Source organism: Lunatimonas lonarensis, assembly GCF_000390185.1.
Lineage (GTDB): Bacteria > Bacteroidota > Bacteroidia > Cytophagales > Cyclobacteriaceae > Lunatimonas > Lunatimonas lonarensis.
Genome location: NZ_AQHR01000126.1, coordinates 1 through 57,671 on the forward strand (window position 1 = coordinate 1; position 57,671 = coordinate 57,671).

The following is a 57,671-nucleotide window of genomic DNA, read 5'->3' on the forward strand; positions in this document are numbered from 1 at the left end:
CGGAAAAACCGGAATCGGTGGCACAAAACGATCCATTATATCCAAAGTCTAACCAAACAGCCGTCAACTTATTACTGCCTTTTATTCAAGCGCAAGAAATTATGCGGGATTAGATGGTTTGAGAGCCAGGGATTATTGGTAATTCCTTCCCTTTCCAATTGCAAATTGGAAAGGATAGGAGGATGTAGTCGCAAACTACACCCAGTTAGAGTAAGTTGGGAAACTGATGTAGAATAACGAAAGCGTCAGAAGACCGGGCCTTTTTTAGTGAATGAGCTGCAAGAGTGCTTTGATCTGATTGTCAGAAATAGTATCCTGGTCAGACTTGTCGTAGATAGAAAGCAGAAAGACGGTATTATCAGCTACGTAGAAATGGGTAATCACTCTTGCCCCACCCGACTTGCCTTTACCTTTGGAAGTAATGGCTAGGCGGATTTTGTAGCAGCTGTTGCCGAGTGGCATGCCGATGGTCAAGATCAGTGGAAAGCTGGCTGCCTAATTGAGCCAATTCGTTTTTAAGGGAAGGGTATTTTTTGATGAGCTTTTTGGCCTCCTTGCGGAAGGGAGCAATGGTATCTACCTTATAGCTCGTTAAGAAACTCGGTTAAAGGTTGTGCCTTTTTCTTACCTGCCTTAATCTGATTTACCTCCTCTACGGCCTCTTGTAGTCCTTTCAATATCTCTTCCTTTGAAGAAACTTCTTCAGTATCCACCCTTTTTATGAACTTCAGGCTTTTGATGAGTTCCATAAAGAAGGGGAATTTATTATCGGGAATATATATGGTTATCTGTTTCATATTATAATTGATTTTTCAAAGGCTACTGATAAGGTGTTTAGGTTGACGGTAACAAGCCAGCTAAGTAGCGAAACTAAAGGAATAAATGTTCAGAAGCAATCTGGATCCTTCTCCCTTTTCGGATCGACTGATTGCATCGTCTTCACCATCCTAGTTTGACGTCAAAATCTGGTAGAGATCATCAAAAAAAGCTTACTAAAGATTGATTTATTTAGTTAACAGATACGCCCTAACGTTCCAGAAACTGAGCAATCTGCCGTCCTACAAACGCATTTTCGTGCGGCAACAAGCCCTTCAGTGCCTCATAGAGTCTAGGGTTCCGAACGTCATGCCGATCATATAGTTTTAACAACCGGATTACCTGCTGCCCACCCAGCCCGCCGATCATGCCAAAGGAGTGATCCAGCACGGCGGGATTAAGGTGACTCACCTCCGACAACCGGTCGATTACCGCCGTCTCCAAATTGGAACCAACCGCTCCGATCAGGTTGAAAAGCTCCAGCTGCAGGCTATCCGATGCCAGCTGATCCCGGGAAAGTGACCGAAGCAACAGGTATCCCTGAAAGTAGTCGCCCTCGCGAAGCAGGCGGACGACAGCGGCCAACGCTTCCCCGTCCATCTTTTGGAGCTGTGCCACCCGCTCGGCCGCCCAGGTTTGGTCGCTTGGGTCGGGGCTTTCCAGGATCTTTGCAAACAGATGGGAATCCATGACTGCTTCGGTCAGCGCACTGATCTGCTCCCGGGTTTCGCCATGCACAATGTTCCAAAGCTTGTGGGTGGTATAGGCGGCCCCCTCCACCACGTATTGCAGCACCTCCTTGGAAGTAGCACCGGAAACCCCGTCCACCTCATCCGATCCGGTGTCGGGTACCTTTACCAGTTCTTCAAAGGAATAGTTTCCCAAAGGCAGGAACGGATCTGCCAGGAAGGCATGGAGCTGCTCGTACTCCGCTTCGGTGAAGGGCTCGTGGTCGTATTTGCTGAGGTACTCCCCATCCAGCAGCTCGAAGCCAAGATACCTCCCGGTAATGTTCCAGTAGACCACTATTTTCAGGGGCCTGCACTTGTTGTCGAAGCAGATGCCCGTATGGAGGTCCATGGAGTAGTTTAAGGGGGTAATTTGGGATAGGCCATCCCGACGGAATTCCTGTCTGCTCAACGAATCGTTGATGGCTACCGATACGGCCACCGTGCCCTCCTCCTGGGTAAGGGTGGCGGACCGAAAATAGCGGATATCCTCCCCGCTTACCGTTGCCAGGAGGATAACTGCCAGTAGGGCAAACAGACCGTTGATCCAGCTGATCATGTGCTATACATTAGGCCCGGGCTTGGGGAACAATCCCACCATGCTCTTTTATCATCGCTTTCAGCTCCGCCAGCGGCACGTTGGCCGGTGTGACCCGGTGCCTGATGGCCAGTACGGCCGCCGCTGCGGCAGCCTGCCCCATGCCCATGCAGGAGGCCTGAACCCGCAAGGCCGAATTGGAAAGCCTGTCGCTGCTAAGGCAACGTCCGGCCACCAGAAAATTCTGGCTGCCCTTTGGTATCAGCGCCCGCAACGGGATGGTCGCCACCACGTCCTCTTTAAGGAATTCCTGGTAGATGGACTGCCCGTCGCGGTGCAAATCGATGGGGTAAAAGGAATAGGAAACCGAATCGTCAAACACCCTACCGGTCACGTAATCCTCGTGGGTGACCTGGTACAGGCCGTCTATACGATAGGTCTCCCGGATGGCGGTTTCGGGTTGGGCAGTAATCAGCTTCAGCTTCTCGCAGCCAGGAAAGGTCCGAAGCTTGCGTATCAACTTGAGCAGCTCGGCGCGCCCCTCCAAATTTGCCTTGGTATGGAGTTCCGCAGAGGAGGAATCCGCCCCGTGCACATAGACGTAGTTATAGGGCACGGTAGGCGGAAAGTTGTTGACCGAAGACTCTACCTTCACATCGTCATTGATCAGCATGTTTTGGCGAAGCCTGCTGTGATACTCTTGGGGTATCTTGGAGAGGTCCAGGGAATCGAAATCGTAGCCCCCCAACCGGAAGATAAAAGATCCGGGCTGCACGTCCTCCTCTCTCAGAAGTTTGAATCCCGCGATGGAGGCTGCGGCCGCATTGCCCGAGCAATCGATGATCTGATCGCAGGTGATCTCATTCACCACCCCTTTGCCCATGGTGGTTACGGTCCATCGCCCGTTTTGAAACCTGACCTCCGTCGGACTTTCGTAGTAGTGGATGGACACACCCGCTTCCACACATTTTTCCTCGGCCAGCATGGCGTAGAGGGCGCCGTTTACCGACACCTGATGCCTCCAGTGGCGGATGCTGGTGTTGTTGGGAACGATGGAGAAATTGGGCAGGATATCGTCGTTCAGCCGTACGGCTTCCAGGACGAGTTCCCAGCCAATGCCCCCGATCACCTGTTTGCCCCAGGCGTGAAAAATACCGGGAAAACAGACCCCTCCGGTGGTCGTGGTACCACCCAGTTGGCTGCCGCTCTCGATCAGGGTGGTGCTCATCCCTTCCCTGCCTGCCTGAATGGCCGCAACGACCCCGGCAGTGCCCCCGCCTATCACCAGTACCTGGGTATCGATTTTCCGGCGTTGGACCTGGTAGGGTTTGTGGTATGCCTCTCCTTTTGCCAGGCCTGGAGCGGCCATTCCCACGGAAAGCGCCCCCATTCTGGCCAATACGTCTCTTCTTTTCATATTTTCTTAAATGTATTTTAATGATCAGAATAAGTTCTTTACCAAAGATACATGCAGCATGTCTCTACCCCTTTAACGATTGTTAATTAATTGATTATCATATGATTTTGCAAGGATTTTGATGTGTAATGATTACACTCAGGCTCGATTCAACAAAGATAAATTATCGACCAAAATACTTCCATAATTCGGCGATAATTTAAAGAGTATGAAAGCGACCTGGAAGGTATCTATTCGGTTTTAAACTTTCTGATTCGTTAAGAAGATAAAGGCTTGTCGGGTTTTTTTACTCAGACGGCTATGGTACATCAATGGTATGTAAACCAGGCGGTAGCTTTACCATCGCGATTAGACACTATCCTAACCCATCTAGCTTGAAATCCCTTTTCAAATTCATAATTAAATGTTTCCCCCGGAGCGACTTCTATTTCCTTCCATTTCATCCAAGGTCCATGACCAATCGGTTCAATCTCGATAGTAAATTGAACACTTTGATCAGACTGGTGCGATAAGCTTAGAGAACGATTATCATAAAACCCAATGAGATAGGGATCGGAGGGTACTCCAGCTCTAATCTCACTGTTTTTCCATGGACCACCCCGGCCTGTTGGCTTGCCAAGCTTCCATAAATCATCGATGACACCAGCCCAAACGCTTGCTTTTCCATCTTCCGATTTGAAAATGTGCGGATTGTTTGTCGCATCGGGGCTGATCCCGGTCATCACTAGCAAACCTCGATAAGAGGCATAGTCGAAAATATGAAAATTGTGACTGGCAACAGGTCTTATTTTAGCATAACCATCGGCATTTTCTGCAGGTAATTCATAAAACGTCCCGTGAGCACTGAAAAGGTCACGCTCAGTAGCCACTTCACGGCAAATTCGCGTCAACGCCTTCTGAGTTGCGCCAGTGTAACCTTCATTGCCCAAAGGCAAACGCCACCTACGTCCCCTATCATCAATCACCAAAACCGAGGCCTCATCTATTTCGATCACCTGATCCGGAATGGCATATTGGTCGCGTATATAAGAGGAGATCACATCGTCGTCCTTTTTCACAATGTTCATTGCGGCATCAACTTCATAATACCCAGCCTCCTCAAATTTCCCATTTACAACTGTCCCCGCTAGCATACCCAGTGCTCGTCGATTATCTCCCAAACCATACAATAATCCAGCTTTGACTTCCGGAGACTGGATTTGGGCCAATCCGGAAAACATGCTATCGGTTTCCTTTTGGAACCTGCTTAAATCGGTATAAGCAAAATGTACGGTAGCCCGAGTGGCTTTGTCTACAGCTACGCGAATCCATTCACCTAAATCAGATGACTTAAAGGAATGATGTACAGACGCACCAGGCGCTACTTCGAAACGGATGAGCTCCGTCCATTTTCCGTTGCCACTGTTGTCGGTTTCAAAAAGGTAGGTAACCTTTTCACTGCCTTCATTTTTGATCCAAACGCTACGCTGCTCCCATCCCGCAAATAGAAATGGCTCAGATGGATTTTTGGCACTAACGTTTTCTGAAAGCCAAACGGAACCATTAGCAGTGTTTGGCCCCAGTTTCTCCGGTGTATTTAAGTCGGTAAACCAAAGGTTTGAATTTGATTGACCGGGGCCTTCAATCTTGCCTTTCGCCTTGCGTTTATTTAGGAACTCACGGTGAGCGGAGTCATCACCTCCAAACACCAACTGATTATTCCAGCGAGTATAATCACCAATAACTTTGAGATAAGCTGAATGCGGACGAATTCCCGCACTGTTGCTTGCAGTGAAGTTGCCCGGGAATTTCCAGAACATACCGTGCATGGTCATCAGGTAGTCTGGTTTTTGATCCGTACCCACATCGCGGATGCGGGGCCATTCGGTATTCCAACCGTGTGCACCATCGTAGCTGTGGCTGGCCTTGGGAAGCCTAAAAAATTCCCAGCCAGTTTCTGCATCTCGTACGGCAAGCAAAACCGACTTGTGGTCCCATCCAGTCGCCCAAATAGGATCCGTGTCTGGGTTTTCATTCCCGTGGATTCCTCCGGGCCCGGTCACCTCTACAAATTGGCTTCGGCGTACCAAGATCCATTCATTACCGTCCCACTCATATAGCGCCCCAGATTCAACGTCAAATTTTTCGCGGGCTTGTTTACTGTCTTCGCCGTTATTGGAATAAACCAAAACACCCTGCCCGGAATAAAGCCCCTTGCCATGAGCACCAAGCAACAGTTTGCTATCCAACGGTTCTCCCGGCGGCCGCGTCACGTTACCGTCTACGTAAAGTGTATTAACCTCCAGCGTATTTACGTCAACTTCATAAAAGCCTTCTTCCATCGTACCATAATAGATTTTACCACTTGGATCGGTAAGATGACGGGCATTTCCCGTGTGCCTGCCGGGCATTTGCTCCCAGGGGATAACCCTTACATTTCGCTTTGCATCGATGGCATAGGGGCCAATGAAAAGCTGGTTGCTCTCATTATGGATCATCCGGTTTGCAGGGGTTCCCCCAATGCTTTCAGGCCGTACAATCATCTCTAAATCCTCAGTTATCTCATACAATTTATCAGATGAGCCATAAGGGAAGTGTGGGCCATAGGTAATAACCCACAAGCGGTCTGCCCAAGGAACCACCGCACCGGTACCACATTCCCCTTCTTCATTGTAATACGCAAGATGGGGATAGATGCCACTAATGTTAAGTAAAGCATCTTTTGCCTCCGATACAGTTTCTTCATTGGTAGAACAGGCCGAAACGGCAGCCAGAAAAATTAGGGTTAAGCAACTTTGCAGATGAAGCCTCATTGTTTTTTTAAGCATTTGATTTTAAAATTATCCAGATAGAGTTAATTTCCTGATCGGGTTAATAATTTGGGTTTTGTGTTAGCTGATTGTTCAGGAGTCTATCAGTTGCCGGTATAGGCCATAAATACATCCTATCCTCATCAAAATCGTAATCTTGCAGCTGCCTCGCAAAATTGCGGCTAATCAACTCATCTGCCCTCATATCGACCACTCCATCATTATCGATTATTGGCAATATAATATTGTTAAAAGGCCACTGGTTTCTATCCTGATCGATTGGTTGCGGTAACCCCAAAACTATGCGATCCAATGCCTTTTTCGCCACCCGCCATCGTATCACATCCTGATAGCGCAATCCTTCCCTCATTAACTCCACCCGCCGCTCACGACGTAATCGAATCCGTAAACTGTTCTGGTCATTCTCAGTTAAAGCTGGATAAAGGCTGATCTGATCAACAGAAACACCATAGGCACGTGCTCTTACCCGATTAATGGCATTGCGGGCCTCTGTAAGGTTTTCATTTAATTCGATCAGCGATTCGGCATACATCAATAATACATCGGCATAGCGGAGAATAATTAGATTTGGGTCGGCTAATCTTGGGGCATCCGCCCATCGTTGTTCAATTCCCTTTTTCCAAAGCATACCTGTAAATGACGCGAAAATTGCCACACCTCTGGTATCATTATTGGTAATCATTTGTCCAGTAGCAACGCTCATAGTCCTGAGGGAATCGGGGTGAGGCTGAAGAACATATCCCAGCCAAGGAGTACCAAACTCAACAATAGTCTGGGTAAGTCTCGGGTCTCTGTTCTCAAAAGGTCTATGGGGATTATACAACGGAGACTCCGAAACTGTCAATCCATCAGAACATTCGAAAACATGTAATGCCTCGAACGTAGGAAGAGCAGCGCCAAAACCTCCCGCATTTCTAGGTATGTAATCACGCGTAGGCGTATTTCCAAAATTTACACCAAACTCTACGCTCATGGGAACGAAATAAATCAATTCGGGGCTGTTTGAACCACTTCGAAGAAACAAGTTCCTGAAATCCGGATCAAGTGAGTAAATCCCCAAATCAATAACTGCTTTTGCTGCATCCCTTGCGATCGCAAAATCGCCTTCATATAATGCAAATCTCGCCTTAATACCCAATGCAAAGCCTTTACTTACCCTGTTTTCTGTATTTGCCGGTAGTTTTGCAGCGGCAGCATCAAGTTCACTATACACAAATGACTTTACAGTTTGCTTATCTGTACGTATTATGGTAAGTGCTTCATTTAACGGAAGTCTGCTGGTTATCAAAGGAACATCACCAAATTTGGTCATAAGTATTCCGTAGAAGTAAGCACGTATTGCCCGCGCCTCACCTTCAATTCTATCATACACAGCTGGATTTATGGTTGATTTTACTTGCTCCATTTCTTCGAGCAAGGTATTGGCTCGTTTGACGCCATCGTATAAATCACGCCAATACGCACCAGACAAGCCAGATTCAGAATTCAAGTTGGCTGTTGAAATATCGTTTATTGCAGGTCCTGCTCCTCTATGATGTTCATCATCCGTCCAATAATCAAGATCTATTTTCCAAAGATTGATTTGGTATAGTGAATTAAGACCTATCTGAAGTTCTGCTTCGTTTCTGAAAAAATTTTCAGATGAAATGGCCGTTTTGGGTGCAAGGTCTAGTTCCGCGCAAGCGCCAAACAGCAGAGACACCAATCCCAAGACAATATATTTTATTGATTTCATTATCATGTTTTTTTAGGTTTAGAGCTACAGTTGAACTTGTAATCCCAACAAAAATGTCTTCATAATTGGGTAGCTGGTATTTCCTGCTTCTGGATCCCAGCCATTCAGGAAGTTACGTTGTAATGTAAAGAAATCCCTCATGCCCAGATAAACTCTAGCCCGTTGGATCTTGATTCTTTCTACCGTGCTGGTTGGTATAGTGTATCCGAATGTGATATTTTGAACTCTAAGGAATGCACCATTGAATAGCCAATAATCAGACATATCATAGTTTCTGAATGACCGTTGAGAAAGTCTTGGAAACTGTGCATTTGCATTTTGTTCGGGACTATTGTTGGGACTCCAGAATCTGTCTACAAGATTAAGGGGAACATTTCCAAAAGATTGCTGGAAGGGGCGGACCTGCATAGGATCATACCTTCGGTTTTGAAGACCTACCCCATTAAAAACCACGGAAAAGTCAAAACCTTTATAATCCAAGTTTATACTTCCGCCATAGGTTAACCGAGGTAATGATGACCCCAAAGGTATCCTGTCCTGTTCATTGATTATTCGATCACCGCTATCGAGTATTCCATCTCCATTGGTATCGATGGTAAGTTGATCAACGATCCAGATGTCGCCTGCAAAAGCACCTGTTCCATATGCATTGGCTTCTTCCTGTGTTTGAAAAAGACCATTGGTCTGAAAGCCAAACCATTCGTTGTAGGCAAACCCCGGCTTATTGATAAAGGTACCACCCCCACTCAAAAAGAACGCACCACCTAATTGATTAACCTGAGTATTGACAATCGTTGTATTTCCGAAAATGGAGTAGTTAAGATCTCCTATTTTGTTTCTATACCCTAGTTCTATATCAAGTCCTTTAGCTTGTATAGAAGCTACGTTGGTTCTCGTATTGGCAGGGAAACCCATATAGTTAGGGATATCTAACAAATCGATAATATCATCGGTCCTTCTGTCATAATACTCAAATGACATTGTCACCCTATCGTCAAACAAACCAACATCTAGACCAACATCAATGGTGCGCGTTCTCTCCCATCTGATATCTCTATCTGATAGGAAATCCTGCCTAATGCCAAGAGCCGGTCCCACCGTATTATTCTGATAGAATAGAATATTGGTAATAGGCTCAAAGATCCCTTGATAAGGATAGAAATTAAAAAATTCTGATCCACCAGTCCTACCAACCCCTACCCTTTCATTCCCAACTTCTCCATACGATGCTCTAATTTTCAGGAAATTGACAGCAGTGGGCAAACTAAACCTTTCATTGCTTACTACCCAGCCGGCCGATACAGAGGGAAAAAAGCCCCAGCGATTAGCAGGTGCAAATCTTGAGGAGCCATCTACCCTGAAGTTTGATTGCAGTAGATACTTACCTTCATAATCATATGATACTCTGCCAAAAACCGACTGAAGTGCATTCTGAGAAGCAAATTGTGTATTATTAGCCTGAGAGCGATCACCAAAAACAACAGACGGTAAATCTACCGCTAGATTCCGAGCTATGGATCCCACTTGCTCCCAATCCGTCCTCACATCTTCGTAACCTGCAAGCAGGCTCATGCGGTGCTTTGCGATTTTCTTCTCATACGTTACAAATAACTGATTGGTCAATGTGAAAATCCGTCTGTTTTCAATCGTCAGATCTGTTTGGTTACGCGGAAAAAAGCCCCCTCCCAATCGTGGTAATAAAGGTGGAGTCCTGAATGTTTCGAAATTACCGAATTCATATACCGGCGACATATTGCCTCTTAATACCAGGCCTTTTACAGGAGTTAGTGAAAATCCAAGGGTTCCATTAAAGACGCTTTCCTTTCCTATAGTGCTGCCACCTTCAACGGTTTCGGCAAGCGGGTTATCCCCGTCTTTTCCTTCACCCCATTGCCCATCCGTTCGAATCGCTGAAAACCAGCCTGGATACACTCTTGCTTCGGCTATTGCCCCTCCGCCCCTTGTATATGCAGGGTTTTGGGACGTAGAGTTACGGAAGGCTATATCAATATTTACATCGAGATAGTCTGTGATCTTGACGTCGTTGTTAAGTCTGAAAGTGAATCTTTCAAAACCAATATTCGGATGAATGCCATCCTCCTTCATATATCCAAAGGAAGCTCTGGTTCTAACCCTGTCGGTACCCACGGCCATAGAGAGGTCGTGTCTTTGTCTGGTAGACGGCGTGTTGCTAAATAGCTCAGCCTGCCAGTCGGTATCTGGAAATGCATCAGGGTTATCTCTATTTAACTGGACATAATTTGCGTTTTCGGTCGGGTCAAAAATAACACCTCCACCATCATTGCTTGACATTTCATTACTTAAGATTCTAAAGGTTTGTGCATCCACAAATTTTGGTAACATAGTTGGGCTGCTAAAGCCAACATCCATATCATAATTAAGCTGTAGCTTACCAGTTTGGCCTCTCTTGGTGGTTACCACCACCACACCAGCAGCAGCTCTTGCTCCATAAATCGCTTGGGAAGCTGCATCTTTTAATACAGAAATGCTCTCTACATCATTGGGATTTATATCTTCAAGACTCAATCCGGGAACACCATCTATCAAAATTAACGGATCATTTACGTTCAAAGAGGTAACTCCTCGTACTCTTATCTGTGAAGCCTGACCAGGGGCACTGCCAGTTCGGGTTACTGTTACACCTGCCATCCTACCTTGTAGCGCATCAGATAATTGAACAGCCTGACGATTTAGGATGTCAGCAGCTTCTACGGTGGCAACAGACCCTGTTAAATCTTTCTTCTGCTGGACACCATAACCCACAACAACCACCTCATCGAGGGAACTCTCATCCTCTACCAAGCGTATATCAATCGTATCTGAGGCTCCAACGACCCTACGCTGTGTCACAAAGCCGACAAATGAAAAAATCAATGTTGCCCCTTCCGGAGCAGAAATGGAATAACGACCATCTATATCTGTGACGGTACCTGTAGAAGTCCCATCAATCACTATCGTAACTCCCGGTAAAGGCTCCCCATTTTCATCCCTCACGACACCTCTTATGTCCGCCACCTCTGTGGACTCAACGGAGACCGCCTGACTGTCTTTTCGCTTAACCACATCGATCCCGTGGTTTACCTGTCGAAAGGTCAGATCGCTTTGAAGCGCTACGTCGCGCAACAAATCAATGACCAACCCCTGCCTTTTTTCCAAGGTTACAGATAGCTGCCTGTCCACATCCTGATTCTCATACGAAAACTTAAAGGGAGTCTGACGCTGCACCTCACGGAAGAACTGCTGCAAGGTCAATGTTTCATTGGAAAGGGTGACCCTTACTTCCTCGATGGTTTTGTATTGGCCGTTTGCTGCGGTGGCCGATACTAGGTTCAAAAGAAGAGTCTGTATTACCAATCCATACAGAAAGCACTTGGACAACATAATGATTGTCTTTAGTAAGTTATTTTTCATACTTTTACTTTGGTTTATTGAATAAGAAGTTTTGGTAAACCCAACCCTACGTGGTGCCATTCCCCAATGATCCCCATGTTAGGGTTGCGCATCATGCCGGAAAGGAGCTAGCTCCCTTCCGGCTTTTCACTACGAAGTGTCTCGTTTTTCCATAGGTTTAAAATCTCATGGTTACACTTTTATCATTTTTCAGTTCGTATTGAAACCCCTGAATGAAGGAAATGCTCTCAAACACTTCCTTTAACGTCTGCTGCCGGTACTCCCCGGAAAACTGCCAGTTAACACCGCTTCCATTTTCGATAATTATCTGAACACCATACCATTCCTCTAGGGCATTTTTCACCTCCTCCAAGGATGCCCTTTGAAACAGGAGGACGCCGTCCTTCCATGCGAGTACCTCGGAAGGCTTAAAACCCACTACCTGCATAGAGGCCGTTGTGCCTTCAAAATCCAACATCTCACCGGGGCTCATGACCACCTCTTCCCGGGAGGAGGCAACGGACACCTTTCCACTCACAAGAGCAATTTTTGTCTTTCCTGCTTCTTTCGCATTCACATTAAAACTTGTTCCCAACACCGTGGTAACAAGCCCATCGGTGAATACTGAAAATGGACGAAGACTGTCATGCGCCACCTCCAGATAAGCTTCCCCTCTTAAAGAAATGGTCCTTCTATCGGCTTCAAATTTTTCCGGAAATACCACCTCAGAGGATGAGTTTATCCAAATTTTGGTACCGTCGGAGAGCGTCAGCTGCAACTTCTCTCCCGCGGCAGTCATCTTTTTGACGAATACGGCTTCCTCAGCTGTGAATAGAGATGGGGTAACCGGATCGGTGGCAGGCGAGAAGATCAAGGCCAACGTCATACAAACCACCAGGATGGCCGCTACCCGAGTCATCTGACCAAGTTTATTCCAGAAAAATTCACGGGTTCTCTTTGAGGATCGGCTTCCCCCTTCGTGTATTACACCGGAAGATTGTGATTTTAGCCTTAGCACCTCGGCCATTACTTCTTCTTTTAAGCCAACGGGGGGCGTTACCCTATCTACCTTCGCCCGCAGCAACAGCTCCTTTGCCAGCTTCATGGTCTCCAACTGCTCCGGATTGGCCTTCCGCCATTGTTCCCAATAGACCTCTAGTTCCTTATCCGGGTTGTTTACCCAGCGGATAAACTCTGGATCAGTCAAAAAATCTTCAATGTGCTTCATTTCATTCACAGGAATATATAGTATTTGTTAACAATAGATCGGTCTAATTCATCTGCCCGAACAGGATAAGTACCTAGCCTTATAGCAATTTTCTGAGTTCTCTAATGGCTTTATGCATTAAATTCCGAACGCTTTGGGCACTCTCCATTCCCATAATTTCCCTAATCTGTCGATAGGTAAATCCCTCAAAGAAACTATAATAGATAATCTCCCGCTGCCGTTGGCTCAAATGGGATATCGCCCCATTTAATTGGTCTATCTTATCGGCGGATAACTGCCTGTCGATCAACTGGGATTCGTGGGAAAGTGTAAACAGAAAATCGCCGGGCAACGCCTCGATGGACTCTCTATTGCCCTCCCATTTGGTCAAGTCCCTAAACAACCTCCTTTTCAAACATGTAAACAGATAGAATTTGATCGAATCGGTGGCACCAAGATGGGCACGTCTCTCCCTAAGTTCCACAAACAAATCCTGCAAGGCATCCTTGACGACATGGGTATCGGGGATGATACTGTACCCGTAACCAAATAAGATGTCGAAATAAGTTTCGTAGATGAAGATAAAAGCCGATTCGCTACCTTCTCTGAAGGCATTCCATGCTTCTGAATCGGAAGAAAAGGAAGGAGCTGACAAGGGATTGCCGCTCTCGGCTTTTGGGTTACTTGTTAAAATCTTTTTTTCTGGCATTTTGGGTTAGGCAACAAATCCAGTCTTATAAACCCGGTACATTGATTCGTAAAGCCGAAAAACAAGGCAAAACAAAATCCAATTCGGGCTTTGAAAGGTAAAGCAGAATTATCAAAAAACGTAACCTTCCTTTCGGAAAAAAAATCAATTATTGTAATTAACTAACTGAAAATCAGTAATATTAATTCCAAATCACTCTTCAAACCTTAACCGGATGACGTGCTCGGCAGTATTCCTTGCCATAAAAATCCCCAGTCCATTTTCCACGTTGGTATGTACCAACACCGGCTGGGACAGAAAATCTCCCCGGTTGTAAAACTGTAAGTCGGCAGTATCGTAGTACCTGTAATAGGATTCGGATACGTGTGCAAGATGCAGCGTTACCTCCAGCAGTTCGTAATCGGTGGGAACGGTGGTCCGAAAGACCAATTCCGCATCCTGCCCCGGCAACAAGGCATCTCCAAACAGCAGCACACTGCGCATGAGATGGTCCTTTTCAAACGAGGGATTGACCGGTCTGGGATATAAGTCTGAAAAATACATACTCAAAAACGGTTGTCCTTCTACTTCCACCGTGTCGCTGCCAAAAACCCTCCCTGACAGCTCGTAAAAGTTCCGTCCGGGAGGATCTGTAAAACGAACCCGAAATTCCACCAATTCGGAGTTTTGCCAAGATCCATCCGGTCCCAAGCGGGTTATCTCGACCGATTGTATCGGTACTTGGGCAGGCACTACCTGTGAAGTCCGTATGGTTTCATAACCAGGTGCTTCCGCCACGAGGCTATAGGATTGATTAGGGTGAAAGACAAAGTCTGAAAGGCGGTAGAAGGCATTCGGATCGAAAGGCCTACTCCTGTCCACGTATTCCAAGGAATACCTATCTCCCGCCTCCGTCTCCAAATACACATCAGCATTCGAAATCAGGTCAAAAAACTCTTCGTACTCTCGTCCCTCCAGGATTCCACGGGATCGGGTGAGGTACACCTTCAAGGTATCCGAGGGATCCAAAAGGGCATTTAACACGATCCTAGGTTCCTGCCCAGGCAGGTCTACCTCCAAAAACTGCTCGCAAGAGAGCAAGACCAGCAATCCGACGGGTAGGATATATCTTGTTAGGCGACTCATGATTAAAAGGTAAATCGGTAGGAGACGGATGGCACGATGGGAAACAAGCTAAACTGCCGCAACTGGTTTCGCTGCTGGTCATGGTTCCAGCTAATATCCATAAAGAAGGGGTTCAGTCGGCTGTACACATTGTACACCGACACATTCCAAATTCTTCTTCCCCATTTCTTCGTTTTGTGGAAATTGATCCCAGCATCCAAGCGATGGTAGCTACGCATCTGGAAGTTGTTTCGGGACTCAAAATAATCCAGGTAAAGGCCTCCAAAGCGCATAGAGCTATTGTTTACCACGGAGGTGGCGTGCTGATACCGCTGGGTGGGGACGGTGATAAAGTTTCCTGTTCCAAACACCCAGGTGCCGGACAGGTCAATTCGGTCGGTCAACTGATGAACGGCAACCACACTGATATCGTGTCTTCGATCATACCGAAACGGAAACCATGCCCCTTCGTTGAGGTCGTCGAAACGTCTATCGGTTTTGGATAGGGTATACCCAACCCAACCGGTGGTTTTTCCGGTCTTTTTTTGCAGTAGCAATTCCACCCCGGAGCTTCTGCCCTCGCCGGAAGTCACTTTGTTTTGCCAATCTTCGGTGGTGTTCAAAAAGGAGGCCCCATCGTTGTATTCGATCACCCCATCCATCGTCTTGTGATAGGCTTCCACACTCAATTCCAAGCCGTACCCCAGGTTCTTAAAATACCCCACCGACACTTGACGACTTTGCTGAGGGGCAATACGGTCGGTAGAGGGCACCCACAGGTCGGTGGGCAGGCCTAATCCCGCATTGGTGAGCAAATGGATAAACTGAGCCATTTCCACATAGGAAACCTTCAGCGAGGATCCTTGGTCCAACAAATACCTCATGGCAAACCGAGGCTGCAGGGAGGTATAGGTTTTGGTCTCTGCGAGAAAACCGGACGCATGCGCCCCCACGTTGAATTTCAGTCTATCTCCAACCGAAAAGTCATCCTCCAAATAGAGCGAAAATTCCTGGCTATCGGTTGGTGTCCCTCCCTCCCGTATTTCAGGGCGTTGATATTCCTGAGACACGAATACTCCGGGGGTAAATCGGTGGTTGATCCACATGCCTCCCCAGCGTAGGTAGTGCTGCGGATTGGGGATAAATTCAAAGTCAGCCTTCAGCGCATGATCCCGAATACCGGAAAAGTAATCGGCGCTGTAAAAATCCCTGACAGGAGCCTGCCCCTGATTCCCTGTAAAAACATCTTCGTATTCGGAAAAGATCTTAAACCGATACTGGGTAAAGGTTCCGGTAAAATTAGCAAACAAGCGCTGATTGAAGATATGGTTCCAACGGGCAGCCGCTATGTGGTTGCCCCAGCCCAACCCCGCACGCTCCCGACTGGAAAACTCTCCCTGTGAGTTCTCCCTATCGGATTGAAATCTCGAATACCCCCGATCCTCTCCCCCATAATAACTAAGATACAGGCGGTCTTTTTTGTTAAAGATGTGGTTTACCTTGGCGTTCATGTCGTAGAAGTAATACCCTACACTTTCTCGGCCCCCGCTACTCCTACGGATAATCGGACTCGCAATCATATCCAGGTAGGTTCGTCTGCCTGAAAAAAGAAAGGAGGTCTTGTCTTTCGCGATAGGGCCTTCCACGGTTACTTTTGAGGCAATGAGCCCAAGGCTACCTTCCCCCTGAAACTTCTTCATATTCCCCTCCTTCATCGTAATGTCAACAACCGACGAAAGGCGTCCTCCATAGCGGGCAGGAAAGCCCCCCTTTATCATCTCCACGTTGTTGATGGCGCCGTCGTTGAAGATGGAGAAAAACCCAAACAAGTGACTGGCATTGTACACGGGCACCCCATCGAGCAAAATCAGGTTTTGGTCGGGGCTGCCACCTCTGACATACAGACCGGAGGCACCCTCGGCTCCGGATTGCACACCGGGAAGCAATTGGATCACTTTAAAAATATCCACCTCACCCATCAGTGCGGGCAGGTTTTTGATTTCCCTAAGCGGCACATTTACCGTTCCCATCTGCGTGCTTTCTTGGATGGGATCCGCTCGGTTACCTTCTACCACTACTTCCCGCAGCAGTCCCGAGGGAACCATTTCTACCGTCAGCAGCGTGTCCTTCACCAAGGACAGGTTCAGGGAAAGCGGCTCGTAGCCAACATAGCTGAACACCAACGAAAGTTCCCCCTGAACCGAGGTATAACTAAAAAAACCATAGTTATTGGTTACCGTTCCCTTCTGCTGGATCTTGTCGAAGATATGTACACCAATCAACGTTTCTCCGCTTTCAGAATCCTTTACGGTACCGCTCAGGGTGACCCGCTGTCCAAATGACGTCCCAATAACCACAAAAAAAAGGGCAAAGAGACCCAAAAATAAACGCATAAACGACCCCTAGATTTTTAAAATACGTGCAAATCTAGCTACATTTTATCAATATTTAATCGAAATTTAATGTTATTTTTTTGACCGATAAGCACCAAGTTTTGGCCAACCTCGGAGGTATATTGCATCCTGTACCGTAGGAAAAAGGAGACCAGACAAATGTTTGCTTCCCTACCAGAAATCCACCCGGCAGCACAGCCTCCTTTCTCAACTGGATTCTACTTGGTTTACAAGATGTATTGGACAAGAGAATGTATTCGTCACAGCTGGGGCACCAGTTTTGCCTTTTGCTAATTAACGGTTGCATTATCTTCAAACATATAGCTGCGGTCACGTTCCGAATAGACAATTTTTCGCCTAAAGGTGAGTTTTACAGAATCAAGGATATTGTACACGGTCCGTTCGGTCACGCCAAATTTCCGGGCCAAATCCTTGGGTGAGCCGGTTTTGCCTTTCTCGATCAGCTCAATCAGTCGTAGTGTTCGCTCGTAGTATTTTAGTCCTGCCATGGTATTAGTTGATTAAACGGTTTCGTGTAAATGGATTAATTGGCTATATGCCTTTGCATACAAATTATCCCCGGCAACAAGTACCGGATGGGTACCCTGGATAGAAATACATCCTTCTTCCAAAATCGCGATTCGATCCGCCTGCCTTGCAAGCCCTAGCCGATGGGTGACCAATACCATCCCCATCCGGTTTAGCCTGCAGTGGGCCTTAAGCAAGGCCACTATCCTGCCCTCCATGTCAAAATCCATGGCAGAGGTAGATTCATCCAGGAATAAGAATCGGGGCTTTTTATAAAGTGCCCTTGCCAAGCAGAGCAGTTGGCGCTGACCGCCCGATAGACTTCTTCCATCCTCACCGCAAAGTGTCAGTAACCCCTGAGGCAATCCATCAAGCAAGCCCTGAAGTCCGGAATCGGCCAAAAAACGGATCACCTTTTCGACCTCATTCGGATCATTGCTCAGTGCAATATTGTCTATCACCGTGGAATTGAAAACCTTTTCGTGCTGTGCCACCACGGCAATCTGTTCCCTCCAAGCATTCAGTCCTAGTGATTCAATTGACCCATTGCCCAACAGGATCCGCCCCTCCTCCGGAGTATAAAAACCCTGAACAATATCCAACAGGGTACTTTTTCCACTTCCAATTTTGCCGAAAATGGCCACCGACTCCCCTGCTTTCACCTCAAAGGATATGTTCTTCAATAGCCTGACTTTTCCGGGGTATCTGAAAGCTACCTGTTCTATCCGCAAATGGTCGTCTAAGAGGCCCTCGTTAGAAGGGCTGGCTTCACCGGGAACTTCAGCCTCCAACGAACTTACTTCGTAGAGTCTATCAAATGCTACCCTTGCTTCCTGAAGCTGAATGTTGACCATTACTACACCGGCAATAGCAGGAATCAACCCTCCCCCTACGGTCACCAATGCCATCATCTCACCGATCTGCAACTTATCACCCACCACCAACCACACCCCATAGGAAAATATAATCGTGATATACAGCGCAGACACAACCTGGGTCCCAAAACCAAACGAGTTGCCCAACAGTGCAAGTTTAAATCCGCTGTTTTGGAAAAGGCTAAAAATACCGTTGATACGGTCGGAAAACACCCCTTCCTTTCCGTAGGACTTCACCGTAGCGATCCCGGTAAAGGATTCAATGTACTGCGACTCATTTAGAGCATGGGCATCCATCATCTCGCGCTGAGCCAGCAATAGGGGATTATGGTATTTTCTGGCTACCAAAAAATAAACCAAGATCCCGCTTACACCAATTAGGCCGATTTCCCATGCATAGTAAGATAGATACCCCAGGGAAACCAGGATTACGAGAATGTTCACGACCATCCCTCCGGCAATCAATGAAACGGTATTGCGAATCCGTAGGGAGTCATTCATGCGGGCAATTAGGTCTCCTGTGCTTATCCCCCTGAAAAACGAGAGAGGCATACCAATCATTCGCTCTATAAAAGAAGCTACCAAACGAACGTTCAGATCCCTCGCCTGCTTCGCCATAAAAATCCCCTGAAGGTACCCCAAAAATGCCCTAACCATCAGTAGGAGGCCCAGAAGAATCAAGCCGATAAGGATGAACTTGGTGTTTTTCTGGGGTAGAAAGTCGTCGATCAACTTCTGGGAAAAAATCGCCGTGGACAATCCCGTACCCGCTATCAATAGGCCCAACACCGCAGAAACCATCAATATGGGGATATCCTGTCTAATCAACGACTGAAACCAAAGCCACTGGGACTGTGCCCTGGCACGTAACGGCACAAAAGCGTCAGTTGGATGAAGATCCAACAGGCACCTGCTCTTCCACAGACTATCGAGCTCAATCTCGCTAAGGCGCAGGATGCCCCAAGCGGGATCCCCAATGATGAACTTCTCATCCTCATAGCCAAAAAAGACCACATAATGTAGTTGGTTTTCTTTCTGAACATGTAAAATCACCGGAAAACCTCCTGTTTTTAGGCCTTCCACACTTCCTTCATATGCCTTGGCGTCAAATCCAATCTTACGGGCAGCTTGACTCAGGCCCAAGAGGGAAGTACCATTGAGGGTAGTACCGCTGTGGGTTCGGAGTTTCTCTTGGGAAACATCGCCACCATACCACTTGCTTATCATGCTGATACAGGCCAATCCACAGGAATAGGCCCCCAGCTGCTTGACAAACAACCTTTCTAAGTTAGTATTGGATTGCTTCACGGCTTGGCATTTTGGGTTGGATAGATATATTAAAAGAATAGGTTGACAGAAGGTCCAACAAACGTTTCTCCTCCATGCAATTGACGATATCCATCTCAGACTTAATTTCCCGTAGCCGATAGACGTAGTATTCCCTGTCTGTCAATACCTTGGATACTTTTTTAGTAATGCTGCCTACTCCATCGCTTCGGATATTGCCCCTTAAACCTAATTTGTGGTAAGCGACTCTTGCCCCACACCCGGGCTGATCCCATTTTAGGGACAGGGGATACACGAGCATGGGCACCTCTGCTGCGATACATTCTTTGATAGAATTGATGCCCCCATGGTTGATCATCAACTGTACGTGGGTAAGTAGTACTTGCTGGGGTAGGCTATCAAAGACCGCCACATTTGATTGGTTCGCCTTTAGCAGGCTGACATCGACGTTTTTGCCTATGTTTACGATGAAGAAAGCGTGTGGCAACGACGCTGCCACCTGGAAAATCCGGCGGAAAAAACGTACACATACCGGGATTTCATCAAATGTAACCGTGCCAAGCGAACAATACACAATGTCCATTCCCTTCCTTTTTGCCTGTTCCACCACAGCAGCAAGACGGTTGGATAGCGGCTCCACAGATGACCTGCTTTCGGGTAGCTTTCCCAAAAAATAGCAATGGTCGGGCGGCTCAATCTCTCGAAATCCAAAGGTCTTGGGATAAGTCACCAAAATGGGCAGTCCCTTCATTCCCACTCCAAAACACCGGTTCCAGTCAAAAACCTCCTCCGTAGTGCCAAAGGAAGTTGACAACACGCGGAGCTGATCCGCGCCACCACAAACGAGACGGGTGATTGTGCGGCTTTTCCATCGTATTAGACGAACCGAACACCAGGCCAGATAGGCCTTCACCCCATAGAGCACCGAGCTGGAAGGAATGTAGGTAGATTGAAACGGGGGAAGAAATTTCTGGTGTAATGGCAGGGTCATGGTGGACACCAAAATTGTTGGCAAACCCAGATCCTGGTAGAACAGGGCCTTAGCCGAATAGTGGTCGTCCAGTAAAACGAAGCGAGGGGAAATCTCATCCACAATTTTTTTATAGGCTGTTCGCTGTTTCCAAAGTTCCTCCTTCTGTTTTTTCAGTCTATTGCCCGAAATGCTGTCCAGAAATACTTCAATTGCTCCCTTTTCTTTAATCTCTTGGGAATCTGACCGGAAAAGAACTGGTAACACCACATACGCCTCGAAGCCATTTTTCTCGATAAGTCCCGCAAAATCAATGGAAACCAAAAACACCGGGGTAAATCCAATTTCCCTCAGCCACTCGGCCACTACCAAAAACGCCCGGACATGCCCCATGGCTGGAAACGGATCCAAAACCGCAACTCCCGAAATAGGTCTTCTGCTAGCTAACTGGTTCATCGCGCTAGTTGGTTTAAAATGGACTGCACCTTCACCGGCCCTCTAAACCTCCATCTTTGGGCACCGTCTTCTCCGAAAACAAAGGTCTCCGGAACCCCAGTGACAGAAAAAGCCGTTGCAAAAAGCTGCGATTCATCCTGTAGAAAGGTTACGAAACCGCCCTGATCTTCTTCAAATCCTGCTGCAACCTCCTCAATTTCCTCCCTTTCTTCCGAAGAAATAAAAACCAGTGGAACTCCAACGAATTCACCAAGACGCCCCTTAATCTGCGCCAACTCATGGACGCAGAGGTCACAAGTTGAATTGAAGTAGACGACCACCAGCGAGGAATAAGGAGCGGACTCAGTAACCGATACGCCACGTACAAGAATCAACCCTAAATCCTCCCATTGCAACCGTCGACTATCCTTGACAGATAAGTCCAAAAATGCCCTCTGTATCGAAAAAGCCATGCCTACCATAACCAACAGTAGGGTTCCGAGCATACCGTATTTAATCGACCTGTTCATTTACATGAAATTTACTGTTAAAAACATCACCAGAATCACCCAACAGGCCAAGCCTGTACCATAGGAAGCAAACACGATGCGGGAGGTAGCAGTAAATGTCAGTGACACCACCTCTTTAAGGAAATAGATGAGTAGAAAGACATAGAGAAACTCAAAAACATTGACCAGCTGAAGCGGATACACAAAAACCTGATGAACATCGGAACCAACCAAACTCAAAACAGACAGGGGATAATACATAAGGTACTGATCGTAGGAAAACTCACCAGCTGCCACCACGGCCACCTTTAGCAGTATGGCGATGACCAGTACACTTTCGGCATAGACAGCCACGTCAAATAGTTCCTTCAAACTTCGCTCATGATGTAGGTCAAGGAAGAACAGTCCAGCATAAAGAAGCATGGCCACCGTCAATGCTTTTAGGACAAAAAGCAAGATTGAAAAAAGCAAACTAAACTTGCTCCAAAACCGGATTTGCTCCACGCTTTCCAAAAATACATGTTCAGGGATATCAAGGTCACCGCCCCGAAGAACCTGGCTTATAACCATTTCCTCTACATCTACCACGAAAAGATTTACCAGGTAGATTACTATCGCATAAAAACCAATAATTAATAAGCTTCGCATAAAAAAACGCGTTATGGCGATCTAAACCAAGATTAATTAAACCCTCCGGCTATCGACTAGCCGGCCACACTCGTATGAACAAAACTTATAAACGAAAGAACGATACGATGATTTGACAAGAGATTCAGACAAAAGGAACAAAACAATGCAAAAAAACCAACACCTTCGCCTGTTTTTTAACCTTAAAGAATAATCCCGATTAAATTATCACTTTGAAAACACTACCTGTTACCAACAATACTATTTTAAACATTGTTACACAACAGTTTTTCATCAAATCATTACAATGCATAATATTAATGATTGCATCCTAAATTGTCAAGTGCTTTTCAAAAAAACAGGATAAAAAGTTTTAATTCAAAAATCAACGTGTAATAAAAATAAACAAATGTTAGAAAAAACGTAACAAATAACCAAAGAAACACGGCACCACCAAACCTCATTTTCCCCTATTGAAAATAGAAAGCTCTATTTACTGATCAACTCCTCAAAATCATCCCTGACATAAATCACGTTACGGCCGAGCTCGATCCAGCGCTTTTTCTCCAGTTGCTTTAGCAGTCGGGAAATCACCTCCCGGGAGGTGCCCAGTTCATTGGCGATCTCCTGATGGGTGGTGTGCAGTTCGTTGGCGCGAAGCTGCTTCATCTTGGTGACGATGTACCGCATCAGCCGCTCGTCCATACGCTTAAAGGCCACCGCGTCCAAGGCTACCAGCATCTCCTGAAAGCGGTGCTGATAGGTGCTCGACACGTAGTCCTTCCACTGCTTGTAGGTATCCACCCACTGCTCGTGCAGCTGCACGGGAACCGCTAAAATCCGGGTTTTATCCTCGGCTACCGCCCTGATTTCACTGGGTCGGTTGGCACTGCAGCAGGTAAGGGACAGGGCACAGGTTTCGCCGGGTTCCAGATAGTATAAAAAAAGCTCCCTGCCATCCTCGTCCGTGCGCAGCACCTTGATGGCTCCCTCCAGTACAATGGGAACCATGCGCACAAACTGGCCGGGCTCCATAATCGCCTGGTTGGGTTCGAAATCCATCACTTTGCCCTCACGCGCCAACGCTTCCAATAATCGGGTATCTGTAATGGCGGGCAGGCGGTCCCTCAAATCTTCTAACTCAATTGATTTCATAGCTGTCATCGGAAAATTAGTGAGTTGGCTTGTTTGACAAATAGTCGTCCAGCGAAAGCGTATTGGCAGCCATAAACTGGAGCAGAATAACAAAAAAACCCAAGTGGATCATCTGGGAAGGGTAGGCACTCCAATTCTCGATGGCGGCCGTTCCCAGCATCAAACACAACATGAAGGTGGCACCCGCCACGGCGGTCCAGGTGCTTTTATACCCAAGCAGCAAGCAGACCCCCAGCAAAAACTCCACAAAGGGAATGGCCAGGCTAAAAGGTCGCACCAGCAGTTCCGGAAGCATGGAATCCCCAAAATCGGACACCATCTTATCGCTGAAAGCGGTGAGTTTGGGCAGGCGCACCAGCCCATGTCCAAACATACTTACCCCAATGCCCAAGCGAATAAACAGGTAGGAAATCGGATTCATAGGATACGGTTTAGGTCAAACAGGTACAGGCCGTCTCCCCTTTTCTCCCAAACCGAATGGTCTCCGGGGGAAGGCCTGTGCCCAAAGTTGCCATAAATTCTGCAAATGCCCAAAAATGCCGGTGAAAGATTATGCAGGGAAAAATACCTAAACCAGTCTGCGCCAAACAGGAAATCCCTACCAAATCGGCACGCCAAAAAAATGACAGAAAAAAAAATCACTGCGGCAGCTTAGGCAAAAAAAGACCCTTGGCCGATTGCCAAGGGTTCCGTGATTTGGATTGTCTATTCTCTGGTTACCGGTGACCAAACTGGATTAACCCTCAAACCAGCTTCGGGAAAAACAATGGTCTGTGCAGGCCCGTCTATGCGAGTCCGGACCAAGGGGTAGTCAAATCCAATTGCCGTGTAGATAAGGAATTCGGATCTATCCGGAGAAAGTGTGAAGGAGCGAAGGATCATTCCGGGAGTCAATCCCATCCTATCACTAATTTTCACATCGCCCGTTCCGTCCAAGTTTACTTGCCAGATTTCGTCCTGATCGTTTCTACTAGAGAGCCTTTTGAGATAGTAAACCGTATTGTCTTTTCCCAGCCTAGGATTGATAAACAAGGCTCCCTCGTTCACCGTCTGAATATCCGACCCATCGATATTCATCGTTACCAAAGCCTGACTGGCTGTTTCGCCCGGCCGATTAATGGCTCTTATACCCAGAAATCTTTTACCATCATCCGTCACGTCATTAGCAATAAAAATATCCTCATTGGTAAAATCAATTTCCGTCCTCTCCTCCGCTTCCAAGTCGTAGGTCACCAGTTTAACGCCATTTCTAAAGCTTACTTTTTTTCCGTCTGGATGCCAAACAGGTCCAAACTGAGAGGTAAGATTTGGATTATCATTTGGAATAAAGGGAACCGTTTTCAGGTTTTCCCCATCCACGTCCATGACGTAAACCCGCTGAATAAACGTTTCTCCTTCCCGATCACTGAAGGCTAGTTTAGTACCATCCGGTGAAATTCTTGTCGTGCTAGAAACAGAAATAACCTGATCAAATATCACGCGTTCATCTGTTCCATCCAGCTTAGAAGAGTAGATCTTCCAGTCACTGAAATTCTGATCCCTTCCCTTGGCATAGACGATGCGGTCCCGCAGGATAGCCCTGCAGCCAACTTCAAATTCCACCGTGGCTGTCCCATTGGCCGTTACGTTTACTTCGCGCACCATGTTACCGGTTCCCGCACAGTGGGAGGCAATGCCGGAAAGCTCCACCTGATACCTGCCAACGCGCTGACTGCTGAAGGAAGTCTCTCCGTTGGGATCTACCTCCACAGGGGCTATGCCCTGCACGGTTATCGTATAGCCGTCCGGGTCGTCGTCTCCGCCTACCGTCGTTACTTTTACCAGGATATTGCCGGTCGCTTCCGGAGGGTTGGTAACAGGTGGAGCAGGGGAAGCGGTTTCATCCTCGCAGGAAGGCAACGTAAGCAATGCCGCAACTGCCAGTACCAACACCCCCTTTTTTGAGGCTAAATAACCACGCAGGGGCATTTTAGTGGAGTCGCCTTTTTTTGTGGTGGATTTGGAGCTTCCTTCCACCTGTTTTGATCGGATGTTTGTTTGATTTTTCATAAATTATAAAGTAAGTAGTTGTGAATAAACTTGTTGACAAATTCAGTTGCCCGGCCCTATTCGCTCCTTATTCGACAGTACAGGCTGAATGAGATTTTCGGCGCAGGTTGTCTATCTCCTTGCGATCTCCGCAATAAATCCTCGAATACTCGGGATGGTCCTGCCCGGGTGGGGAAACGGCCTCCTTCACATCTCCAAAATGCCCAACAAAATCACGGCTCAGAAGCAATTCAAAATACCCACACCCAATGCGATGAACTAAGCTGCTACCGGAATACGCTCCGGCGTGCAGAATAAAAGCATCTTCGCCTTTGATTTGAAATTTAATTGGTTCTACTTTATTAAAATTGTAAAAAAGCGAAGCACCTAGGCACGCAGTATAAAATTTCTTGAATTCTGTAAACAAATAGTGGGATATTGGCAGCAATTTTAATTCTATCTCGATTGGATAAGCCATATTTAACGGAGAAAGGAGTTAATCTAAATTCAATCCTATATCCGCTGGTAAAAAAGTTTGTTACCCTAAACTACCGCGCTTTTTGAAAAAAATTTACACCGCCAGCAGAACTGATATAGCTAATCACATCGCCAGGCCTAAAAATAAAAAAGCCCGGTAATGAACCGAGCTAGGAAATAGAATGTATGGGAGGGCTAATCAGCGGGATCTCCAAAGATCCTTGAGCGATTTTCCGTTTATCTGCATCACAAATCGGGCAGGATTGGCGACCAGTACGATTCGTACATCCTGACCATCAAACTGTTCCGACTCTATAGGAACGCCTTCCTTGCCTTTCACCTGATATGAAACCTGTCCCTTGGCATCTGCCTGCATGGGCACGTAGCGGTTTGCCAAGTAAGCGGAAGGCAGCAACACATCGTTGTCCGATTGCAGGGTTGCGTAGATCCGCTCCAGTTCGGCCTCCAGTCCATCACCGTAGTTGTCGTTAAAATCATCCTCCAGGTCATGCAGTTCCTCTTCGAGGTCATCGTAATCGGGATCGGCATAGGTTTTTTGACTGAGCTTGATCCGCAGTTCGATGATCGCACTGAGATCCTTGTCCAGTTGATTCAGGTCCATAGTTTGTTCGTGTCTTTAAAATGAAAGAATGAAGGTAGAAATTATTGAAAGAGTTTCCAAGATCAGCCCTCCAATTCCAGTTGTAAAGTACATCATATACCAAGTTTCATACGTTTTAATCCTGGTAATGGGACAGCCTGCTCTCTCGTGTGCAGAATAAATTTAGAAATGCCGTGCGTAAACCCGTATAAATTCCTAATTTCATTCCCACTTAAAAAAAGTAAAACCAAAACAAACTTTTTGTACCATATGACAGACGCTTCAATTCTAAACAAAGCCCAAATCTGGTTGGACAGCAACATCGACGAGGAGTCCAAAAAACAAATCAAAGCCCTGATGGAGGCGTCGGACTCCAGCGAATTGGTGGATTCATTCTATAAAGACCTGGAGTTTGGCACCGGGGGCCTTCGGGGCCTGATGGGCGTAGGCTCCAACCGCATGAATGTCTATACCGTCGGCATGGCCACGCAGGGATTGGCCAACTACCTGTTGGCATCCTTTCCGGGGCAGCAGATCTCCGTGGCCGTCACCCACGATTCGCGGATCAACAATACGCTGTTTGCCGATACCACTGCCAACGTAATGAGCGCCAACGGTATCCATGTCTATTATTTTCGCGAAATGCGGCCTACCCCCATGCTTTCATTTGCCATCAGGCACTATAAGTGCCAAAGCGGCGTGATGGTCACCGCTTCCCACAACCCCAAGGAATATAACGGCTACAAAGTCTACTGGGAAGACGGAGGACAGGTGGTTCCCCCCCACGACAAAAACATCATTCAGGAAGTATTGAAAATCAAGTCGGTCGACGATGTCAAATGGCAACGAAACGAGGCCTTGATCTCCTACATAGAAGAAGATCACGACTTAGTGTACCTGGCAGAGGTCAAGCAACTGTCCATGTCGCCGGAGGCAATACTCGCCCAAAAAGACCTAAGCATCGTGTTCTCACCGATTCACGGAGCTTCCGGAACCATGGTGCCGAAGGCATTGAAGATTTTTGGCTTCGAGAACATCCACATTGTCAAGGAACAGGCAGAACCGGACGGAAGATTTCCAACCGTCATATACCCCAATCCCGAAGAAGCCGAGGCCCTAGCCATGTCGGTGGACCTCGCACAAAAGGTAAAAGCAGACCTGGTCCTGGCCTGTGACCCCGACGGCGACCGGTATGCCGCCGTAGTTCCCAATGAAAAAGGTGCATACGAATTGCTTAACGGAAACCAAACCGGATCCGTCATCGTCTACTATCTACTAAACAAATGGCGGGAACACGGGCGGTTGACTGGCAAGGAATACACAGTGAGCACCATTGTCACGACCGACCTGATAGGTGAAATCAGCAAGGGCTTCGAAACGGAATACTTCTCTACGTTGACTGGCTTCAAGTACATCGCCGAAGTGATCCGGGCAAACGAGGGGAAGAAGACCTTCATAGCCGGGGGAGAAGAAAGCTATGGTTTCTTGGTAGGGGATTTCGTGCGGGACAAGGACGGCGTGTCGGCCTGTGCCATCGTAGCCGAAATCGTAGCCTATTACAAGACGAAGGGGATGAACCTCATCGATGTTTTGGCCGAAATCTACATGCAGTTTGGGTTTTACAAGGAATCCCTCATTTCCATTACCAAAAAAGGAAAAGACGGTGCCGAGCAAATCCAACAACTGATGCAGGGCTTCCGCACCAATCGGCCCACGGCCATCAATGGCGTGAAGGTGACCAAAATCATCGATGTAAAAGAAAGCAAGGTGTACGACATGGTCAGCGGCACCGAAGAACCGCTGCACTTGGACAAATCAAACGTGATTCAGTTCTACCTGGAAGACGGCAGCAAGATCTCCGCCAGACCATCGGGTACTGAACCAAAAATCAAATACTATATTTCGGTAAATGAAAAACTGCCAAGTCGTGAGGCCTATCGTGCCGTGGAAGCAAACTTGGATAAACGGATTGATGAGCTGAAAAAATTCTTCGGGTAATCCCGCAAAGAAAGAATAACATACACCAAACAAAGACAGCGCGTCGCCTTATCGGCAACTGCGCTGTCTTTGTTTATTAGGGCAACCGACGGGTGGAACTATGCACCAAAATAGGATCCCCACCTGCTCCTTCCCCGCTTGCTATCTCCTTCTTCTCCTTTGGTCATGCATCACCTGCCAGACCCAGGTTAATAGACCATACGGGCAAATTGAGGTAGGTGACCAAGTTTTCCGTCACGCTGGGTGCGAATAGCTGCTGCAAATCAGAACGCCCGTGCGTGGCTACGGCAACCATGTCGGCACCCAATTTTTCGGCAAATTGAATAATTCCACGTTCCTCCTTATAGGCACTGTAGTGATGTACCGGATAATCCGAATCCGCATATTTCCCTAGAAACTCCCCAGCAAGCTGCTCAATCTGGGAATCCTCCAGGAAGTTTGCCGGGGTGTTCACATACAGTAGGTGTAGATAGAGTCCCATTTTCGCCGCAAAATCTGTCACTTGTTTCAGCGCCTTGCCTGAACCCTCCTTCAGATCCGTCGCAAAGACGATACGATTCAACGAAACCGGATCTTCGAATTTTTTTACCACCAAAACGGGAACCCGCGCCTTCCGCAACACATGGTAGGTATTCGAGCCCAGCATATGCTCCTTCCATCCGTACTGCCCGTGCGAACCCATCACCACCATGGAAGCATGCTCTCGTTCTACAAAAGAAAGGATCTGATCCTTCCCGTCGCTAAAGCACAACTGCTCTCCCACGGTGACGCCTTTGGTTTTGGCCTTGTCAACCCGCTCCGCCAAGGCCGCTCTCGCCTTGCGAATGGCTTCTTGGGTCTCCGGAAACAACCGCTCTTGGTCTTTCGATAGCTTTGCCCAATTCACCGGCGTATGAAGGACATGGAGCAGCACTACCTCCCCCGGCTGCTTTTGGGCCAAATGGATGGCATAATCGAAGGCAGCATCCGCATGGGGAGAGAAATCGGTGGGAACTAGGATCTTGTTCATCTGAAATGGCTCTTTAGAAGATTAATAATGATAAATATAAAAAAAAATAGTATATTACAAAGCTATTTTGTATCAGTCTGTTACATGACTTTAGTCATGCCCGTCTACTACAGGGAAGATGAAGAAAAGCCAATGATCTATACCACCTATGCAGTACGCTTGACTGCTTTCCGATGGGCGTGCATTTGTTTTGTGTTCAATAAACTTGAAAATGAAATTTAACCTTAGGAATTGCTGGATTTTACCCTTTTTTTCAACCATTTGGTTGGGATGTTCGGAAAAAGACGTATCCATTGGAGGTCTTTTTCCTACCGTTCTGATAGAAGCTTCCCAAATCCTGCCTTTTGATCAAGCCGCCACAGAGGTAAGTTTCATTCCCTTGCGAATTCCGGAAAACCAGGCCATTAACCTTTCCTGTCGATCCTCCGAACTGACCGTATACGGGAACCACCTGTATTTTGCCACTAAGTGCATGAATCAATTCGCCATCCATGTTTTTGATTTGGAGGGGAACTACCGTCGAAGCTACGAGAAGCAGGGAGATGGCCCGGAGGAGTACGCTTGGCTTCAGGGTATGTATATAAAAAACGACACCCTCACCCTAAGTGCTGGCAAGGGCGAGCTGGTGCAATACCGATTACCCGACTTTCGGTTTATAAGGCGGATCGAGGTAGGAAGCTACCTTTTTCTCAACAATTTCAGGGCGCTCGGGCCGGACACGTGGCTGCTTTCCGGTGAATACGACGGAACGCTGGATGCGGATGGAAAATATCCCGTTTTCGTGAAAAAAGACGTTCAATCAGAGAAATCTGAGGGAATAGGATTGCTCGGAACCCCTGTATCAGCCGAAATCAGCGAGGGTGAGATAGCTGACTTTGGCCAAGGATACCTGCTTAACTACGCCTTTTCGGACACTATTTTCCATTTTTTAAATGGAAGGGCAGAACCTATCGTTCGGATGCATTACGGAGACAGGCACCCTCCTAAAACCGCTATCTACCTGGAGGAGGATGCGTTTTTCGAATCCCTCCAAACCCAACGCATGGCATTCAATATGGGAAACATAGGACATACTGATGGCACTTGTCGTGTTCGGGTTTTCGGCCTTGAAAAAAAGGCCTCTTTTGACCTGGATGATGCTGCCTCTTTTCCAATCCACGAGGTCTTCTTTTCGTTACATTCCCCAGCACCGGTAGCGACGCCCATGCTTGGAGGCCTCAATGCGAAGGGAACCTCCTATGCAGGATATTTTTTCGATATCCTACAGCCCGAGGACTGGGCCCGTGCACTGGAAACAGGAAGCCTGGGTTTACATGGCGAATCATTACAGCAGGTAGTAAGCCGGGACAGCGATTTTGAAGAGCCTGTAATAGTCCGGTACCAGGTCAGGACTAACGGTCGCTAACGCAGGCAAGCTATAAAAAAAGGTATTTTTGGGGATTATAATCCCTAAGGATGCATATTAACCGAATTCTGGAAGAAAAACTGGCTGAAAAAGTTGATTGGAAAGTTGAAATCGGAACTCCGAAGAACTCACCGGCCGGAACTTCCCTGCGTGACCAATATCACCTAACCAAACCGTTGACTTTACTACCTTTGGGTAAAAATCAAACGAACCATGGGATACTACATCGCAAGAACATTTGAAAAACAAGACATCCAATCGCTCAGGGAACAGGTGGAAGCGGCACTCAAGCAGGAAGGCTTCGGCATACTGACCGAAATAGACATACAGGCCACCATGAAAAAAAAGCTGGACAAGGACTACAAACCCTACTTGATTTTAGGTGCCTGCAATCCGGTTTTCGCAGATAAAGTGCTGCAGGCGGAACCCAACATAGGAGCCCTGCTACCCTGCAATGTGACCATTCGCGAAACCGACTCCAACGAAATGGAAGTAGCGGTAATGGATCCGGCAGCGGCGATGATGGCGGTACAAAACAACGCCATCGAATCCCTGGCAGATGAGGTTAAGCAAAAATTGGTGCGGGCCCTCGATTCGTTGTAGCCAACAATAGAAATCCACCTCCATCGCTTGCCCCCTATTTCCTGGACTTTTTGGTTCCGGTGGCGTCGGAAGAATAATGGCCGGGATATTTTTTTTCTATTCCAAGCTCACTACCTTTAGCTAGTGTCTTTTCCGCTAGGGCAGAATCCTTCCCTAACGGCGGTAAGGTGGGGGATTCTTCTGGACAAATTTATGGCGAGCCATTCCAATCTTTGGGATTGGAGGCAAAGTGATCGTTTAAAATCAACCCATAGCCCCGTCGAAGATGGTTATTCGGAGCTCCTAATTTCTACCCAAATTCCCCTAAGTTGGTTTACCACATTCTTAATGATTTCATTCTCTTTCTCTAGGACTTCAGATTCAGTATTTGCTTCGGGGTATAAATTGTACAGTTGATTAAATTCCTCATCTGACAAACTATAGAATCTTTTTCCAGAGTTGGCGACAAATTGTCTTTCAATAGTAACCTTACTGCTTAGGTCGGATTTAAATCTGGGATATTCCTCCTCAAGTGAAGACCCGTTTTTTGCCCAGTAATTTGCATCATACGGAACCATGCTCTCCACCCCGATTCTAGACATTCCTCTTCTCAGATTCTCTAAATCTTCCTTATTAACCGGCTCATAGTTTTTAAGATACATCTTTTCGATAATGGAAGACTCATTACCCAATTCAAATGGTCTGGGACGAAACAAATTTCTTTCTCCAAAAAATTTAGCTTCCAAACCTATCTCTCTCGGCAAAATTGTAGCATTTTGTCTATCATAAACCACCGAAAGAACCCCACTGATCTCTCGGTTTCGGCCACCTCTCTTCAGTGGGAAATTCAAATACCTATAACTAGAGAAATTAAATATCAATCTTTCTACCATCTCACCACTACTGGTCAAATAAACTATGCCCTCACCTACCAAAAACAAAGGGACCTTATCATCTGCTTTGAATTGATCTTTGACAGTAAAATAAATCACATCCATTCCGTTATCAATACCATATTTGAAATCATAGTATTTCATGCTTTTTTCATCCAAAGGCCCTGACAGCTCCAAAGCTCTGAAAATCTCCCTTCCATAAAATGGAGAAATCAAATAATCTTGATCCCTACTGACCTGGCTATTGAATCCACTGGCAATAGTGTCTCCTGCCAAATTCCAATGGAAACTTCTCCTGACCTCCATAGGAACCAAATGATTATAAGCATCTCCCGAAGAATTATTACTTGCAAAATCCCATGGCTTCCACTTGCTATTTCCGGAAAGTAGTGAAAGACCATCTGCCTCATAAAAATCTAAAATTTGTCCCTTTTGACTGACGATAAAATACCCAGAAAAAGTCCCTAAATGAGGAGAAGAAATATACTCGGAACTTATCTGCTTTGAAAGCTGCTTTATATGATCCTTTGGATCCTTAAAAAACTTAATTTCAAAAGTCTGCAACGCCACGTCTTCATATTCCAAAATAATTTTTGTCAATCGGTTCTCCACCACTTGGAAAACAGTATCTGAATAGAATAGACTCTTAACCTGAAAATGTCTCCCCACAGGAAGCGTTACTACACCAACACTATCTGCTAAGGCTTCTACTTCACCCAATTGATTGTATAGCGGTAAAAAGGGGGCAGAAATCAAGCTCTTTCCATCTTTGAAAAAAAACTGGACACTTCCTCTACCTTTTTCTCCTTCTTGAGAAAACAGTGGCGTGGTTGCAATAATCGTTAATAAGAATAAGATTTGACTTTTAATTGATTGATTGAGTGCTTTCATTTTGGTGTCAATTATCCGGTAACTCGAACCTTAAAAGTTTTATAGAATCTTCCTCTTTGTCTGGACGGTACTTAAACTCACCGTAATAATACGGTGCTTTATACCCTACAAATAGGAAGTCTTTAGGAACCTCTACATCTCCTATCAGTGTATCATCACGATAAATCTGCATGCCGTCTACTAGTGAATTGGATTTGGTATATCCTCTGAATAAAAGTCCCGTCTCCCTGACAAAATCTACTGAATGATAATAGCCATAACGATCCCTGTCCACTTCCCATACAGCTTCATACTCTTCTACATCCTCAGCTTTGAAATTTTCGTAAGCTATATTCATTTCCTTGCCAGCCACCCCAAAAGCATATTGTACTTCACCAGAACCACTTAACTTATACAAAATACTGTCCGCCTCATATCCTTGGATGTAAGTATCAGCATCTAAATATGAAAATGGAGCCCCAGTCAAGGTGGATAGAAATCTGTACCGATGATATATGGGAGAATACCCCCCATGAATAGATACCTTAGGGTCATCTGGATTGACTTTGCCTAAAACCCTCGCTTCCTGATAAAATTTTTCATGCCAGAGATAATTAAAATCCGGATGAGGAATAGTAATTGAAAATACTAAGTTGCCTCGGTAGTCGTGTCCTAGTTTCAAATGTTCAATAAACACATCATAATGACCTACATAGTGGGCCTTAGGATTGTTTAGTAGTTCCTCATAAGGTGTATTTTCATGATAAAAATCGAATTGTCCTCTCTTCACTATCTCCCAATTTTTACTCATAAAAAAATATTGATAACTACCGCCTAAAATTACCAGATAATCATCCATGATCGTAGTCTCTAAGATAATATTGTTAATTGAATTTGGACCATCACCTCTTCCCAAATTGGTAGATCGATGAATCAGATCATCTGAAAACACATGCGCTGATACCAATTTCCTGTCTAAGAGTATAAGGCTATCATTGAAAATAACCCAGGCTCCAAACCCTGAGAAAAAAATATCATTATTGATCAGTGTATCTATTTTGATGCTATCGATCGAGATTTCCTTTTTTGGAGTGAACTCAACAGATTCCCCTAAATACTTTAATCCGTTATCTTCTTGGCAACTTGTACAAATGACTAGAGTTACTAACAAAAAAAAATAAACACTTTTGCAATTCATAAATGCTTTGAATAAAGTTTCTAAACAGGAAGGATTGGAAAGTTTCAATCCTCTCAAATTTAAAATTAATTACAATTACTACCCCATGAATTAAAGTCTCCTGTACCTCCAGAAAACTCAGCACATTTTCTATTGAAGCTAATGTAATATCTACCATTACATACTGGCCCATGACACCTACATTTTAGTGAACCGGTATCTGGTGGCCAGTGATTTTCAATAGTTTGGGCCAATACCAAATTCCCCAGTTCAATCGGCGTAATAGATGGCGGGACTTTGTCCTATTCGAAATCCAAACCGACCATGATGCTCAATACCTCCCGGTAGCTATTGCTACAATCCAAATGCTCCTACAGCTACCCAGCGTAGCCACTTGCTTATTTTTAGATAGTTTTTAACTACTTTATTGATTTTGTTAAAAATTAATCAAATACCCTAAAATATATTTCTATAAACTATGACTTTTCAAAGAAAATCAATTTTATTTCAAAAACCAATAATTCCTCGAAAAAATCACTTGAAGCAATACGCTACGACGTTAAAATTTTTATGCTCAGATGGTTCATAATTGCAATATTTTTGTACTTAACACGGTTTTTTAAACCATGGCTGATTGAATAAATTTCAGGCTTTCACAATCAGGGAAAAAGTTTTGATTTTTAGACAAAAACCTGTAAATCAACCGACAAATTGCCATTTTTTATCACCACCGGTCAAAACCGTTTTATCGGTCACCTGAACGACCACATCCAAACAGCTTTGGAATATGCCCCGGAGCACTTGACATTGTAAAAAAAACAGGGCAAATTATGGAAGGAATGGAAGAAGTAGTTCTAGCCTTATACAGGAGGCTCCAGTATTTCCTAACAATTTCAGATTGGGGCCCTCAGAAGGGAATAAACCAGCTTCAACTTCTAGCCGCAGACACCCGTGCGTAACAAAAAAGAAAATAAACAGCCCTCTTGAAGTGAATTAAATAAACTGGCCATCCCGACAGTATACCGGGGCAGTTGGCAAGATCGACAACTTTCAGCTGGCCGTGCAATGGGTAGCTATACGCTACAACCTACCGAAATCTAGATCAAAAAAAGGCCCATTTTCATACGACAAGTGCATGAAAATGGGCCCTTTTTGGCTTGCATCCTCCGACTAAACCTGACCTACCGGGCTGCTTAGTAGGGAAACTTCCACTACTTCTCGCTGAAGGTGCCTAAACTCCTCTTTCAACGCCTCCACGCTATCCATCGTGTCGGCTGCCTGTTGCTCGATCAACTGCTGATAGTATTGGATCCCATCCAACAAGTTCTTTTTGAATTTCTCCACGTAGTTCTCAAACTTCTGGCTGTTCTCGGCCAACGGCTTCTCAACCTCCCGTTTGATATACCCTATATAGAGTTGAAGTTCCTTGACAAACACATGGGGCCGCTGGGGATCCAGGGACAAACTTATTTTTCCATAGATATGGTCCACCATTTCCTTGAGGCTGAAAACGCCTTTGAAATAGGCCAGGTTTGGTCCCGGACAAATGGTTACGGCGCTCAGGTTTCTTCGTGGGGTATGCCCTTCGTGCAAAATGGCAGGGGCGCTGAGTCCCTCGCATAGACAATCCTTTTCCATGGCCTTTTCCAGTTCCTCCGAGGTGATGGTACCAGAGGCCTGTTGTTTGGACTTTAAGTGCAGATAGGCACGGGAAGCGGTGCAGATGGGCTTGTCACCAAATTCTGTGCTGAACGACAGAAATTTCTTATAGCAAGGACTTCCTGCCCGGTTTTTTTGGATGCGGGCCATGCGTTGTTCCTCCGCGCTGCTGTTCCGCAAATTGTTAAATGGAACGCCCAAAGGAGAAGCATCGCTCAGGTAATAGTCGGACTTCCGTGAGGCAAGAATACGCTGAAGCGTGTCCTCATCCACGCTCGTAGCTTCCGGCACCAACAGAAAAGGGCTGCCCCAGCCGGTACCATCCAGCTCGTAATGATCCAGCAGGAAGCGGTCTTCCTCCGAATTGCCGATGCCTCCTTGGTAGGTGATTTTGGGTCGGGCATCTTCCGATAGACGAAGGCCTTTGGCTTGTAAACCCGCATTGCACGCCTCCCTTAGCGTTTGGGCCAGCACCTGCCTGTTAGTCTTAAATTCCTCCAGAATGGGCCCAATCAAATACCCATCTGTCGCAAAGGCATGGCCTCCGCAGTTTAACCCGGACTCCACCCGAAATTCCGATACCCACAAACCTTTTTTGGCCAAAAAGCGGCCTTGAATCAGGGCAGATCGGTAATCACTGACCTTAAGGATGATGCGCTTTTTGATGTATCCGTTCTTATCCGGGAAAAAGTCCGAAAAATTCTCCGCATAGCTGTATAGGGCAGGGTTTAGCCCGGCGGAGAAAATAACCGATCCATCCAGTTCGCTGTTCGCAAAGCCTCTGAGAGCGGTAAGTGCATCCGAATATTCTCTTGGAAGGGGATTCCCCTCATTGTCCGTATTTAGCTTATCCACCTTCGTCATGATATTGACGTCGATGGATCCTGGTACGATATGGCTTCTGAGCTCCTCTTGCAGCCTAACACGCTCGGTACCGGTTTCAGACAGCATCTGTACATAAAGCGAGTGGTCGGGATGGTCGGTGGGAAGCAACTCGAAGTAAACATGGATGTCCCGGTCGGTCTCAAAGCTCTGGTTTCTGAGATCCGAGCATTGCCGTTGCACCTCGTGATGGAGCAGGTTTAGGTAAGCAGTCGTGCGGAGTGCCTTGTAATCAGGCACCTGTTCATCTATAGCTACAAAAGGGAGACCCAGCTTGCTGCTGTGAATCCGTCGCATGTCTTCCAACAAAAAATCGTCTACGATGGAAACGGCACTCGAAATGCCAAACTTGGCAACTTTAAGGGGGGTGTCAACGGTAAACCCCAATCCCATTACGGGGATATGAAATGAATGTGGGGAGGTAGTTTGCTTCATGGAAATGTGATCAATTTAGCCCAGTATCAGGCAAGGACAAATGTATAGTGAACCGCAAAAGGCACCTACGATGAAACTCACCCATAAGTATGATTTAAATCATCTATTTCGCTTGATGGGGATCATTTCGATCGCAAAAAGTCCAGCTACCTACCACTCAGTTTAAGGTAAAAAGGGAAGCTAATGAACCATTTTTGCTCCGCTCCCAAGATTGCTGCCTAGCGACTTCCAAAGGCGATTGGCCGTTCCAATGGATCTTTCGAAACAGCGCAAAAATAAATATGGCCGAATCGCTTGTAAATGAAATCTTTTCCGCTACTTTTCAGCAATTATTCTTTTAGTATGAACGCCTTTTTTAAATCGATCTTGGTGCTGTTTTCGATTTTTCGTTTCTGCACCCCCGGGCATGCCTACGAGCAGACTCCCCACTACTCCACCGTTAACAAGGAGCAGCACATTACGTTGCTGGAAAACTACAGCTACCTTATCTCGCTAAAGCAAACCACCACGATTGTTAACAGTGAAGGTTCGGCCCATGGAGGGTACCGGTTTGTCGTCGATGAGTTCACCAAATTGGAGTACTTCGACGTGCGGATCGTAGATCCGATCAGCGGTAAACTGATCAAACGGGTCAGGGAAAAAGACCTGAAGTCACGGGCATTGATCAGCGAAGGAACCTTCTTTCAGAACCTCGTCCTGATGTACTTTGACTTGGATCAGGTAAAATTCCCTGCCCGCGTGGAGATGGAGGTCAAATTACATAAGACCGGCAACTTCAATATGCCCACTTGGTATCCCACCCATTTCTTCAACCAAAAAGTACAGACATCCACACTCGAAATACAGTATCCGGAGGCACTGGGCATGCGGTATAAGGCCGTCCATCTGGACGAGCCAAAGGTCTCATCCGTCGGCACCGGCCACCATACCTTTTTTTGGCAGGTCGAAAACATGGATCCCATGGATTCGGAAATTAAATCAGCGGACGTGCCGAGGATTGAAATCGCCCCAAATCGTTTTGCTATGCAGGGATATCAGGCAACGATGGATTCGTGGAATTCCCTGGGCAAGTGGTTCAATCTATTGAATCAAGGGAAGGACAATATTCCCGAGTCAACGAAATCGCTGGTGGCCGATTTGACAAAGGGGCTGGACAACGACTACGATAAAATCAAGGTTCTGTATCAGTACCTTCAGAAAAACTACCGGTATGTGAGCATTCAGATGGGCTTGGGAGGTTGGATGCCGATCGCCGCCTCTGACGTGGTTTCCACCAAATACGGGGATTGCAAAGCATTGACCATGTTGATGAAAGCCCTGCTAGCCGAGGCGGGAATTGAGGCATACTACACCTTGGTCTATGCTGGAGAGATGGACGAGCCTTTTGACTTGGATTTTCCTTCCAATCAGTTCAACCACGTTATCCTGCAGATTCCGACCCAGGATGAAACGCTCTGGCTGGAGTGCACGTCAAGCACCCTTCCTGCCGGGTATTTGGGATCCTTCACAAAGGACAGACCTGCTTTGGCCATTACACCCGAGGGCGGAAAAATCGTTCATACTCCCTCCTACCACACAGCCGAATACAACACCACCCACCTTACCTTGGAAGTGGGTCTGACCGCGAATGGCGACGCAGAAATAAAAGGACACCTGCTGCATAAAGGGGCACCTGCGGAATCATTGCACAGCCTGGCCTATCAAACCGGAGGAATTGAAAAAAAGGATTACCTAATCCGGAAAATCGGAGGTGCCGGCCTTAGCTTGGAAGACCACACCCTTTCGGTTGGCTCCGAAAAGGAACTTCCTACCGCCGATCTGGCATTTTCCGGTTGGGTGGGTCGTTTTTCCCAAAATACCGCCAAACGGACGATCATACCGGTCACATGGGCAAAGGGACTACAGGTCAACGAAAAAACGGCTTCCGGAACGATATCAGAGGAGACAACGGTGATTATCCCGGGCCCACTGGAATGGGAATCCGGATCGGATGGATGGGAGCTCAAGACTGCCCATACCCACACCCAGATAAAGCCCGAACTTAGCGAACGTACACTGAAAATTGTAAAAAGCATTCATTATTCATTTCCCGAGGATTTTTCAAAGGAGGAAAAGGCCGCCGAATTGAGTCTGATCAAAGTTCTTTTACAGCAGCAATTTATTTTCAAAAAACAACTATGAAATCGATCCATTTTTATCCTCTCCTTCTGGCCGGGATCCTCATCCTGTGCCATAGTGCCCTAGGGCAGCAATCAAAGTATGGAAAATACCAGGCAAGCGAATGGGAACTTACCGAGGTACCCTTTGAGCCCGACGCAGATGCGGTGGTATTGGACGAAGAAAACATCTCCTTTATTTCCAATTATGTGCTTCTAAGTGAAATAAACCGGCGGTTTAAGGTGTTGAAAGAAAGCGGAAAATCCATCGGGGATGTGGTGATCCGTTACTATGCCAAAGACCAAATAGAAACGATCCAAAAGCTTCGGGCCCAGATCGTACAGTTGGAAAACGGACAGGAGAAGGTTACCAAGCTGGGCAAAGACGACTACTTTGAAGTAGATGCCGGAAATGGTTGGCGGGAAATCCGCTTCACCTTTCCCAATGTACAAACCGGTTCCATCCTCGAGTATAGCTATACCAAAAGGGATAAATCGATTGTTTTTATAGACGGATGGGTATTCCAAAACCATATCCCCACCCTTCGGTCGACTTACCATTTCGACATTCCCGCCGAACTCGAATACCGGATGCTGGGCCAGGGTTTTAACGTGATCACCAGTAACTACCGCAAGGACAAAGGCTCCTACCAGTGGAACCTAACAAATCTACCCTCCATAAAGGAAGAACCCTACATGAACAATCCGGGCGATTACCTGGAGAAGGTGCAATTCCAGCTGGCCAAACATGAAACGCAAAGCCAATCCATGGGAATCGTGCAATCCAATTCCACCCGTTATTTCCGCGATTGGCAAGATCTGGGCAACTGGTTTATGAACGAAAAATCATTCACCACGTACCTAAAGCCGGATCGGAACACGCAGCGAAGTTTGGTTCAGGAACCTGCGAGCGATCAATCGCCCCTAGATCTGATCCAAAAAATCTACCAGCACGTCACAGACAACTTTACCTATAACGAAAAGCCAGGCGTATTCCCCAGCCAAACACTTAAGGCAACCTTGGATCTGCGCACTGGAAAGCGGAGTGACATAAACCTGGCATTACTTGCGTATCTTCGGGCAAACGGTATCGAAGCCTTCCCGCTGCTGATCAGCAGTAAGGGAAATGGCCGCTCCCACCTGGTTCACGCCCCCTTCGCCGATCAATTTAATCAATTGATTTTGGCCATCAATACGGGAGAAAAACTGATTTATGCGGATGCAACGCAAAAAAATCACCCACTGGGATACCTTTCACTTCCCTCTTTGGTGCATGAAGCCTTCATTTTGCGTGATCCCGGAAGTGGCCTAATCGAGATACAGGTGCCCCACCTATCCGGATTTAATCAGTTCGTAAACGTCAAATGGGACGAGGCCGGCTATTTCAAGAAAGAATCCAGCTTTCGTTTCTACGACTACGATGCACTCGCCATGGGCGGACTGAAAACCGATGCCGAAAAGGCCGAATTTAGAAAAAAGATTGTCACGGTAGAGGATGATCAGGTTATTTCTATCAAATCCGAACTAACCTCGAGTCTTAATAAACTCACCCACGAGTCTACCCTTACCACCAAAATGGTCGCTCCGGAATCAGCACCCCTCCATGTGCTACCTTTCGCCACTACTCGGTGGAAAGAAAACCCGTTTACCTCGGATACACGTAATTTTCCGGTGGATTTTAACTACACCGTAACGGACCGGTTTTCCTTTAAAATGGATATCCCGGAGGGATATGAGCTGGACGATTTCCCGGAAAACATCAATCTGACCATTCCGGACGGCACCATGTTATTTAGCTACTTGGTGACGGCCGTAGGAGCTATCGTGCAGGTGAACATGGTCCTTCAGATAAAACAGGAGTACGTCGATGCCGAGCAATATCCGCACCTAAAGTACTTTATGGATGTGGTGACAAGCAAATTGAAGGAGCCTGTAATTTTGAGAAAAACGGATCATCAAGCCACTGCCAGCAACCACCCCTAGCGACCGAAGCAAAAATTTGGAACCCAATTCGTCGGATTGGGTTCTTTTTTTTACCTTACACGAAAAAAACATGCACTATATCGTCTGTGAAACCCCTGGCAAATTAGTCCTTACCGAGAAGGAAGTTCCCGTTCCCCAACCCGGAGAGGTGCTGGTAAGAATCAAAAAAGTAGGCATCTGCGGCACAGACATCCACGCCTTTGCAGGAAATCAAGCCTTTTTCACCTATCCCCGAATCTTAGGCCATGAACTGGCAGGGGAAGTTGCAGACCCGAACGGACAGGCCGGCTTTAACCCAGGCGACAAGGTTGCCATCATCCCTTACGTATCCTGTGGATCCTGTATTGCCTGTCGGGCCGGAAAAACCAACTGCTGCAGCACCTTAAAGGTATATGGCGTACATACCGACGGAGGCATGCAGGAATATTTCAGCTTTCCGGCACAATTGCTCCTGCCCGCTCCCGACCTCAGTTTGGAGGAAATCGCCATTATTGAACCGCTCTGCATAGGCTACCACGCCGTGCAGCGGGCACAGTTTACAGCAGGTGAGACCGTTCTAATTATGGGTTGTGGCCCAATTGGATTGGCCATGATCCGTTTCGCCACTTTGGCAGGGGCGCGGGTAATAGCCGTGGATGTCAATGCCCAACGCCTTGAGAAAGCCAGGTCCCGTTTCGGCGCCGATGAGATACTTGTGGCCGGAGAATCGCTGGCAAATCAAGTCTCCGAGCTGACCGGCGGCGAACTGTGTCCGGTTGTAATGGACGCTACAGGAAACAAACAAGCATTGGAATCAGGCCTCAACTACCTAGCCCATGGAGGAAGGTATTTGCTGGTAGGGCTCTATAAAGGCGATTTGGCCATAAACCACCCGACCTTACACGCCAAAGAAGGCGCCGTGATGAGCAGCAGAAACGCCACCAAAAAAGATTTCGCAGCGGTGATGGAATTGCTTCGAACCAAGCAGTTCCCCGTAGAAGCCTATGTGACCCACGAAGCAAGCTACGACGAAATGATCTCGAAATTTGAGCATTGGACACAAGCGGACAGCCAAGTCATCAAGGCCATGGTCAGCTTTTAGGCCAAAAGCATGTAGGTTGGCAATCTAAAAGGGAATGATCATGGCAACGCTTGTTTCACCGGTGCTTGGTGCTTCCTATGTGGCTCAATTCATGTGTTTTCCAATCACTTTTGCCCAAATTTCATACCCCTTTCGGTTCATGTGCAGGTTGTCTTCTATAAAGATATCCGGCATCGGTTGGCCGTTTTTACCCAACATTGGCTTCCATACATCCGCAAAGCCGACTCCTTTGGTAGATCTAGCATACCGCTTCATCGCCGTATTCAGCTCCTTGTATTGATTGGCAAGGTTCCAGCGGGAGATACTCGGTTTTGCGCTGATAAACACTACTTCGGTATTGGGTAGGGCTGCATGAATGGCTCTGACAATTTGATCCATGGTCTGCATGATCTCCCCGGTAGTCTTTTTGCCAGAAATATCATTGTCCCCCTCATAAATAAACACCTTCTTCGGCTGGTAATCCAACACCAACTCATCCAGGTAGTGCAACAGGTCTGTTGCATGGGATCCTCCAAACCCGGTATTCACAACGCTATGATTGGGAAAATCGGTTGCTAGGTCCTTCCACAACCGCACACTGGAACTCCCTGTAAATACCACACTTCCACGGTGCTGATCCGAAGGATATTGGGCCTGGACTCTGCCCACTTCCTCCTCAAAACGGGTGGGATCTTGCGCAAAAGAAACCGAAAAAACCAAAAACGCAAACGACAGGGCAACGATACATTTCTTTCTCATAGGTGGGTTTATTTGACTAGTGTGATGCAAAGATAGCAACATCTGTACAACCAGCCGATTTCTGACTGTCTCAAAATCGAACAGCAGGAAATCAAAGCAATCCCATTACCGGACAGGCAACCTGAGACAACACCTGCTACTTCTACACGTTGAATTCTGCTTTTCAGCTATTTACAAGTAAAAACGATTGATTTAAATCCTTGCTATTTTCTAGCTCGGACTTTGCATTCCAATCGAAAAAAACCAAGCCTAATGAACAAACTTTCCCATTTTTTGTGGTTTTGCGCCGGAACCTACCGCCCACTCCTCAAACGATGCCCCACTGAAGCAAATAAATACGTAGGTATAGGGGGCACCGTTTTATTTACCGCCATCTTTGCAGGTCTGGCTGCGGGCTATGCGCTGCATACCGTTTTTGACGATCTGGTGGTTACCATCCTGCTGGCTTTGGTGTGGGCCACTGCCATTTTTAACCTGGACCGGTACATAGTGGGAACCATGCGCAAAAACGGCAAACCATGGACGGAATTCAAACTGGCTGCACCTAGGCTGGTACTTGCAATCGTTTTAGCGTTGGTTATAGCCAAGCCGCTGGAGCTTCGGATCTTCGAAAAGGAAATCAACCAACAACTAGCCACCCAAAAGCTGGAACTTGTGAAACAAACGAAATCGGCACTGGAGGCAAACTATCCGGAAATTGCCGCCTTGGATCTACAAATAGGGGCACTGCAAGAAGAAATAGCCGCAAGCCGCCAATTCAGAAACGAAAAACAGGGGGAGTATGACGCCGAACGGTTCGGAGTAAAAACGCCCGGAACCTCCGGACGTGCAGGGATAGGTGTGAATGCACGCAAAAAAGAAGAGCAACTGGATCAGGCCCAAAAAGCCTACGAGGAAACCGAACGACTCAATCGTATGAAGATCGATCAATTGGAGGTGGAGAAAACCCGCCTCAATCAGCTCAAAGAAGCGGCCTTGCTGGATCAGGAGTCAACCATCTCCGAAATGGATGGCATTGCCGCGAGGCTTCAGGCACTTGCCGATCTCTCCCAGGCACAGTCTGCCATAAGCCTAGCCAATAGCTTTATCATTCTATTGTTTATTTTATTGGAAACTGCACCTATTCTAGTGAAGTGGATGACTCCCCGTGGACCTTACGATACCTTGTTGGCCTTTCGGGAAAATGCGCTCATGCTGCATACCGAGGAGCAATGGTACCAAACGCAAGCAAAAACCACTGCAAGTAGGGAAATCTGTGACTTCCAGCTGGCCAACAGAACCACCCGCCTAAAAACCCCGGAAACATCGTCTTCAGACCTCATTTGAGCATGACCTAGGGGAATTTAGACAAACTTTTTTACCGGTAGTTTCGATTTACGACCAAATTTTCTCATTTTCAGGCATTGGATACTAACCATTCCTTTGGAACACGTTGTAGCAAGGCGAAATCGTCAATTAAGGAGAGAAATCATGCCCGATCTACCCAGCCTACCGGTGTAGCCAACTCAGAAAAAATTCCACCCCATGTGTAAATACCTCATTGGATGTTGGCTTCTTGCGATAGGCCTTTCCTGCAAGCCAGAAGCAAAGAATATCGAAGAATCGGAGCAACCCACACCACCCAATTTGGTCTTTGTATTCGCCGACCAATGGCGGGCCGATGCCCTTGGCTATGCAGGCAATACAGAAGTGATAACGCCCCATCTTGACAGGTTGGCTACCGAGAGTCTGGTATTTGAAAATGCGGTGGCGGTAACCCCCGTTTGTGCACCCTGGCGGGCTTCTTTTCTTACCGGGCAGTACCCGCTTACCAATGGACTGTTTTACAACGACAAGCCATTGCCTACCCAAGCCGTTACCATAGGAAAGGCCTTTAAAGAAGCTGGATACCAAACCGGCTACATCGGCAAGTGGCACGTCAACGGGCATCAACGTGGAGAAGACCCCTTTAGTGGCAGGAATAAACCAATTCCCAAAGAGCGAAGACAGGGATTTGACTACTGGAAGGTGCGGGAGGTGACCCACGACTATAACAATAGCTACTATTTCGACGAAAACGATGAAAAGCACTTTTGGGAAGGCTATGACGTTTTTCCGCAAACCGACAGTGCCATCAGCTATTTTCACAAAAACAAAGACAATCCGTTTTTCTTGGTGCTCTCCTACGGGCCGCCACATGATCCCTACTTTACCGCACCACAGGAATACAAAGACCTATATCGTGATCGCACACTTTCCCTGCGGCCAAATGTACCGGAAATGTACCAAGATAGCGCCCGACGGGTGCTGGCCGGATATTACGCCCACTGCACTGCCATTGACAAAGCAGTGGGGGATCTTCTAAAAGGACTCGAAGACGCAGGTATTGCCGAAAACACGATCTTTGTCTTCACCTCAGACCATGGCGATATGCTGATGTCCCGGGGCGTACTGAAAAAACAGCGCCCTTGGGATGAATCCATCAAAGTGCCCATGCTCATGCGATGGCCTGCCAAATTGGGGACCGTACGCAGGGATGTATACGACCCCATCAATACGCCAGACCTGGCACCTACCCTTTTGGGGCTATGTGGAATAGATCTGCCCGAAAGTATGGAAGGAGAAGATTTTTCAGCCGCCCTTTTCAGCGGGGAGGACCTGGGCAACGAAGCCGCCCTGATCACCCTTCCGGTACCCTTTCACGAATGGCAGTTTATGAATGGAGGCAGGGAGTACCGGGGGGTTAGAACCCGAAAATACACGTATGTAAAAGATTTGATGGGGCCATGGCTACTGTATGACAACGAACAAGACCCTTTTCAAATGAAAAATCTGGTAGGCGTTCCACAGTATGCACAGGTTCAGGAATACCTTGAGGCAGTTCTTAGCAAAAAACTGGCGGACACGCAGGACGAGTTTTTGCCGGCAGACACGTATATGCGGAGAAGGGCCTATATCTACGACCGAAACGACAGTCTTCGTCCCGCAAACTACTTGGAGCTAAATAGAGATTGATTCATGTAGTAGTTAATGGGCATCTTTTGCGCGTTTTCTTACCCTGTCTTTCACAGTGTTTCATGGGGAGAACTCCATTTCCCCGCTTTCATATTTTTCAAGCCTGCCGTCCAGTTCCCTCTGCTGTTCCGCACCTAATTCAAAAGAACTTTCCTGTCGCTCTTTCAGTCCCTGAAGTTTCTTAAGGATAGACTTGTCCTGAAGCTCAGCAACCCACCGGGTAAGGTCGATTTTAACAGATTGTACGTCCAAACCTATCATTGTTCTCCTCTTCGAAGTCAGCGATTCATTTGTGTATTTGATTCACCCCAGCGGAAGGGGAGCAAATACAGCCCAAAAAAGCGCTGGTTCGAAACTATTCTGAAAAAGAAATCAATATCTCCAAACATAGGGGCGTTAGCCCTTATATCTTAGTAGAACGAAGGTCGAATCATTCCCTGACGAATTGGACAAGGTGATGCGTGGAAGACTTAGTTGTTCTGTTGGAGCCAAATGGCAGGGCGGATAAGATGTCAGGGCTAACGCCCCTCATTTTTGCAATGCATGATTCTTTCTACTAAGATTGCAGGGCGCTGCCCCTTATTGTAGTTTGGCCCCTACTAACAGGACAAAGGAAACCCTCTGCATGTAGTTTGCCCTTCCTTCTTCATGCCCCAAGTTTAATTCAATCCACCGGGCTGATAATTAACGGCTTGTCCTACCCTCCTATCGTTTCCAATTTGCAATTGGAAACGGATGGAATTTCCAATAATCTACGGCGATCAAACCTTCTAATCCAGCATAATTTCTCACGCTCGAACACATGTAGTCTGCCATAGCTAAAAATACGGTATCCGTGTAGCATTCGTAAATTATAAAATAAACGATCGTAAATTGTTAACGGATGTTTGGTTAGCCTGTCTTTTCAAAAATATGCCAGACCGAGTTCGAAATGGCAAACCATTGTTTACTAAGACGTTCTTTACCAATCCATTACAAATGGCATTGAACGGATTAAGACTGCAAAGGAACTTAGGAATAGTAGGGTGTAGCCGATTCTACACCCCCGGGTAGGGATAGTTTCTTGTTCCGCAATATAGTCTACTCTTTTTTAGAAGAACTGTTTCACTATTTTTGCGTAATACAAGCTTAAAAGCTAGGCTCTAGTAAAAGATGCTAAACATTGGTAATAAGATTTCCGGAACTTAGGAGGGAAAGAGGCTGGTCTCAGGAAATGGATGAAACTAAAAAAAGGAAGCTTTTCGATATTATTGATACATACATCAGGGATTCTAAAGCCCGTGCAGCTTATGGCTCTTAAAACTCGAAGATTATGAAGGTACTACTGGACATAAAAGACGACAAAGCCCTACACTTGCTGGAAGTGCTCAAAGGGCTGCCATACGTTAAAACCAAACAGCTCACCGATGCCAAAGCCCAGCTTATGAGCGAGATCAGGGAGGCCGTGGAAGAGATGAAGCAAATCCGGGCGGGTAAAAAGCAAGCCCGTGACGCAGAAGATTTTCTCCGTGAGCTATAGGGTAAAGTCCATTGAGGTTTTCGAGCGCCAGGCCAAGAAGCTCACCAAAAAATACCCGTCCCTAAAATCCGAACTGGTGACCCTTGTACAGGAGCTGAAGGAGAACCCGGACCAAGGCACGGCCATTGGCAAAAGCTGCTACAAAATACGCGTGGCCATCAAGTCTAAAGGCAAGGGTAAGTCTGGCGGGGCCAGGGTGATCACCAACTTTATGGTGGCCAATGATGCCGTTTACCTGCTCTCCATTTACGACAAGTCCGGCCAGGAAAACATCTCCGATAAAGAACTAGACGAACTCCTGCAGTTTGTCCCGGAATGATAAATTCCGGACCTGCCGGGCTTCTATCATATCATTCTAAGGAACAATTGTTTGGCTCGCTTATATCCTACATCTTCAAGTATCTTTTTCGTAGCGGGATAGTTCGATCTACTAAACAGATTACGAATATTATCGAGTTCGCTTTTTAAGAACTTGCATTACCCCTCAGTTGTGGTTGGTTTATCTAAAGCCTGTTCATCATACAACAGAGCTTTTACCAATGCCAAGTCATAGGTATTTTCATCCCCTTTTGAGCGATGGGTTCAATTTCAGATTTGAAATTGCGGATGCGGTCCAATCCCAGGCATAGGCCTCTGTAATGTTTCTGTGAAAATTGCCTCCAAAAGTGGATATCCATGATCCCATCTTGCCTGATATGAAATGATCGACATGCCTCGCCCCATGGCCAGCAATTAGGTAAAAATCATGGGGATTAAAAAATGCTTTACTTGATATTAAAATCCGCACAATTTTTCCAGAAGCATAACCTGTTGTTTCACCATATCTGCCACCGGATAATATGCTCCCTCGGTCAATAGACCAATTATAGCTTCCATATTCCCCAAAAATTTTCAGTAATGAAGCTATTTAAGTTCTCCTGGCTTGCCCATCTGTGTGTAGTTTGCCCTTCCTTCTTCCAAGCCCCAGCCTAAATCAGTCCACCGGACTGATTATTAACGGCTTGTCCTACCCTCCTATCGTTTCCAATTTGCAATTGGAAACGGACGGTGTTACCAATAATCCACGGCTATCAAACCACCTAATCCAGCCTAGTTCCTTGTGCTAGAACGCATGCAATCATCAAGCTTTAAACACTCAGACGATGGGGCGAACAAAACCTGTGGTCAGGATTAATTCAGACTCAGATCAACAACCTATGCGTATCCTAGCTTCTTCCTCACCCTATTCAGAACCGATGAGGCGATCTCTCTTGCCTTCGCCTCTCCCTCCTTTAGAATCTGAGCCAGTTCCTCTGGGTGGTTCATGTAATGGTCGTACCGCTTTCTTTGTTCCGAAAATGTTGTCAGAATTAATTCGGTCAGCTCATTCTTGGCATGTCCGTAGCCAAAATTACCGCCTCGGTATTTTTGCCTCAACGCCTCGGTGGCTTCTGGTGTTGCTATCAGGCTGAACAGCTTGAACACATTACAGGTATCAGGGTCTTTGGGTTCCTCTAGGGGGGTACTATCGGTCACGATTCGGTTGACGTTTTTTTTCAGCGCTTTTTCCGGCAAGAAAACATCGATGTAATTATCGTATGATTTGCTCATTTTTCGCCCGTCAGTACCCGGGATGATCATTACCTCCTCACTAATTCTCGGTTCTGGCAAGAGCAATAGTTCCTCTTCCATCCGGTTGTTAAAGGCAGTAGCAATATCTCGGGTTATTTCCAGGTGTTGCAGCTGGTCCTTCCCCACCGGCACGATGTGGGCATCGTAAAGCAGAATGTCCGAAGCCATCAAGACTGGGTAGGTAAACAGCCCCGCATTCACATCCGAAAGCCTATCGGATTTATCCTTAAAGCTGTGGGCATTGGCCAACATGGGGAACGGAGTGAAGCAACTTAGGTACCAAGTAAGCTCGGTAACTTCCGGGATCCGTGATTGCCGATAAAAAACCGTACGATTCACGTCCAGGCCAAAAGCAAGCCAAGCCGCGGCTACCGCCCTCACATTCTCCTCTCTTGCCACACCGTCTTTCAGGGTGGTCAGGGAATGGAAGTCGGCAATAAATATAAAAGACTCGTTGTCCTCCCGTGAGGCCAAAGCCACCGCCGGAAGAATAGCCCCTAAAATATTACCCAAATGTGGCTTTCCCGAGCTTTGAATTCCTGTAAGTACTCTTGCCATTAATCAATTTTTCGCGCAAATTAAGGAATTATGCACATACTTCGCTCCGAATTTAGCGTTATTTGTACCATGATCAAGACGCTCGTTCTCTCCGCCTCTATCCTTTTGGTTTGCACGCTCAGTGTTCCTGCTTATAGCCAGGATCTTGTACGTCCGCTGTTGGAATGGGAAACCAACGCGATCAACCTAGGTTCCATTCTTGAGGAAAACGGCTCCGCGGAAGCAAACTATTTCTTCACCAACAAGAGCGGTCGAAGTGTACTGATCGAAGAAATCATAACAGACTGTGGTTGTACCACGGCCGATTACACCCGGGATACCCTCAAGCATGAGGAATCCGGCCACATTACGGTAGTTTTCGAACCAGGAAGCAGCAGAGGAGGGCCTTTCTCCAAGTCCATATTAGTAAAGGTAAGCGACAACCCTAACCTGGATACCCTGCTATTGGAGGGCTTCAACGTGCCTTTTCCAATGAATGCGGAAAAACACTATCACCTGCTTCGGGGAGGGCTGGGATTCGCGCTGCCGGTAATCCATATGGGAAACGTATTTACAAATGAGCCCAAAGTCAAGCAAGTGGACTTTTTCAATTTCCACGATTACCCCGTACAATTGAACCCAAACCATGAACTATTGCCTCCACATATACAGCTGAGAATGGTTCCCGCCGTAGTTACCGCCAAGACCAGGGGAATTTTGGAGGTAATCTACAACGGAGAAGGAAAAGGAGATTTGGGATTTTTTGAAGATGAAATACAATTCACGCTGCTTTCCGAAAAAAAGGAAAATGTTCCCTTTAAGGTGATTGCAAACGTATTCGAATATTTTGCTCCAACGCCCGTTGCAGACATGGATTATGTGCCAAGGCTCGAGATACGTGAAACCGAAGTGGACTTGGCCAAAATCGACAGCAAGGTCCCCATTTCCAGAATGATTACCCTCCAAAACAAAGGAAAGCAGGAACTCCAAATCCGAAAAGTGTCTGCAAACTGCGAGTGTATCAGCATATTGTTGCCAAAGAATACGATTTCCCCCGGTGAGCGCACAGATCTAACCATTACCTTCGATCCAAAAGACCGGAAAGGTTTGGACCATAAGGCCATTACGATTTTCAGCAACGACCCCATTCAGCCTGCGCAAACATTCATGGTAAAAAGCCGGATCAATTAACCAAGTTAGCGTTGGCAAAAGAATTTGTACACGGGCAGTCATTTTTCTCCTCCGAACAAATAAACCGATACGTGCATTGCTTTTTTTGAAAACGCCCCGAGATCAACCACCTTTTTAAAGGAAAGAGATTCGCAGGTTATCTGCTGCGAATCTCTCTTCTCATAAACGCATAATAGGCCAACCCAAAACAGACCGCAGTGGCCGCCAGTAAAGCAGTAAGCTGGGCCCAGACCAGCAAAACACTCTGACCAAGAGGTAGCGGACTGGGAAGTGCGCCGACAACCTGTTCAGAACTTAACGGCCCCAAGCTTCTGACCGACGGCATCAACAGCGTAGTAGTGGCATCGCTGTACAGCTGACTGGGTACAACTCGCATCAGATTGGTCATAAACTGCTGGTACTGGATAATCTGCTGTGGATGTGCATAGTCGGAAGGTGCTATGGCGCTTCCAATCAAGTTTACGATGATTCCGTAAAACACCGTGAAAAACAACCATACCGCAATAACCGCCAGCGCAGATGTGGCCGCCTGTCTGAACCGGACGGAGAACAAGATGGAAAGATTAAGCCAAAATCCGACGTAGCAGACACTCACCAGAATAAAAATCAGTATCCGCAGAAACTCCTCCGGCGTAGGCGGTATTCCGATGCGCAATATTCCCAGTCCTACAAAGAGGAAGGTAAGGCTACCGAGCAATACTGCTACGACCAACAATCCCGCGGCAAACTTTGCATTCAGCCACTGATCGCGGAAGATTGGCTGTGACAATACCCTTGCCAGGGTACCTTTGCTGACCTCAGAATTGACGGCGTCAAAGCCCAGGCCTATTCCCAATAATGGCCCCAGAAAACTGATGAACACCACAAAAGAGGGCAGTCCCGACCCCGAAGCTGAAAACAGCTTCAGAAAGAAAAAGGCGTCCTCGGGATCCGTAACCTTTACAAAATCATTGAAATGCAGCAGCCCGGTGATGAGGGATCCCAAACAGGCCAAAACGATCACCCCCATCAGAATGATCAACCGCCAGCTATGGATATGATCGGAAACCTCCTTCCTCACAATCACCCAAAACGGCAACGGGGGGCGATTGTCTATTGCCCGATCTTTAGCGGCCCATCTATTCCAAACTTGCTGGAGAAAGGTTGTTTTCAACGGTAGATTTACTTCATTTAGCCATTTCATAAGCGTCTTTTTCTTCAAAATAGCGTTGATAGATATCGTCAAGTCCGTATGTGGTATGGGTAAGTTGATGTAGCGAGGCTCCGGTGTCCAGAATAACCCGGGCAATCTCGGAAGAAAGCTCCTTTTCCCAACCTATTTCCAGCTCCCCCTCCGTAGACCACGTCACCTTTTTGATTCCATCAACTTTAAGCAGGGCTTGCTCCAACTCTTGGGGATAGACGAAGTCACCAAGCGAGACCTTGGCCTGAATCTGAAACCGGTACTGGGAAAACAGTTGCGCGGACAATTCCTCCACGGTACCTTTGGCTATCAGTTTGCCGGACACAAACAGCCCCACCCAGTCGCATACCTGCTGCACCTGATGCAGGTGATGCGAAGACAACAGTACCGTCAATCCTTTGGTGCGTGCCAGTTCAGTAATCAAGGACAGCAACTCCTTCACCCCCTTGGGATCTATCCCAAGCGTGGGCTCATCCAAAACAATGACCTCTGGATCCTTTATCAGCACGTCTGCCAGGCCCAATCGCTGGCGCATGCCCCGCGAGTAGGTTTTTACACGCTTGTCCGCGGCGGCTTCCAGCCCAACGGTTCTTAGGAGGCCATCTACCCTCCGCCGGGCATCCTGCTCTGATATCCGGTTCAAGCGGGCGGTAAACAGCAGGTTTTCCCGTCCTGTTAGCTCATCGTAAAAACCCACGTCTTCCGGCAGGTAGCCTACCTTGGTTTTTACCGCCACGGGTTCCTTGGTAGCGTCATGGCCGCATACAATCGCCCGGCCTGAACTGGGCTCCGTCAGTCCAATCATCATCAGGATTGTGGTGGACTTTCCGGCACCATTGGGCCCTAACAGGCCGACTATTTCTCCCTTATGGATTTCCAGGTCAAGGCTATCCACCGCCTTGAATGTGCCATAGGATTTGGAGAGCTTGCTAAGCTGAATAACCGGCTCCACCGCCTACCTCCTTCCGTATTTGGTGAACAACTGGAAAACACCGCCAAATACACCCAGGATAAGCATGACTCCCAGCCAACCCCAAACAACGGGTGTCTTCACGGATACCCGAAAAGTCGCCTTTTCCGAAACTTCGGGTGTGGTGGCCTCCAACGTGGCCATGTAGTCGCCAGCTATGGCCTTGTTTGAGGCTTGGAGCGTTGCAAAAACCTGAACCGTTTCTCCGGGCGCCAAGGTCGCAATTTCAGCAGGTTCGTAGGCGACATCCCAATCCACCGGAACCTTTCTGTCCAACTTCAGGCCATTGATAGTCGAAGATCCGTTATTCCGGACTACCAGTTCGATGCGCTTGGACTTACCGGCAGTCACCTGGGTGCTCAACATACCCGAGGGCGTGGTAAATTCCAGCTCATAGGATCCTTTGATAACTGCTTCCAGTTCCAGGTTAGCGGTTGTATTGGCAGTGACCGCACTTACGGGCACTTGGTAGGTGCCAGCCGAAATACGCTTGGGTGGCGTCACCTCAATGGTGACATCCTGGGTTTGGTTCGCTTCAATGCTCACCGAACTAACCTGCTTTCCGTTGGCTCTAAACAGCACATTCCAGCCCCGGGGTGCCTCCGTGTACAACGCATAGGACTGCGGCTCAGAAGTCATGTTCCTTAGCTTGGCGTTGTAGGAAAACACCGCACTGGAATGCCCCTCTATATTGGACTGATTCGACGTAAACTCCGTCTTAAAGGTACCGGTCTCAGAAACATTGATGGTAATTGGCAGGGTGTACAACCCACTTGCGATCACCTGAAACCGGTAGGTTCCTTTTTCGACCCGGTGGGGAATATCCACTTTCAGGGCGACGGTTTTCTTTTCTCCCGGCAGAACAGACACCTTGGAAACAGTCCATCCGCCGGATTTAAGAGAATACTCCCAGCCATCGGGCATACCTGACAACACTATCGAGACATCACGGATAGCGGTTGAGTTGTTGATCACATCGATGGAATAATCGATGGATTCTCCGGGAGGCACCGCAATTTCAGGGTAGGGAGTATACAAGGCCACGGTATTTGCAGACGCAAGGTGACCACCGAGATGCAAAATCCACAGGAAGTGGACCCATTTGATTACTAGAGAACTTTTCGTACAGGTTGACAATAAAAAACGTTTCATGATCTTTTAAAGGCTTTAGTACGGCAACAAATTTAAAAGCCCCAAAAAAATCGCTCAAGACCTGAATTGTTAAAAAATGTTAAAGAACATTATTTGTATTTAAGAAGATATACAGCTACACTTGTACGGATTAATGGTGAAATCGCACTATTGTTTCGCGATATCGAAACCGCCAATAATTCAGGCGAACCCGTCAAACAAGCTGGTTTTCAGATTTTTCGGCAAGTTGGAATAGGGGCTTGGATGCTAGGTATATGAAATGGCATTTCAACGAAGGTCCCGCTAAGGAGCCGATTCTCCTCCTACTGCCCCCTGTCACGGCCCAGGGACACCCGGAAGTTATTGGGATCTCCGGCAATGTTCAGGTTGACAAAGCGGATCCGCCTATTTTGATCACGAAATACGATGGCGTCTTCCTGCTCTGGATCTACGTCCTCCCGTGTCCTACCTCCAAACAACGACCGGAAGCCCACTTGGGTCACTAAACCCAATGGAATACGGATAAAATAGTCCATGTTCAGATCCAAGCTTTGGCGACCGGACATCTCTATAAAGCCCAAGCTTGAGTTGATATTCATCTTGGGGATATGCAGTACGCCATTTTTCAGGTCAAAGGTATTCTGTAGCGTATCAAACCGCACCACGTTAAGGTTTCGATCACGGAAATAGGACGACATGGCACGCAAGGGGGCGAAATTCACCAAGCTGCCATCATACACCACCAAATCCATCCTGGCCTCACTTTTTTCTACGATGGGCGTTAAATCGGGATGAACCAAAAAGCGACTCACAATAGTGCCACTAACCTTCCCGTGTAAATTCTCGTTGATCATAACATCTTGACCAAAATTGTCAAATTTTATCATCATGCGGTCGATATCTAATTTCTCTGCCACCATGGTCGAGTGAAAGTAGATGTTTGAGGAATCAGACCCATTGAAGTACCCATTCATCGCCAAACTGCCATCGGCCAGCCGAACATGTAAGGTGTCTACGTACAGGAAATGGTCGGGTGTAGTTCGAAGCACCGCCCGCAAATCCTCAAACCAATAAGTATGGTAGTTGAGACGCTCTATGTCAGCGGTAAACTTCATGTGGCTGAAAGGCAACTCAAAAATATTGAACGTGTCTGCATGGTTCACGGGCTCCTTCGAATAGGGGTCGTAGTTTAACAGGGCATCCAGATCCAAGGCCTTCGCCCGGATGGCGAGGTGATTGTCCCTTATTTTGTTGACGGTATCCTTACCCGAAAAATAGGCCAAATCCATTTCAAACTCACTTTTCCCCATTCGGCCACCGAGCTTTTCCACCAAGATGTTTCCCTTATCGATCTTTACCCTTCCGGAAAAAGACTCGAGTTTCAGCGGGTGCACGTTAAACTTTCCTTCCAACCGATTGACCATCAAGTCTGCGGATTGAAAGGTGGTATCGTAGTTAAGATCCAAAGCCCCCTGAAGGTTAAACCCACGAAGTACCTCGTCCCTATAGCTCTCCGGGAGGTAATTTTCGCCGTTATAGCTCAACAAATCCCTAACCACCAATGATTTGGATGTCAAATTGAAATCGAAACGGGATTTTCCGGTCTTTACATCACTGAACCACTTATCGTAATTGGTGAGAATTCCGGAAAACTGGAAATCACTGGTATCGATGTAACCGGAAAAATCCTCCACAACCAAACGACTTGGCTCCACCACTATCTTTACATCAAACTGGTGCAACTCATGGGGATACTTCTTCAGCTTGCCACTTAAGTCTTCGATCCTAAAGGTACCCAGGGGAAGGTTCTCAAAATACGCCAGCTGCTTGCCGGTAGAGGCAAATGCCAGCTTCACGTTAAAATCAGTCAACTCCTCGGAGGTGGACGCCACCAATGCCGAATCGAAGGCTAGGAGCTCGGAAAAAGCAACTCTGTTAGATTTCGCCTCCAGCTTGGCCGTCACCGGCACGTCCCTGCGGTGGAAAACCGCCGGGAAGTCGCTAAGCTCTCCCGAAAACTCAAAGTCCGATTCCGCCACTTTAAACCGCAGAAAATCCAACCGAATCCGCCCGTTGTCCATGACCGCGTAGCCGTTGGCATTGGTCACCGCATGGGGGTAGCCAGGCAAGGTAAAACTTAGGTTTTTGAGCTGGAGTTCGCTGTCCAACCCTTCCTTGAGGCGGGCTATCTGGTCGGCAGGCATATCCAGGTCGATCAACTCATCGAAATCCATATCCAACAATACCTGGCCCCTAATCCTTCGCAGACCCTCTATCTCAAAAAACTGACCCAAAAACTCCAAATCCAGGTCTGCATTCAGATTGACCTTAATAAAGGGATCTTCAAAGTTTCGAATTACCAATTGGCCTTGAAATACCCCCTCTTCCGGTTTGGCATAGAAATTCTGCAGGCGTAACTCGGATGTACGCAGCGATTTTTCCTTTCCATTGGTAAAAAAACCCGAAAAGCTCAGTTCATCGATACGCCTCTCGGCCACGGTGTTTACAAAAAAGGCATTTTCACATCCGAATTCCACCGCGATGGAGGGCATTTCACCATTGCCTGCCCTGCCGCGAATGGTACCCAAAAAGTAAATCTGCCCCTCATTCTTATATCTTTTCAATGCATCCGCCACATCGGTGGGAGCAAATGCAGAAAACAAGCTAAAGTCCGGCTTCTCTCCGTAGATCTTCAGGTCCATGTCCAGTTCGCTGGCTACGCCAACGGTACCTTCTACGGTAAACACGCCGTCCTGGACAGCCAGCCTGGAGGGAGAAATGGTAAGCAGCTTCTCCGCTACTTTATAATCTATGTCCCAGTCCAGCTGTATGGCCTTGTTTTGAAAAAATGTCGGCTGACGATCTTTGCTGACGGTTAGCACCATGGAGGTCTTCACATCCAGAAACACATCGGTGTCGTTCATGCCAATGGATGACCTGATCTGGGAAACCTCCGCCAATACCTCCTGACCCATGGTGGTATCGGAAAAAGAGAACACAAAGTCCTCTACACGAATTTCCTTCAATTTAAAGCTGACGGCCTGATTACTCGCTCCAGCTTCCGTTTCCATGGCGATCGCCTGCAAGAGATTGAGTTCTCCCTGGTCATTTTTTACCAGGTCTACAAAACCCGAAGAAACGCGGATTTTCTTTACATTGTAATGGCCGCGGATTACTTCGAGGACATCAAATCCCAAATACAGGTCGGAAGTTTCGAAAATCGGCTCACGGGTAATGTCCTTGGATTCGTAAAAACGAACGCCCTGAAGGTCTATGGAAATATAGGGAAACTGGGCAAAGGGCGCGA

General features: G+C 47.0%; 42 protein-coding genes (1 of these 42 running past the window's edge). 11 read left to right on the top strand and 31 right to left on the bottom strand.

Translation table 11 applies throughout. The features are described 5' to 3' along the window. Window positions 1–264 precede the first annotated feature (264 nt). From ADIS_RS21755 to ADIS_RS21860, 20 genes are all read right to left on the bottom strand, one after another. Window positions 265–474: a type II toxin-antitoxin system RelE/ParE family toxin gene (locus tag ADIS_RS21755; protein WP_010856905.1), complete on the bottom strand. Its 210-nt coding sequence runs from the start codon at window positions 472–474 to the stop codon at window positions 265–267. Between the two features lie 107 nt (window positions 475–581). Then, a complete protein-coding gene (locus ADIS_RS21760) occupies window positions 582–797 on the bottom strand; it encodes a hypothetical protein (protein ID WP_010856906.1) in 216 nt (71 codons plus the stop codon). Window positions 798–1,026: 229 nt separating this feature from the next. Beyond that, window positions 1,027–2,103, bottom strand: coding sequence for a hypothetical protein (locus tag ADIS_RS21765; protein WP_010856907.1), 1,077 nt, complete (start codon window positions 2,101–2,103; stop codon window positions 1,027–1,029). Window positions 2,104–2,113: 10 nt separating this feature from the next. Further along, window positions 2,114–3,499 carry an FAD-dependent oxidoreductase gene (locus tag ADIS_RS21770; RefSeq protein ID WP_010856908.1) on the bottom strand — a complete coding sequence of 462 codons (1,386 nt, stop codon included), beginning with the start codon at window positions 3,497–3,499 and terminating at the stop codon, window positions 2,114–2,116. A gap of 308 nt (window positions 3,500–3,807) precedes the next feature. Further along, entirely contained in the window at window positions 3,808–6,291 is a 2,484-nt protein-coding gene (locus tag ADIS_RS21775) for a hypothetical protein (RefSeq protein WP_010856909.1), read from the bottom strand. 58 nt (window positions 6,292–6,349) lie between these two features. Continuing rightward, the gene (locus ADIS_RS21780; protein ID WP_010856910.1) at window positions 6,350–8,044 is read right to left on the bottom strand and encodes a RagB/SusD family nutrient uptake outer membrane protein; all 1,695 of its coding nucleotides are present in this window, start codon (window positions 8,042–8,044) and stop codon (window positions 6,350–6,352) included. Window positions 8,045–8,068: 24 nt separating this feature from the next. Beyond that, window positions 8,069–11,311 (bottom strand): SusC/RagA family TonB-linked outer membrane protein, encoded by a 3,243-nt coding sequence (locus ADIS_RS21785; RefSeq protein WP_238325483.1) that lies wholly within the window; start codon window positions 11,309–11,311, stop codon window positions 8,069–8,071. 322 nt (window positions 11,312–11,633) lie between these two features. After that, window positions 11,634–12,683, bottom strand: a complete 1,050-nt coding sequence (locus ADIS_RS21790) for a FecR family protein (RefSeq protein ID WP_238325484.1) — start codon at window positions 12,681–12,683, stop codon at window positions 11,634–11,636. A 79-nt stretch (window positions 12,684–12,762) separates the two neighbouring features. Further along, complete coding sequence (locus tag ADIS_RS21795; protein WP_010856913.1) at window positions 12,763–13,371, bottom strand: RNA polymerase sigma factor; 609 nt, start codon at window positions 13,369–13,371, stop codon at window positions 12,763–12,765. A gap of 192 nt (window positions 13,372–13,563) precedes the next feature. Beyond that, a complete protein-coding gene (locus ADIS_RS21800; RefSeq protein WP_035807309.1) occupies window positions 13,564–14,496 on the bottom strand; it encodes a DUF4249 domain-containing protein in 933 nt (310 codons plus the stop codon). Window positions 14,497–14,498: 2 nt separating this feature from the next. Further along, window positions 14,499–16,868, bottom strand: coding sequence for a TonB-dependent receptor (locus ADIS_RS21805; protein WP_010856916.1), 2,370 nt, complete (start codon window positions 16,866–16,868; stop codon window positions 14,499–14,501). A gap of 290 nt (window positions 16,869–17,158) precedes the next feature. After that, window positions 17,159–17,377, bottom strand: coding sequence for an HTH domain-containing protein (locus tag ADIS_RS21810; RefSeq protein ID WP_010856918.1), 219 nt, complete (start codon window positions 17,375–17,377; stop codon window positions 17,159–17,161). A 12-nt stretch (window positions 17,378–17,389) separates the two neighbouring features. Next, entirely contained in the window at window positions 17,390–19,579 is a 2,190-nt protein-coding gene (locus tag ADIS_RS21815; RefSeq protein WP_035807312.1) for a peptidase domain-containing ABC transporter, read from the bottom strand. Continuing rightward, the gene (locus ADIS_RS21820; RefSeq protein WP_010856920.1) at window positions 19,560–20,984 is read right to left on the bottom strand and encodes a glycosyltransferase; all 1,425 of its coding nucleotides are present in this window, start codon (window positions 20,982–20,984) and stop codon (window positions 19,560–19,562) included. The genes ADIS_RS21815 and ADIS_RS21820 overlap by 20 nt, the downstream gene beginning before the upstream one ends. Continuing rightward, window positions 20,981–21,493, bottom strand: a complete 513-nt coding sequence (locus tag ADIS_RS21825) for a TlpA family protein disulfide reductase (protein WP_035807314.1) — start codon at window positions 21,491–21,493, stop codon at window positions 20,981–20,983. The genes ADIS_RS21820 and ADIS_RS21825 overlap by 4 nt, the downstream gene beginning before the upstream one ends. Next, window positions 21,494–22,120, bottom strand: a complete 627-nt coding sequence (locus ADIS_RS21830; RefSeq protein WP_010856922.1) for a hypothetical protein — start codon at window positions 22,118–22,120, stop codon at window positions 21,494–21,496. A gap of 468 nt (window positions 22,121–22,588) precedes the next feature. Beyond that, window positions 22,589–23,245, bottom strand: coding sequence for a Crp/Fnr family transcriptional regulator (locus tag ADIS_RS21835; protein ID WP_035807349.1), 657 nt, complete (start codon window positions 23,243–23,245; stop codon window positions 22,589–22,591). 25 nt (window positions 23,246–23,270) lie between these two features. Next, a complete protein-coding gene (locus tag ADIS_RS21840; protein WP_010856925.1) occupies window positions 23,271–23,675 on the bottom strand; it encodes a DoxX family protein in 405 nt (134 codons plus the stop codon). A gap of 284 nt (window positions 23,676–23,959) precedes the next feature. Next, complete coding sequence (locus tag ADIS_RS21850; RefSeq protein ID WP_010856927.1) at window positions 23,960–25,303, bottom strand: hypothetical protein; 1,344 nt, start codon at window positions 25,301–25,303, stop codon at window positions 23,960–23,962. A 655-nt stretch (window positions 25,304–25,958) separates the two neighbouring features. Continuing rightward, a complete protein-coding gene (locus ADIS_RS21860; RefSeq protein WP_010856929.1) occupies window positions 25,959–26,381 on the bottom strand; it encodes a hypothetical protein in 423 nt (140 codons plus the stop codon). A 249-nt stretch (window positions 26,382–26,630) separates the two neighbouring features. On the opposite strand from ADIS_RS21860, the gene ADIS_RS21865 reads away from it, so the two are divergent. Further along, window positions 26,631–28,358: a phospho-sugar mutase gene (locus ADIS_RS21865; protein ID WP_035807320.1), complete on the top strand. Its 1,728-nt coding sequence runs from the start codon at window positions 26,631–26,633 to the stop codon at window positions 28,356–28,358. Between the two features lie 163 nt (window positions 28,359–28,521). Here the strand turns inward: ADIS_RS21865 and ADIS_RS21870 are convergent, their stop codons facing one another. Next, window positions 28,522–29,367, bottom strand: a complete 846-nt coding sequence (locus ADIS_RS21870; protein ID WP_010856931.1) for a universal stress protein — start codon at window positions 29,365–29,367, stop codon at window positions 28,522–28,524. 211 nt (window positions 29,368–29,578) lie between these two features. On the opposite strand from ADIS_RS21870, the gene ADIS_RS21875 reads away from it, so the two are divergent. Together ADIS_RS21875 and ADIS_RS21880 are read left to right on the top strand one after the other, a co-directional pair. Further along, on the top strand, window positions 29,579–30,772 hold the full coding sequence (locus ADIS_RS21875) for a 6-bladed beta-propeller (RefSeq protein ID WP_035807322.1): 1,194 nt from the start codon (window positions 29,579–29,581) through the stop codon (window positions 30,770–30,772). A gap of 213 nt (window positions 30,773–30,985) precedes the next feature. Then, window positions 30,986–31,375, top strand: coding sequence for a DUF302 domain-containing protein (locus ADIS_RS21880; protein ID WP_010856936.1), 390 nt, complete (start codon window positions 30,986–30,988; stop codon window positions 31,373–31,375). 269 nt (window positions 31,376–31,644) lie between these two features. Here the strand turns inward: ADIS_RS21880 and ADIS_RS21885 are convergent, their stop codons facing one another. From ADIS_RS21885 to ADIS_RS21895, 3 genes are all read right to left on the bottom strand, one after another. Further along, window positions 31,645–33,138 (bottom strand): hypothetical protein, encoded by a 1,494-nt coding sequence (locus ADIS_RS21885; protein WP_010856937.1) that lies wholly within the window; start codon window positions 33,136–33,138, stop codon window positions 31,645–31,647. Between the two features lie 7 nt (window positions 33,139–33,145). Beyond that, a complete protein-coding gene (locus ADIS_RS21890; protein WP_010856938.1) occupies window positions 33,146–34,372 on the bottom strand; it encodes a hypothetical protein in 1,227 nt (408 codons plus the stop codon). 1,092 nt (window positions 34,373–35,464) lie between these two features. Then, the gene (locus ADIS_RS21895; RefSeq protein WP_010856940.1) at window positions 35,465–37,270 is read right to left on the bottom strand and encodes a hypothetical protein; all 1,806 of its coding nucleotides are present in this window, start codon (window positions 37,268–37,270) and stop codon (window positions 35,465–35,467) included. Between the two features lie 300 nt (window positions 37,271–37,570). Between ADIS_RS21895 and ADIS_RS22510 the strand changes: the two genes are divergently transcribed. The 3 genes from ADIS_RS22510 to ADIS_RS21910 all read left to right on the top strand — a co-directional run bounded on the left by ADIS_RS22510 (window position 37,571) and on the right by ADIS_RS21910 (window position 42,490). Beyond that, a complete protein-coding gene (locus ADIS_RS22510; RefSeq protein WP_010856941.1) occupies window positions 37,571–39,451 on the top strand; it encodes a transglutaminase-like domain-containing protein in 1,881 nt (626 codons plus the stop codon). Continuing rightward, entirely contained in the window at window positions 39,448–41,409 is a 1,962-nt protein-coding gene (locus tag ADIS_RS21905; RefSeq protein WP_010856942.1) for a DUF3857 and transglutaminase domain-containing protein, read from the top strand. The genes ADIS_RS22510 and ADIS_RS21905 overlap by 4 nt, the downstream gene beginning before the upstream one ends. Window positions 41,410–41,479: 70 nt before the next feature. Next, a complete protein-coding gene (locus ADIS_RS21910) occupies window positions 41,480–42,490 on the top strand; it encodes a zinc-binding alcohol dehydrogenase family protein (RefSeq protein ID WP_035807357.1) in 1,011 nt (336 codons plus the stop codon). A gap of 84 nt (window positions 42,491–42,574) precedes the next feature. On the opposite strand, the gene ADIS_RS21915 is transcribed toward ADIS_RS21910, so the two are convergent. Continuing rightward, a complete protein-coding gene (locus tag ADIS_RS21915) occupies window positions 42,575–43,228 on the bottom strand; it encodes an SGNH/GDSL hydrolase family protein (protein ID WP_010856944.1) in 654 nt (217 codons plus the stop codon). A gap of 252 nt (window positions 43,229–43,480) precedes the next feature. Here ADIS_RS21915 and ADIS_RS21920 point away from each other — a divergent pair, with 252 nt between their 5' ends. Together ADIS_RS21920 and ADIS_RS21925 are read left to right on the top strand one after the other, a co-directional pair. Continuing rightward, window positions 43,481–44,554: a DUF4407 domain-containing protein gene (locus ADIS_RS21920; protein WP_010856945.1), complete on the top strand. Its 1,074-nt coding sequence runs from the start codon at window positions 43,481–43,483 to the stop codon at window positions 44,552–44,554. A 198-nt stretch (window positions 44,555–44,752) separates the two neighbouring features. Continuing rightward, window positions 44,753–46,222 carry a sulfatase family protein gene (locus ADIS_RS21925; protein WP_035807327.1) on the top strand — a complete coding sequence of 490 codons (1,470 nt, stop codon included), beginning with the start codon at window positions 44,753–44,755 and terminating at the stop codon, window positions 46,220–46,222. Between the two features lie 60 nt (window positions 46,223–46,282). On the opposite strand, the gene ADIS_RS21930 is transcribed toward ADIS_RS21925, so the two are convergent. Then, window positions 46,283–46,483 carry a hypothetical protein gene (locus ADIS_RS21930; protein WP_010856948.1) on the bottom strand — a complete coding sequence of 67 codons (201 nt, stop codon included), beginning with the start codon at window positions 46,481–46,483 and terminating at the stop codon, window positions 46,283–46,285. Window positions 46,484–47,534: 1,051 nt separating this feature from the next. On the opposite strand from ADIS_RS21930, the gene ADIS_RS21935 reads away from it, so the two are divergent. Next, complete coding sequence (locus ADIS_RS21935) at window positions 47,535–47,741, top strand: hypothetical protein (protein WP_010856949.1); 207 nt, start codon at window positions 47,535–47,537, stop codon at window positions 47,739–47,741. Further along, entirely contained in the window at window positions 47,710–48,060 is a 351-nt protein-coding gene (locus ADIS_RS21940; protein ID WP_316931292.1) for a type II toxin-antitoxin system RelE/ParE family toxin, read from the top strand. Before ADIS_RS21935 ends, ADIS_RS21940 begins: the two co-directional genes overlap by 32 nt. Window positions 48,061–48,935: 875 nt before the next feature. Here ADIS_RS21940 and trpS read toward each other — a convergent pair. After that, window positions 48,936–49,910: a tryptophan--tRNA ligase gene (trpS, locus tag ADIS_RS21950; protein ID WP_035807331.1), complete on the bottom strand. Its 975-nt coding sequence runs from the start codon at window positions 49,908–49,910 to the stop codon at window positions 48,936–48,938. A 30-nt stretch (window positions 49,911–49,940) separates the two neighbouring features. Between trpS and ADIS_RS21955 the strand changes: the two genes are divergently transcribed. Then, the gene (locus tag ADIS_RS21955) at window positions 49,941–51,080 is read left to right on the top strand and encodes a DUF1573 domain-containing protein (RefSeq protein WP_051113379.1); all 1,140 of its coding nucleotides are present in this window, start codon (window positions 49,941–49,943) and stop codon (window positions 51,078–51,080) included. A gap of 136 nt (window positions 51,081–51,216) precedes the next feature. Here ADIS_RS21955 and ADIS_RS21960 read toward each other — a convergent pair whose 3' ends face one another. The 4 genes from ADIS_RS21960 to ADIS_RS21980 all read right to left on the bottom strand — a co-directional run. Continuing rightward, on the bottom strand, window positions 51,217–52,263 hold the full coding sequence (locus ADIS_RS21960) for an ABC transporter permease (protein WP_010856953.1): 1,047 nt from the start codon (window positions 52,261–52,263) through the stop codon (window positions 51,217–51,219). Continuing rightward, complete coding sequence (locus ADIS_RS21965; RefSeq protein ID WP_010856954.1) at window positions 52,247–53,215, bottom strand: ABC transporter ATP-binding protein; 969 nt, start codon at window positions 53,213–53,215, stop codon at window positions 52,247–52,249. Before ADIS_RS21965 ends, ADIS_RS21960 begins: the two co-directional genes overlap by 17 nt. 3 nt (window positions 53,216–53,218) lie before the next feature. Next, the gene (locus tag ADIS_RS21970; protein WP_010856955.1) at window positions 53,219–54,271 is read right to left on the bottom strand and encodes a COG1470 family protein; all 1,053 of its coding nucleotides are present in this window, start codon (window positions 54,269–54,271) and stop codon (window positions 53,219–53,221) included. Window positions 54,272–54,687: 416 nt separating this feature from the next. Next, window positions 54,688–57,671, bottom strand: partial view of an AsmA-like C-terminal region-containing protein gene (locus tag ADIS_RS21980; protein WP_035807367.1) — the 3' portion only. It continues 169 nt past the right edge of the window; 2,984 of the gene's 3,153 nt are visible here — the last part of the coding sequence; its start codon lies beyond the right edge, outside the window; the stop codon is at window positions 54,688–54,690.

Bases quoted from the DNA above. Each gene is read 5' to 3' on its own strand.
- ADIS_RS21760 (WP_010856906.1), bottom strand. From the start codon at position 797: ATGAAACAGATAACCATATATATTCCCGATAATAAATTCCCCTTCTTT.
- ADIS_RS21765 (WP_010856907.1), bottom strand. From the start codon at position 2,103: ATGATCAGCTGGATCAACGGTCTGTTTGCCCTACTGGCAGTTATCCTC.
- ADIS_RS21770 (WP_010856908.1), bottom strand. From the start codon at position 3,499: ATGAAAAGAAGAGACGTATTGGCCAGAATGGGGGCGCTTTCCGTGGGA.
- ADIS_RS21775 (WP_010856909.1), bottom strand. From the start codon at position 6,291: ATGAGGCTTCATCTGCAAAGTTGCTTAACCCTAATTTTTCTGGCTGCC.
- ADIS_RS21780 (WP_010856910.1), bottom strand. From the start codon at position 8,044: ATGAAATCAATAAAATATATTGTCTTGGGATTGGTGTCTCTGCTGTTT.
- ADIS_RS21790 (WP_238325484.1), bottom strand. From the start codon at position 12,683: ATGAAGCACATTGAAGATTTTTTGACTGATCCAGAGTTTATCCGCTGG.
- ADIS_RS21795 (WP_010856913.1), bottom strand. From the start codon at position 13,371: ATGCCAGAAAAAAAGATTTTAACAAGTAACCCAAAAGCCGAGAGCGGC.
- ADIS_RS21800 (WP_035807309.1), bottom strand. From the start codon at position 14,496: ATGAGTCGCCTAACAAGATATATCCTACCCGTCGGATTGCTGGTCTTG.
- ADIS_RS21805 (WP_010856916.1), bottom strand. From the start codon at position 16,868: ATGCGTTTATTTTTGGGTCTCTTTGCCCTTTTTTTTGTGGTTATTGGG.
- ADIS_RS21810 (WP_010856918.1), bottom strand. From the start codon at position 17,377: ATGGCAGGACTAAAATACTACGAGCGAACACTACGACTGATTGAGCTG.
- ADIS_RS21820 (WP_010856920.1), bottom strand. From the start codon at position 20,984: ATGAACCAGTTAGCTAGCAGAAGACCTATTTCGGGAGTTGCGGTTTTG.
- ADIS_RS21825 (WP_035807314.1), bottom strand. From the start codon at position 21,493: ATGAACAGGTCGATTAAATACGGTATGCTCGGAACCCTACTGTTGGTT.
- ADIS_RS21830 (WP_010856922.1), bottom strand. From the start codon at position 22,120: ATGCGAAGCTTATTAATTATTGGTTTTTATGCGATAGTAATCTACCTG.
- ADIS_RS21840 (WP_010856925.1), bottom strand. From the start codon at position 23,675: ATGAATCCGATTTCCTACCTGTTTATTCGCTTGGGCATTGGGGTAAGT.
- ADIS_RS21850 (WP_010856927.1), bottom strand. From the start codon at position 25,303: ATGAAAAATCAAACAAACATCCGATCAAAACAGGTGGAAGGAAGCTCC.
- ADIS_RS21860 (WP_010856929.1), bottom strand. From the start codon at position 26,381: ATGGACCTGAATCAACTGGACAAGGATCTCAGTGCGATCATCGAACTG.
- ADIS_RS21865 (WP_035807320.1), top strand. From the start codon at position 26,631: ATGACAGACGCTTCAATTCTAAACAAAGCCCAAATCTGGTTGGACAGC.
- ADIS_RS21870 (WP_010856931.1), bottom strand. From the start codon at position 29,367: ATGAACAAGATCCTAGTTCCCACCGATTTCTCTCCCCATGCGGATGCT.
- ADIS_RS21875 (WP_035807322.1), top strand. From the start codon at position 29,579: ATGAAATTTAACCTTAGGAATTGCTGGATTTTACCCTTTTTTTCAACC.
- ADIS_RS21880 (WP_010856936.1), top strand. From the start codon at position 30,986: ATGGGATACTACATCGCAAGAACATTTGAAAAACAAGACATCCAATCG.
- ADIS_RS21885 (WP_010856937.1), bottom strand. From the start codon at position 33,138: ATGAAAGCACTCAATCAATCAATTAAAAGTCAAATCTTATTCTTATTA.
- ADIS_RS21895 (WP_010856940.1), bottom strand. From the start codon at position 37,270: ATGAAGCAAACTACCTCCCCACATTCATTTCATATCCCCGTAATGGGA.
- ADIS_RS22510 (WP_010856941.1), top strand. From the start codon at position 37,571: ATGAAATCTTTTCCGCTACTTTTCAGCAATTATTCTTTTAGTATGAAC.
- ADIS_RS21905 (WP_010856942.1), top strand. From the start codon at position 39,448: ATGAAATCGATCCATTTTTATCCTCTCCTTCTGGCCGGGATCCTCATC.
- ADIS_RS21910 (WP_035807357.1), top strand. From the start codon at position 41,480: ATGCACTATATCGTCTGTGAAACCCCTGGCAAATTAGTCCTTACCGAG.
- ADIS_RS21915 (WP_010856944.1), bottom strand. From the start codon at position 43,228: ATGAGAAAGAAATGTATCGTTGCCCTGTCGTTTGCGTTTTTGGTTTTT.
- ADIS_RS21920 (WP_010856945.1), top strand. From the start codon at position 43,481: ATGAACAAACTTTCCCATTTTTTGTGGTTTTGCGCCGGAACCTACCGC.
- ADIS_RS21925 (WP_035807327.1), top strand. From the start codon at position 44,753: ATGTGTAAATACCTCATTGGATGTTGGCTTCTTGCGATAGGCCTTTCC.
- ADIS_RS21930 (WP_010856948.1), bottom strand. From the start codon at position 46,483: ATGATAGGTTTGGACGTACAATCTGTTAAAATCGACCTTACCCGGTGG.
- ADIS_RS21935 (WP_010856949.1), top strand. From the start codon at position 47,535: ATGAAGGTACTACTGGACATAAAAGACGACAAAGCCCTACACTTGCTG.
- trpS (WP_035807331.1), bottom strand. From the start codon at position 49,910: ATGGCAAGAGTACTTACAGGAATTCAAAGCTCGGGAAAGCCACATTTG.
- ADIS_RS21955 (WP_051113379.1), top strand. From the start codon at position 49,941: ATGCACATACTTCGCTCCGAATTTAGCGTTATTTGTACCATGATCAAG.
- ADIS_RS21960 (WP_010856953.1), bottom strand. From the start codon at position 52,263: ATGAAATGGCTAAATGAAGTAAATCTACCGTTGAAAACAACCTTTCTC.